At 39.1% G+C, this 57,671-nt stretch carries 47 protein-coding genes and 1 riboswitch (1 of these 48 running past the window's edge); of the genes, 18 read left to right on the top strand and 29 right to left on the bottom strand.

Going from position 1 to position 57,671, the window contains the following annotated elements; all coding sequences use genetic code 11:
• Positions 1-770: 770 nt before the first annotated feature.
• Complete coding sequence (locus ABD930_RS11290; RefSeq protein ID WP_345231827.1) at positions 771-2,210, bottom strand: sialate O-acetylesterase; 1,440 nt, start codon at positions 2,208-2,210, stop codon at positions 771-773.
• A gap of 271 nt (positions 2,211-2,481) precedes the next feature.
• Here ABD930_RS11290 and ABD930_RS11295 point away from each other — a divergent pair, with 271 nt between their 5' ends.
• The 6 genes from ABD930_RS11295 (at position 2,482) to ABD930_RS21865 (ending at position 6,263) form a co-directional block, all read left to right on the top strand.
• Positions 2,482-3,048, top strand: a complete 567-nt coding sequence (locus ABD930_RS11295) for a hypothetical protein (RefSeq protein ID WP_345231828.1) — start codon at positions 2,482-2,484, stop codon at positions 3,046-3,048.
• A gap of 62 nt (positions 3,049-3,110) precedes the next feature.
• Complete coding sequence (locus ABD930_RS11300) at positions 3,111-3,776, top strand: O-methyltransferase (RefSeq protein WP_345231829.1); 666 nt, start codon at positions 3,111-3,113, stop codon at positions 3,774-3,776.
• A gap of 55 nt (positions 3,777-3,831) precedes the next feature.
• Positions 3,832-4,140, top strand: coding sequence for a GIN domain-containing protein (locus tag ABD930_RS11305; protein ID WP_345231830.1), 309 nt, complete (start codon positions 3,832-3,834; stop codon positions 4,138-4,140).
• Positions 4,141-4,418: 278 nt separating this feature from the next.
• Positions 4,419-5,054, top strand: a complete 636-nt coding sequence (locus ABD930_RS11310; protein ID WP_345231831.1) for a porin family protein — start codon at positions 4,419-4,421, stop codon at positions 5,052-5,054.
• A 145-nt stretch (positions 5,055-5,199) separates the two neighbouring features.
• Positions 5,200-5,292: riboswitch (TPP riboswitch) on the top strand.
• A 118-nt stretch (positions 5,293-5,410) separates the two neighbouring features.
• Positions 5,411-5,950: a DUF4349 domain-containing protein gene (locus ABD930_RS11315; protein ID WP_345231832.1), complete on the top strand. Its 540-nt coding sequence runs from the start codon at positions 5,411-5,413 to the stop codon at positions 5,948-5,950.
• Positions 5,951-5,981: 31 nt separating this feature from the next.
• On the top strand, positions 5,982-6,263 hold the full coding sequence (locus tag ABD930_RS21865) for a DUF4349 domain-containing protein (RefSeq protein ID WP_425571129.1): 282 nt from the start codon (positions 5,982-5,984) through the stop codon (positions 6,261-6,263).
• A 59-nt stretch (positions 6,264-6,322) separates the two neighbouring features.
• Here the strand turns inward: ABD930_RS21865 and ABD930_RS11320 are convergent, their stop codons facing one another.
• From ABD930_RS11320 to ABD930_RS11350, 7 genes are all read right to left on the bottom strand, one after another.
• Positions 6,323-7,444: an ABC transporter permease gene (locus tag ABD930_RS11320; protein ID WP_345231833.1), complete on the bottom strand. Its 1,122-nt coding sequence runs from the start codon at positions 7,442-7,444 to the stop codon at positions 6,323-6,325.
• Positions 7,445-7,481: 37 nt separating this feature from the next.
• Entirely contained in the window at positions 7,482-8,588 is a 1,107-nt protein-coding gene (locus ABD930_RS11325) for an ABC transporter permease (RefSeq protein ID WP_345231834.1), read from the bottom strand.
• 189 nt (positions 8,589-8,777) lie between these two features.
• Positions 8,778-9,518 (bottom strand): ABC transporter ATP-binding protein, encoded by a 741-nt coding sequence (locus ABD930_RS11330; RefSeq protein WP_345231835.1) that lies wholly within the window; start codon positions 9,516-9,518, stop codon positions 8,778-8,780.
• A gap of 7 nt (positions 9,519-9,525) precedes the next feature.
• Positions 9,526-10,470 (bottom strand): ABC transporter ATP-binding protein, encoded by a 945-nt coding sequence (locus tag ABD930_RS11335; RefSeq protein WP_345231836.1) that lies wholly within the window; start codon positions 10,468-10,470, stop codon positions 9,526-9,528.
• 16 nt (positions 10,471-10,486) lie between these two features.
• Positions 10,487-11,395, bottom strand: a complete 909-nt coding sequence (locus tag ABD930_RS11340; protein ID WP_345231837.1) for an HlyD family secretion protein — start codon at positions 11,393-11,395, stop codon at positions 10,487-10,489.
• 24 nt (positions 11,396-11,419) lie between these two features.
• On the bottom strand, positions 11,420-12,787 hold the full coding sequence (locus ABD930_RS11345) for a TolC family protein (protein ID WP_345231838.1): 1,368 nt from the start codon (positions 12,785-12,787) through the stop codon (positions 11,420-11,422).
• Between the two features lie 325 nt (positions 12,788-13,112).
• Positions 13,113-13,718 carry a TetR/AcrR family transcriptional regulator gene (locus ABD930_RS11350; protein ID WP_345231839.1) on the bottom strand — a complete coding sequence of 202 codons (606 nt, stop codon included), beginning with the start codon at positions 13,716-13,718 and terminating at the stop codon, positions 13,113-13,115.
• Between the two features lie 464 nt (positions 13,719-14,182).
• Between ABD930_RS11350 and ABD930_RS11355 the strand changes: the two genes are divergently transcribed.
• The gene (locus tag ABD930_RS11355) at positions 14,183-14,377 is read left to right on the top strand and encodes a hypothetical protein (protein WP_345231840.1); all 195 of its coding nucleotides are present in this window, start codon (positions 14,183-14,185) and stop codon (positions 14,375-14,377) included.
• On the top strand, positions 14,374-15,609 hold the full coding sequence (locus ABD930_RS11360; RefSeq protein WP_345231841.1) for an ROK family transcriptional regulator: 1,236 nt from the start codon (positions 14,374-14,376) through the stop codon (positions 15,607-15,609). Before ABD930_RS11355 ends, ABD930_RS11360 begins: the two co-directional genes overlap by 4 nt.
• A gap of 137 nt (positions 15,610-15,746) precedes the next feature.
• On the opposite strand, the gene ABD930_RS11365 is transcribed toward ABD930_RS11360, so the two are convergent.
• From ABD930_RS11365 to ABD930_RS11380, 4 genes are all read right to left on the bottom strand, one after another.
• Positions 15,747-16,250, bottom strand: coding sequence for an ExbD/TolR family protein (locus ABD930_RS11365; protein WP_345231842.1), 504 nt, complete (start codon positions 16,248-16,250; stop codon positions 15,747-15,749).
• Positions 16,251-16,344: 94 nt separating this feature from the next.
• The gene (locus tag ABD930_RS11370) at positions 16,345-17,139 is read right to left on the bottom strand and encodes a cold-shock protein (RefSeq protein ID WP_345231843.1); all 795 of its coding nucleotides are present in this window, start codon (positions 17,137-17,139) and stop codon (positions 16,345-16,347) included.
• A gap of 80 nt (positions 17,140-17,219) precedes the next feature.
• Positions 17,220-18,056 carry an ATP cone domain-containing protein gene (locus ABD930_RS11375; protein WP_345231844.1) on the bottom strand — a complete coding sequence of 279 codons (837 nt, stop codon included), beginning with the start codon at positions 18,054-18,056 and terminating at the stop codon, positions 17,220-17,222.
• Positions 18,057-18,185: 129 nt separating this feature from the next.
• Complete coding sequence (locus ABD930_RS11380) at positions 18,186-18,506, bottom strand: heavy metal-binding domain-containing protein (RefSeq protein WP_345231845.1); 321 nt, start codon at positions 18,504-18,506, stop codon at positions 18,186-18,188.
• Between the two features lie 157 nt (positions 18,507-18,663).
• Between ABD930_RS11380 and ABD930_RS11385 the strand changes: the two genes are divergently transcribed.
• Positions 18,664-19,098 (top strand): nuclear transport factor 2 family protein, encoded by a 435-nt coding sequence (locus ABD930_RS11385; RefSeq protein ID WP_345231846.1) that lies wholly within the window; start codon positions 18,664-18,666, stop codon positions 19,096-19,098.
• A gap of 18 nt (positions 19,099-19,116) precedes the next feature.
• On the opposite strand, the gene nfi is transcribed toward ABD930_RS11385, so the two are convergent.
• Positions 19,117-19,836 carry a deoxyribonuclease V gene (gene nfi, locus ABD930_RS11390; protein ID WP_345231847.1) on the bottom strand — a complete coding sequence of 240 codons (720 nt, stop codon included), beginning with the start codon at positions 19,834-19,836 and terminating at the stop codon, positions 19,117-19,119.
• Between the two features lie 6 nt (positions 19,837-19,842).
• A complete protein-coding gene (locus tag ABD930_RS11395) occupies positions 19,843-21,063 on the bottom strand; it encodes a DUF763 domain-containing protein (protein ID WP_345231848.1) in 1,221 nt (406 codons plus the stop codon).
• A 172-nt stretch (positions 21,064-21,235) separates the two neighbouring features.
• Here ABD930_RS11395 and ABD930_RS11400 point away from each other — a divergent pair, with 172 nt between their 5' ends.
• Positions 21,236-21,688, top strand: coding sequence for a VOC family protein (locus tag ABD930_RS11400; RefSeq protein WP_345231849.1), 453 nt, complete (start codon positions 21,236-21,238; stop codon positions 21,686-21,688).
• Positions 21,689-21,731: 43 nt separating this feature from the next.
• Here the strand turns inward: ABD930_RS11400 and ABD930_RS11405 are convergent, their stop codons facing one another.
• Together ABD930_RS11405 and mnmL are read right to left on the bottom strand one after the other, a co-directional pair.
• Positions 21,732-23,153 carry a sugar MFS transporter gene (locus tag ABD930_RS11405; RefSeq protein WP_345231850.1) on the bottom strand — a complete coding sequence of 474 codons (1,422 nt, stop codon included), beginning with the start codon at positions 23,151-23,153 and terminating at the stop codon, positions 21,732-21,734.
• 145 nt (positions 23,154-23,298) lie between these two features.
• The gene (mnmL, locus tag ABD930_RS11410) at positions 23,299-24,258 is read right to left on the bottom strand and encodes a tRNA modification radical SAM protein MnmL/YtqA (RefSeq protein WP_345231851.1); all 960 of its coding nucleotides are present in this window, start codon (positions 24,256-24,258) and stop codon (positions 23,299-23,301) included.
• 97 nt (positions 24,259-24,355) lie between these two features.
• On the opposite strand from mnmL, the gene ABD930_RS11415 reads away from it, so the two are divergent.
• Positions 24,356-24,541 carry a hypothetical protein gene (locus ABD930_RS11415; RefSeq protein WP_345231852.1) on the top strand — a complete coding sequence of 62 codons (186 nt, stop codon included), beginning with the start codon at positions 24,356-24,358 and terminating at the stop codon, positions 24,539-24,541.
• Positions 24,542-24,629: 88 nt separating this feature from the next.
• On the opposite strand, the gene ABD930_RS11420 is transcribed toward ABD930_RS11415, so the two are convergent.
• From ABD930_RS11420 to ABD930_RS11435, 4 genes are all read right to left on the bottom strand, one after another.
• Positions 24,630-25,619, bottom strand: a complete 990-nt coding sequence (locus ABD930_RS11420) for an acyl-ACP desaturase (protein WP_345231853.1) — start codon at positions 25,617-25,619, stop codon at positions 24,630-24,632.
• 180 nt (positions 25,620-25,799) lie between these two features.
• Complete coding sequence (locus ABD930_RS11425) at positions 25,800-27,110, bottom strand: PepSY-associated TM helix domain-containing protein (protein WP_345231854.1); 1,311 nt, start codon at positions 27,108-27,110, stop codon at positions 25,800-25,802.
• Between the two features lie 57 nt (positions 27,111-27,167).
• Positions 27,168-28,403, bottom strand: a complete 1,236-nt coding sequence (locus ABD930_RS11430) for a DUF4374 domain-containing protein (protein ID WP_345231855.1) — start codon at positions 28,401-28,403, stop codon at positions 27,168-27,170.
• A 27-nt stretch (positions 28,404-28,430) separates the two neighbouring features.
• A complete protein-coding gene (locus ABD930_RS11435) occupies positions 28,431-30,818 on the bottom strand; it encodes a TonB-dependent receptor (RefSeq protein ID WP_345231856.1) in 2,388 nt (795 codons plus the stop codon).
• Between the two features lie 161 nt (positions 30,819-30,979).
• On the opposite strand from ABD930_RS11435, the gene ABD930_RS11440 reads away from it, so the two are divergent.
• The gene (locus tag ABD930_RS11440; RefSeq protein WP_345231857.1) at positions 30,980-32,752 is read left to right on the top strand and encodes an SGNH/GDSL hydrolase family protein; all 1,773 of its coding nucleotides are present in this window, start codon (positions 30,980-30,982) and stop codon (positions 32,750-32,752) included.
• Between the two features lie 17 nt (positions 32,753-32,769).
• On the opposite strand, the gene nagA is transcribed toward ABD930_RS11440, so the two are convergent.
• The gene (gene nagA, locus ABD930_RS11445) at positions 32,770-33,882 is read right to left on the bottom strand and encodes an N-acetylglucosamine-6-phosphate deacetylase (protein ID WP_345231858.1); all 1,113 of its coding nucleotides are present in this window, start codon (positions 33,880-33,882) and stop codon (positions 32,770-32,772) included.
• A gap of 151 nt (positions 33,883-34,033) precedes the next feature.
• Between nagA and ABD930_RS11450 the strand changes: the two genes are divergently transcribed.
• The 4 genes from ABD930_RS11450 to ABD930_RS11465 all read left to right on the top strand — a co-directional run bounded on the left by ABD930_RS11450 (position 34,034) and on the right by ABD930_RS11465 (position 38,956).
• A complete protein-coding gene (locus tag ABD930_RS11450) occupies positions 34,034-34,825 on the top strand; it encodes an N-formylglutamate amidohydrolase (RefSeq protein ID WP_345231859.1) in 792 nt (263 codons plus the stop codon).
• Positions 34,826-34,838: 13 nt separating this feature from the next.
• Complete coding sequence (locus ABD930_RS11455) at positions 34,839-36,683, top strand: peptidase MATCAP family protein (RefSeq protein ID WP_345231860.1); 1,845 nt, start codon at positions 34,839-34,841, stop codon at positions 36,681-36,683.
• Between the two features lie 52 nt (positions 36,684-36,735).
• On the top strand, positions 36,736-37,737 hold the full coding sequence (locus tag ABD930_RS11460; protein ID WP_345231861.1) for an ATP-grasp domain-containing protein: 1,002 nt from the start codon (positions 36,736-36,738) through the stop codon (positions 37,735-37,737).
• A 172-nt stretch (positions 37,738-37,909) separates the two neighbouring features.
• Positions 37,910-38,956, top strand: a complete 1,047-nt coding sequence (locus ABD930_RS11465) for a 2Fe-2S iron-sulfur cluster-binding protein (protein WP_345231862.1) — start codon at positions 37,910-37,912, stop codon at positions 38,954-38,956.
• A 5-nt stretch (positions 38,957-38,961) separates the two neighbouring features.
• Here ABD930_RS11465 and ABD930_RS11470 read toward each other — a convergent pair whose 3' ends face one another.
• The 3 genes from ABD930_RS11470 to ABD930_RS11480 are packed head-to-tail and all read right to left on the bottom strand — an operon-like array spanning position 38,962 to position 43,973.
• A complete protein-coding gene (locus ABD930_RS11470) occupies positions 38,962-39,270 on the bottom strand; it encodes a hypothetical protein (protein WP_345231863.1) in 309 nt (102 codons plus the stop codon).
• Between the two features lie 17 nt (positions 39,271-39,287).
• Positions 39,288-41,657 (bottom strand): WG repeat-containing protein, encoded by a 2,370-nt coding sequence (locus ABD930_RS11475; RefSeq protein WP_345231864.1) that lies wholly within the window; start codon positions 41,655-41,657, stop codon positions 39,288-39,290.
• Between the two features lie 24 nt (positions 41,658-41,681).
• Positions 41,682-43,973: a WG repeat-containing protein gene (locus ABD930_RS11480; protein ID WP_345231865.1), complete on the bottom strand. Its 2,292-nt coding sequence runs from the start codon at positions 43,971-43,973 to the stop codon at positions 41,682-41,684.
• Positions 43,974-44,530: 557 nt separating this feature from the next.
• On the opposite strand from ABD930_RS11480, the gene ABD930_RS11485 reads away from it, so the two are divergent.
• Complete coding sequence (locus tag ABD930_RS11485) at positions 44,531-46,528, top strand: tetratricopeptide repeat-containing sensor histidine kinase (RefSeq protein ID WP_345231866.1); 1,998 nt, start codon at positions 44,531-44,533, stop codon at positions 46,526-46,528.
• Complete coding sequence (locus tag ABD930_RS11490; RefSeq protein WP_345231867.1) at positions 46,525-47,148, top strand: response regulator; 624 nt, start codon at positions 46,525-46,527, stop codon at positions 47,146-47,148. The genes ABD930_RS11485 and ABD930_RS11490 overlap by 4 nt, the downstream gene beginning before the upstream one ends.
• 3 nt (positions 47,149-47,151) lie before the next feature.
• Here the strand turns inward: ABD930_RS11490 and pbpC are convergent, their stop codons facing one another.
• From pbpC to epsC, 5 genes are all read right to left on the bottom strand, one after another.
• A complete protein-coding gene (gene pbpC / locus ABD930_RS11495; RefSeq protein ID WP_345231868.1) occupies positions 47,152-49,518 on the bottom strand; it encodes a penicillin-binding protein 1C in 2,367 nt (788 codons plus the stop codon).
• Between the two features lie 252 nt (positions 49,519-49,770).
• Complete coding sequence (locus ABD930_RS11500; RefSeq protein ID WP_345231869.1) at positions 49,771-55,281, bottom strand: alpha-2-macroglobulin family protein; 5,511 nt, start codon at positions 55,279-55,281, stop codon at positions 49,771-49,773.
• A gap of 317 nt (positions 55,282-55,598) precedes the next feature.
• On the bottom strand, positions 55,599-56,045 hold the full coding sequence (locus ABD930_RS11505) for a DoxX family protein (protein ID WP_345231870.1): 447 nt from the start codon (positions 56,043-56,045) through the stop codon (positions 55,599-55,601).
• Between the two features lie 519 nt (positions 56,046-56,564).
• On the bottom strand, positions 56,565-57,437 hold the full coding sequence (cysM, locus tag ABD930_RS11510) for a cysteine synthase CysM (protein ID WP_345231871.1): 873 nt from the start codon (positions 57,435-57,437) through the stop codon (positions 56,565-56,567).
• Between the two features lie 62 nt (positions 57,438-57,499).
• Positions 57,500-57,671 carry the final stretch of a serine O-acetyltransferase EpsC gene (gene epsC, locus ABD930_RS11515; RefSeq protein ID WP_345231872.1) on the bottom strand. 647 nt of this gene lie beyond the right edge of the window, so 172 of the gene's 819 nt are visible here — the last part of the coding sequence; its start codon lies beyond the right edge, outside the window; its stop codon occupies positions 57,500-57,502.

Here is a 57,671-nt window from a genome sequence, read left to right on the forward strand (position 1 = left end):
AATTACTTTTGTTCATACTTTTTTGTGTCGTAACTCAAAAGTATAAATCTCGGAGCAGTTCGATTAATTTCTACTGCTCCTTTTTATTTTTCCCGGACACTAGTGGTTTTTAAATTATTGATATTATAAAACAGGGTTTGCTACGGCTCCTAAACCACTGACAATAGTGTTACTACACTGTATAAATACCCCCCGCTAGTTGTCGCCCTAAGGTATCAGTCAGCGTAAACTTCATCGTAATGACTGTAAACAAGGAATAGATAAGATAAAAACACATAAAAAAGGTGCAAATTTGTTTCATATTAATTCATATAAGCATTTTTGCAGGTTACTTACTAAATGTTAGTGCATCTTGCTACGAAATCCCGGCACGCATCGATTATATCATAGCCCCATCCAATAATGGATTATTTTACAATAACTATTATTATTAAGCAATAACTAACCATCGTTACCAATTTAAAATAACGGTAAATCAGATATTACGCTAGACGAGCAGATTAGTTAATTCTGCAACAAAAGGTTTGGTTAAAATTTATTTCATCTACTTTACAAGTTAAAGATTTATATAATCGATTCATTTCTTTACCAAAAGTAAGCAGTATTCAACGGATTAAAATGGACAAACATTTTAAAAACATAGATAATATTACGATTAAAGAAACAAAAAAAGCACCTAAAGAGGAAGGATTAAGTCAACAAAAAAATACGCGGGGCTCATACCCTTGTTAGTATGAGCCCCGCGTATTTAATTGCTTTACTGTTTGAGTCTATTCTTCCCACTTATCCGTTCTAAACGGACTAGCCGGCAAACCTTCGGTATTGAATAGGACAGCATTCGGATTGTTGGCCCAAGCATAGCGTAAAGCCACAGGATGAGCTACTTGAGTACTACGCACGATGAGCTTTGAACCCTCCTGCTTTACATCTGCCCAATGAAATTGCTTATCTTCTCCAGCCACGGCAAATGCATGGGCACCCTCGATTCCCTTCAAAACCAGATCTTGCGGAGCAACGTCAAAGTCTAACGTCACTTCATTACCTTTAATTTTATACGATTTCAAAATAGGCCCCTGCGCTACTATCTTTTCTCCATATGTACTTTTAAGTGCCTGTAAAGCCAAACGTTTTCCAACATCTTGTTTATTCTTCGGATGAATATCTTTTTCTTCACCAATATCCGCAATAACGGCCATCCCGGTATGTGGTAATTTCAATGCATAGGTCTGCGCTTCCCGCAACATTGCCCAGTTAGAGGCTGCTGGCTCAGGTTCTTTTTTCATAAAATTGGCTAACTGCACAAAATAAAAAGGGAAATCACCAATATTCCATTTTTTCCGCCAATCTTTGATCATTGCAGGAAAAAGCTCCCGATAAGCCACTGCCCTATCTGCATTCGACTCGCCTTGGTACCAAATAGCACCCTTTATCGGAAAGTGAATGAAGGGTTCTACCATGGCATTATATAATACGGTGGGCTGGTTACCATTTTTGCGATCGAAAACATCTCCAGCAGTTGCTTTCATTTGATCAAATGCTCCTTTCAACGCATCGAACTGTGTCAATGTCTGTTCGCTCATCCAAGCCTCTACGTATGTTCCACCCCAAGAGCTATGAATAAGTCCTATCGGGACATGCGTTTTTTCATAGAGTTCGCGAGCAAAGAAATAAGCAGTAGCTGAAAATTCTGGAATACTTTTCGAGCTACATTCTTGCCAACTGCCATCCCATAGGGGAACGGTATTTGCCGGTGATTGGGCCGTTGTATGCATGACTTGCAGTAAGCGAATATTAGGATAGTTGGCCTTTGCAATTTCCTCTTCGTAATGATTGATTTTACCCCATCCTGCCAGGGGCATTTCCATGTTGGATTGTCCTGAACAGAACCAAACATCACCAATCAATACATTCTGTAAACGAAGCTTTTCCCCATCAGATAAATCAATTTGATATGGACCTCCGTACCTAGGCGTCCGAATAGGTAATTGCCACGCACCAGCTTCATCTGCAGTTGTCTTATATGATTTTTTATTCCAAGAGGTAGTGATTTCCACGGTAGCTGACGGATTAGCCGTACCACTAAACAATATGGTGCTTTGCTGCTGCAAAACCATATGGTCAGCAAATAATGCCGGAAGGATAATTTTGGCTTCTATCGGACTGTTAAAAAGAACCAGTAGAAAAAAAATAACATGTTTACAATAGTTCATAATGATTACGTATATAATTGTGGCCTAAGATAGTAATCGTAATACAATAGTAGAAAAAACTAATGAAATAAATCCCTAATGAATTCTATGAACAAGCATTGATATCGATTTTTTCTGCTTATGAGATATCTTTTAATTGGGTAAATACCAGAAAACCATGAATAAAAATTACTGATTTGCACGCATTGCATACCTAAAAGTTTAGCCGTTTATTTGACATAACCTTTTGATAAACAAGAGACATATTAATATATATATAAAATTAAGGGTTATGAAATACTTAAATTTGATTACGAAGATTGGCTTAATAATGGCCTTATGTTTTCCGCTGTTTTCTTATGGCCAAAGGCTAATCGATGATGACACTTTTGAGGACGAAAACGGCATCACATTTAAAGTAGGCGATGATTTAATGACGGGCGAGCCCGCCGCTTCCGCTAGTCAGTTTAAATTTATCCAAAACACCACCAAGAAAAAAATTGGTTGGATGAGTAAAATGGCTTCCAGTGTAAGCAGCGTAGGAAAAAGTGTAGCCGAAGTCGGTTCAGACGTTAAATCAGGAAGTACCGTTTCTAAAGGAGCATCAGTCGCGAATACAGCCAATTCTACGAATAACTTGGCAAACTCCAGCGAAAAATTATTGGTGAAGGAAGAAGACATAGCCAATCAAAGTTTACGCATTCTCAAGTTTAGGAAAACGGGCAATGAAAAAAGAGGCGAGCATTTCTTTGCCGTTGTAGCTGGACCTGGAAAAGCAAATTATGAAGTTGAACTTGTCCCCGCTATAAAAAACGGTGAGGTTGTTGGATTAAATGATAAACTGTTTGATACTAAATAAGCAGTACATTCAAAAAATCATTATATTAGAGCTATTTCGTTTTAATATAATGATTTTTACTTATGAATAACCATTTATTTGCTCAAGTTGAACAATATATCAACGAACGGACGGCCCAAGAGGATGACGTACTTAAGGAAGTCCACAAGTCTATAGAAAAAGCAGATATGCCTGCTATTAGCGTATCTGCTAGCCAAGGAAAACTCTTACAGCTGCTAACAAAATTAGTTCAAGCAACAAACATCTTGGAACTCGGTACCTTAGCAGGTTATAGTACCATCTGGTTAGCAAGAGCTTTACCTTCAAACGGTAAACTCATTTCGCTTGAGTTTAGCACAAAACATGCCGAAGTAGCGCAGCGCAACATAGAACGGGCCAATTTAAGCCATGTGGTCGATATCCGAGTAGGTAAAGCCTTAGATTTATTACCCCAAATAAAAGCAGCGGGAGAAGGTCCATTTGATCTCATATTCATTGATGCCGACAAGCCGCCTTATTTGGAATATTTCAATTGGGCTATACAATTAGCTCGGCCGGGCACACTCATTATTGCCGACAATGTGATTCGTGAAGGACAAGTATTAGATCCCCGTACCAAAGATGATAAGGTTATTGGTGTCCAAAAGTTGAACGAATCACTGCGTGGGAATCCTAAAGTATTTTCTACGATTATTCAAACCGTGGGCACTAAAGAACATGATGGTATGGTGTTAGCTATTGTTCAATAATGTTCATAAACGGACAGGTATTGTTCACTTTCGAATGGATAGTAAAAAGTATTACATGATCATTGACAGTTTGGAAACCAAAGAATTGAAGGCTATATTATACGGAGAAAACAACCTCATCATCCATAAAGGAAAAACCAACTCACAAGTTTTTAAGGCTTATGGTGAAAGCAGAATTGATGTTGAAGAACTCTTAAATACCACAAGCAAAGTCACTTCGTACGGCGGTAGCACTTTTAACCTAAACTCCACAGAAGAAATAAAAGTTTGGGCTTTTGGGGACGTCAACATCAATTATGCAGGCAATGCACAAATACATAAACTCATCACCATTGGAGATGTTAAATTAACCAAAACGGAATAAGTTGTTACAAGCTGACATCTCGCATGGTTACAGCACACCCGCACGAAGCATGTCTACCATGAGCGATATTTTTTTCAATTCCTAGACTTACACGAACCTTTTAAACACCCTAATTCCATTGTGGTCTGTTCAAAAGAAAAAATCAAGTTTATCATCGGCAAACAATTTCAACAAAAATATAGTTAAGAACTATTTAACATTTTTTAAGCGATAACATAAAAATTCGTAATACTTATTAACACTTCTTTAAGTAGTTTTGGCCAATAAAAACCGGTTTCATGAAGAAGTTCATTTTATTAAGCATCCTAGTTGGATTCTTTCATCAACAGTTGTCGGCGCAAAGCTGGAAATATCAATACGGTATTAAATTAGGCGCATCTGTACCTGGTTATCGTTTATCCAACGTCAGTACAGGCACCACACGAGAAGCGTCAAATACCTTAGGGTTTTCTGTGACAGGAACGGCAGAGGCATCACCTTCACGTTATTTTGCCATCCAATCTGGTTTATCTTTTCAATTATTGGGCGCGCAATTAAATTATTCAGAATTTGGCAAAACGAATGTCAGGCAACGTACGTTTTGGCTTCAGGTTCCCCTAAACGTAATGGCTAAACTTCCTTTGAAAGACTCCAGTAACTTCTTCATTGCTGCAGGACCCTATGGAGGTTTAGGACTAATGGGTGCCAATAATTTTGACGATAGCTTTACAGGTACCCGTACCGATTTCACTTTTGGAAGTAACGGCTCCCAAAAACGATTCGATTATGGTGTAAACCTCAATATTGGTTATCAAGTAAAAAGAGGATACAATATCGCTATTGGATATATGATGGGCATTGCCGATTTATCAACAAGTACACGTTATCAACAACGGAATCGTGCTTGGACGGTTAATGTGGGCTACTCGTTCTAGTGACAAATTAAACATTTAGGGTCTAAAGCCTAGAGCTGATTTCCTACGCCATGTACCGTTAACTTTCTATATCGAATTCAAGCCTTTTAAGCAAAAATTTTATTTTTCTTAAAACCTTTTAAAAACAACCTTGTTATATCTTATACAAATGTGCAGGGAGTGCCTAATTGGGCTGAGAATGCAAATCCCAGAACCTGAACTGGATAATACCAGCGTAGGAATGCACAGCGCAACAATAGCTTGTTGACGCGAACCCTATTTTCGATGGACATCGGAAATAGGGTTTCTTTTTGATCGCCTATTTATGGAATTTCGTTAGCTAAAACATCCATAAGGAAAAATAAGCACTTGCCAATATGGAAACGAAACAAACGCCCACAGTCAGCCACTTTTTAACCTTGTTCGCAATCGTTATGGTTGTTTTTCTATTGATTTCATGCGGAAACAATAGCTCAAGAGAATCAGTTGGGGGAAATATGAATGATGCGGAAGTAGCCTTAAGTGAACCCGCTCCATCGACTAAAGCTGCTGAAATCACGGAAGCACAACCTATTGAACGAAAACTAATCAAAGAAGGAACATTGACCTTTGAGACAGCCGATCTGACACAAACGAAAAAACAAATCATGCAGGCCATCAAAAAACACCAAGGGTATATTGCCTCTGAAAATGAAAGCAATACCTCTGGTAGTTTAAACCACACCGTTATCGTACGGGTACCTGCCAAGCAATTCGACATTTTTATCGATGATGCTACCAAAGGAATAGATCGGTTTGATACGAAAGATATCCAAGTCAAAGATGTGACGGAAGAATTTGTGGATATACAAGCACGTCTCAAAACGAAAAAAGAGCTGGAACAGCGGTATCTTGACTTATTAAAAAAAAGCCAATAAAATCTCGGAAATTCTGGAGATTGAAAAGCAAATCGGTGATTTACGATCTGATATAGAAGGTACAGAAGGAAGACTCCGTTATTTAGCTAACCAAGCCAGCTATTCTACCATTACCATTACCTACTATAAATCCATTCCTACACAAACGGCTTTTGGAAACAAATTTAAAGATGGTTTTTTTAGTGGATGGGATGGTTTTGTCTGGTTCCTCGTCGGTCTAGTCAATATATGGCCCTTTATTGTCGTAATCATCCTGATAATCTTCTTGGGTAGACGCTGGTGGAAGAAAAGAAAATTACGGATAAAAAAATGAAGTTATTGTAAAACCAATTTTCGATTAAAATCGAAAATTGGTTTTTTTTATTATACGTATTAGCTCGTTTTCCGATAGTTCCAAATGGCCCATCCGTTTAACGCAATGCCAAAACCGATGAGGTAAAAAAATTCCCAAGCTACATCCTGAAAGCCACTGTTTTTAAGCATGATCATCCGCACTACTTTCACAAAATGCGTTACCGGCGTCAGGTCAGACAAGGCTCTCGCCCAAACCGGCATACTATCCGTTGCCGTAAAGAACCCACTCATAAGCATAAATATTGTCATAAAAAAGAAAGCAATAAACATAGCCTGCACTTGGTTATCGCTGAAGGTAGAAATGAGCAGACCGAACCCTAATACAGCAATTAAATAAAAACAGGCAAACAGATATAAAAGAAATAAACTCCCTTGAGGATATATCCCATATACAAAATAACAAACCGCCAAACCAATTGTAAAAATGAACATACCAATCACCCAAAAAGGAATCATTTTACCTAAAATAAACTGCCACTTTTTAATAGGCGTTACATTGATCTGTTCAATGGTGCCGATTTCTTTTTCCCGGACGATGTTTAAAGCGGTCATAAAACAACCTATTAAGGTCAGCAACAACACTAAAACAGCCGGCACAATATTAAATTTGTAGGCTTCAAGCGGATTGAACCAGCTTCGCTGCCTAATCTCTAACATCCCTCCTTCCTCTTTTGCCTTTTGGAACGCATCTATATTGAAGTCCAATTCCTTACTAAAATCATTGATTACGATGGTTAGATACCCGCTTCCTATACCTGCTTTCGTTCCATTTATGGCATCTGCGTAAATAGCAAGCCGTTCTGTTCCTTCCCGCACCAAATTCCGTTCAAAGTTTGATGGGATTTCCATAATAACATCAGCCTCCTCCTTTTCAAGATGCACAATAGCCTGCTGGTAACCATCATCCATACTAATTAATTTAAAATAGCCAGAAGCACCAATCTTATGGATGAGCTTTTGAGAATAAGAACTATGATCATGGTCAATTATAGAAAGCTTGATATTTTTTATATCAAAATCCATGGCCAATGGCAAAATCACCAGCTGAACAATCGGCATCGTAAACATCATGGCTAAAATAGATTTATCACGAAAAATCTGTCGAAACTCCTTTTGTAATATAAAGCGAAGAACATTCATATAGCTACTATTACTGATTGATCAATCTGTTTTTTAATCACAACCTTACCTTAAACTTTTTTAATGCTATCGTCAATAGGCCGATTGTCATCAGTAGCAAAACGAGGGTTTCTTTCCACACATAACGAAATCCAAGACCTTTCAACATAATGGATTTCACGGTGAGGTAATACCAGCGCGAAGGAATAACATTCGAAATAAGTTGGAAAATCTTAGGCATATTTTCCAATGGCATCAAAAAACCAGTGAAAATCAGTGTTGGTAACATCATCCCCATTAATGAAATCAATAAAGCAGTCTGCTGGGCATTCGCGACATTTGAGATGAGTAAACCTAATGAAAGGCAAGTAACAATAAACAGTGTACTCTCCAAATAAAGCAGCAAGATGCTTCCTCTAATCTCTACGTTGAGCAGAAAAACCGTTAATAACAAAATCAACGTAAAATTGACCAATGAAAGCAATAAGTAGGGTATTGCTTTAGCAATAAGTACAAATACTGGCTTAAAGGGAGAGACCAGTAGCACCTCCATCGTTCCCATTTCTTTCTCTTTAACGATCGAGACTGAGGTTAACGCTGTACATACAATCATCAAAATCAAGGCCATTACACCTGGAATGAAGTTTAAAGAGCCGTTACCTTCCTCATTATAAAGCATGCGTACTTCAGATACGATATGCAAAGCGGGCGAAGTCTTAGGTGTACTTATTTCGTGTTGAAAATCTTGTACAATCGTTGTCATATAATTCACCACTGTTTTTGATATATTCGGATCAGAACCGTCTGTAATCAACTGCATCTCCGCTTTTTTTAAATGAATTAAGTCGCTACTGAAATGGGGTGGAATAATCAGTGCCGCTTTAATAGCACCTTTTTTAAATTCCTTTCCAATTTGAGCATAACTTATGTTGGTTTCCTGTATAATCAGATACTTAGAAGTGCTTATTTTATCAATGAGTTTACGACTATTGTTATCTTTTGCATAATCGGCAATAACGACCTTTATATTCTTCACTTCATTCGATAAAGCAAAGCCAAAAAGTATAATTTGGACAACGGGCAGACCAAACATAATTAATAAGGTTCGCCTATCGCGAAATACATGATAGAACTCCTTCCGTATAAAAACCAATAGTTGTTTCATCTGTTTAATATTTTGTTTTAAGTGGCCAGATGAAGCCTTTGATGATTAAACCCCGAAAGGGCTCATGAACACAAAAGCAATAGTTAAAATCCGTAAATAAATAATCATTGCGCTATGTGTTAGATAATTATTTTAATCATGTCAGGTTCATTTAACAAGTATTTAGTACTGAGTACCCAGTATCTATTCTCAGTTATCTCCTCTTTTCGCTCCCCGAGCCAATTGATAAAAAACGTCGTCCATGGAATCCGCATCATATTTTTCTTTCAGCTTTGCTGGAGCATCCAAGGCTTCAATTTTTCCATCTACCATCACCGATATACGATTGCAGTATTCAGCCTCATCCATATAATGGGTAGTTACGAAAACGGTTATGCCTGCCGCAGTAGCCTCATAAATCATGTCCCAAAATTGTCTACGAGTAATGGGATCAACTCCACCTGTAGGTTCATCTAGGAACACTATTTTCGGTTGATGAAAAATGGCAACCGAAAAAGCCAGTTTTTGCTTCCAACCTAAGGGCAGTGCACCCACCATTTTTTTGGCTTCATGTACTAGTCCCAACGTAGCTACCAATTGTTCCCCACGTTCTTTGATCTCATTACGTTTCATGCCATATACCCCACCAAAAAACTCAATATTCTCCCATACCGACAAGTTTTCATATAAGGAAAACTTCTGGCTCATATATCCTATATTTTTTTTGATCCGTTCTTGTTCCTTGTATACATTGTAACCCGCAACAGATGCCTCTCCTTCTGTAGGATAGGACAAACCACATAGCATCCGCATCGCTGTTGTTTTTCCAGCTCCATTTGCACCTAAAAAGCCGAATATCTCCCCTCTTTCCACATCAAAAGAAATCTTGTCGACTGCAGTAAAATCGCCAAATCTTTTTGTTAATTCCTTGCAAACAATAACGTTATCCATATGCACTTTAGTTGGTTTGGTTTACACCTTGCTTGTCTGCCATTAAACGGATGAAACTATCCTCAATCGTCGGTTTGATCTCTTCTATGATGACGTTTTTTAGTCCCGCTGCATCGGCTAATTGCTTCAATTGAGCCCGTCCATCTTTTTGTTGATTGCGCAAAGTGACGTGTAAAAACTCGCCAAAAGCATAACAACTTTCCACCTGTTCATTTTCTCGATATTGCTTTAGCAAGTGATAAATATCATCTGATTTAGCCGCGTAAAGTTTAGTGGGATATGCTGCTATAATATTTTCCGGTGTATCCACCTTCATGATTTTACCATTTTGTATTAGTGCAATCCGTTCACACCGCATGGCTTCATCCATATATGGAGTAGATACTAAAATCGTTATCCCCTGTTGTTTTAACGTTTTGAGCATATCCCAGAACTCCTTTCGCGATACAACATCGACACCTGTCGTTGGTTCATCTAATAACAATACCCTAGGTTTATGGATTAATGCGCAACATAAGGCGAGTTTCTGCTTCATTCCACCCGACAATTTTCCGGCTCTGCGGTTGCGGAAAGGTTTGATTTGTTCGTAGATATCTTTTATTAAGTTATAGTTTTTCTCGATAGTGGTATCAAATACCGTGGCAAAGAAATTCAGGTTTTCCCATACCGTCAAGTCTTGATACAGAGAAAATTTACCAGGCATATACCCCACACTACTCCGGATTGCTTTGTAATCTTTCACAACATCCAGTCCATCTACAAAAGCCTCCCCCTGATCAGCTAGAATCACGGTCGTCAAAATACGAAAGATAGAGGTTTTCCCCGCTCCATCCGGCCCGATCAACCCAAACAATTCCCCCTCGTTAACCGAAAACGAAACGGCATCAACAGCCTTCACTTTTCCCTTATCATAGGTTTTAACGATACGTTGAAGTTTTACTGCTTCCCCCATACGACTATATTTCCATTTAGTGCTCTGTTTTCTGATCCAATACAACTTGCCCGTACATCCCTATTTTCAGGTAACCATCATTTTTTACACGTATTTTTAAGGCATATACCAAATTAGCCCGCTCATCTTTAGTTTGGATAGTCTTGGGTGTAAATTCCGCTTTATCACTTATCCATTCAATGATTCCAACATAATCTTTAAATTGATCTTTTCCTTGATCAACCTGAACGCGCACTTGTTGTCCGATCTTTATATTCGAAAATTTTTCGCCGCCGATATAGGCACGCAGGATGATCGTTGAAATATCAGCAATGCGGTATAAAGGTTTTCCCACAGTCGCCATTTCATTCGCTTCAACATATTTGGTCAGCACCGTTCCCTTGATGGGATTGATGATTTTACTCTTAGTGAGCTGATCATTCAATTGTTCAATTTGGGCATAAAGTGGATTGGTTTCTTCCTGTAAACTAGCAGATGTGATTCCTAACGACGATTGTTGTGCCGCTATGCGTTTACGGATAATATTTACCTGTGCCTCTGCATCGTCTAACTGTTTGGGAGTAGCAGCATCCGCATGAACCAAATTGACCAATCGTTCCTTCTCACTTTTAGCATGTCGTAACTCTTCCTGTAATGCCGCCAATTCCGCGGCAACATTTGGCCGTTTACTGAGTACTGCACGGACTTGAGCTTCCAGCTGTCTTTTTTTCAGAAACAACTGAGTTGTATCGATATAACCTACCACAGCGCCTGCAGCAAGATCTTGCCCTTCTTCCAATGTCAGTGCTTTTATCGTTCCACTTGCTTCGGCAGAAACAACAGTTTCTATCGCTTCAAATGCTCCTGAGGCATCGTATCCGAGTTCATTATTTTTGCAAGAAAAACATAATAGCGCAATAAACCCTATTAATAAAATCGTTCTCATAGTTTAAATTTAGCTATCTATATATCAATTTCCGGTTGTATTTTGATGACTGTATTGGGATGATAACAGTTGGATCTCATGTATACTTTTATTTACCCTAGCCTGGTCAGCAGCATTTACTTCCCGTAGATAATCACTCGTGGTCATAACACCATATTCCAGCTGTGCTAAAGCTGCATTTTTTACCCTTTCACGAAGGGAGATGATTTCATCATCTGATTGCAATAACGCTTGATAACGTTTCATACTTGCTGACTCCTGTTTCATTTGAGATTGAATGTTAAATAGAAATGTTTCTTTATCGGCATCAATAGATAGTCGATCATTTTCTAAAATGGCTTTTTCATTTTTTGATATGTACAAGTTGGCTAGATTCCAACGCATACGGAAACCTCCGATATAATAAGCTTCAAAATTGGGTTTTAGCATATTTAGAGCCGGACGACCATACCCTCCTTGAAAAAAGAAATCAAACTTCGGTCGGTTTCTAGCTTCAATAGTTTTCTCTTGCACGTCAATACGTTCCAGTTGATGATCGTATAAATCCAGTTCCGGACGTTTAATTTCCGAAAACGAGATTGCAGGCTGTGGTTTGATCAATACCGTGTTCGTGTCCAATGCGCGATTCAGGAATAGACTAAGCATCTCCAGATACGCAATACGAGTCGCTTTTAAATCAATGGATTGCTGCTCCGCTTTTAATTTTTCAGCCTTCAACACGTCTGCACTACTGCGCAATGCTGTACCATGATCAATAGCACCCTGAGTTTTCGCTAGGCCGAGATCAATATCTTTTATTAATAATCCATGTTGATGGAGTTGTGCTTCAATCAATAAGATACCAAAAAAGAGTTGATGTACGCGTTCTTTCAGCTGGTATAGCGAAACACTTAAACTCTGTTCTTCGATAGCGGCAGTAGCGTGCTGCAATGCTTTTCTTTGCTTCGTTTCACCGCCATCGTAAATGGATTGTGTAAGTTCTCCATAAACTTTATACTGGTCTTTATCCAATTGAGGAATATCAATCCCTGGTACCGCAATTGGAATGGTTGTTACTGCAGATTGATACGTAGCTTGACCATTAACGCTAAACTGAGGTAAATAACCCTTCGCGGCATTTTCAATAGAAAAATCTTCACTCTGCTTAATTAATGTCCTTTTTTTAACCAAAGGATAATTGGTTTGCGCTTGTTGATAACAATCATCCAAGGTAAAAGATATTTGTGTTTGGGCATTCCCTTGGAGAACTCCTATAAGAAACACACCTATATATACAGAACCTTGAATATCTTTTTTAAATGGCTTTTTCTGGGCAGATTTTTTGCAGTCTTTTGACTTACTAGAAAGTACTAGTGTTCTAAATGCTAACAGTTTAAATACTTCTAAAAACATAGTTTATTCATTCTTTTTAATCATTTGATTAGTCTCTAGGCAAAAAAATTGTGCTTTTAAACACCATCTTCGTGAATACAAAGGTAAGGGTATTTTCGAAAGTTAAAAATATTTTCTAATCATTTGATTAAATTTTTGGATTAACAAATCATTACCTATCTCAAAAGCCATATAACGTTTGAACGTTCGGTGAGCCTGTTTACCTGTTTTCTGAAGTCGGATTTTATGGATCTTTTCCCCAACCAAACCTTTTTAGGTGCGTAGTTAATTGCTACATGATTCGGAAATAGCTAAAAGAGTGGGCGATTGCAGCAGGGATAAAATTTTAGACAAGCTCGGTAGATAGCATACTTTTAAACCACAAAGGAATCATTTTTTTCCGCTGCATAATAAACTTCTTAAAATCGTCTTTTTTAAACGCCTCTATTTGGCAGATAATGGGCTGAGCTAATATGGGAAAAATGATCATGCTTAGCAAATTAAGAATAAAATGAAAGACATTAATATCAGGGCGTACGGCACGGAGTTGCTGATAAAATGTTGATTGCAATAACCTATCCGATACCCTATCACTAAATATAATGGGGTTATTTTTAATTTCACTGAGTACAAATAGCGGTAAATCTGGATTCGCCAATAGCATATCAATATAGTCATTGGTAATGGCCTGTACCTTTTCTTCAAGCGATGTTTCTGCTACGTTGAGTATCCGGATAATCATCCCAAAAAATTGTTCGAATTTTTCTTCCATAATGATATGGAACAACTTCTCTTTACTTCTGAAGTAATAATTCAGCAAAGCCAAATTTAGTCCCGCTTCCTCAGCTATATCTCTCGTGCGCGTTGCAGCAAACCCCTTTTTTGTAAAAACAACCCTTGCTGCTTCTTTGATCTTCTCTTCTGTTGAAATATCCTTATCTTTATTCGCCATCTTTACTGATTATAAGTGCTCAAAAATACACATCAGACCATTATTTTAAAAATAATATTTAATCATTTATTTAAAACAGCCATTTTTAATGGCATCCAGGTTATAACACTACTCATATAGACCATTAGGGAATCGTATTCAGATCACAGCAACCTATTCTTCATTTTTATGCCCATATATTTAGGTTTTTAGCTCAGACCAAAAGGATATCAAATAAGGTATAATTGGCAAATGAGTCCATATTGAGTCCATAGTAAGTCCAATATGAAACCAATAAAATAGTCATTTAATTGGTATAACTATTCACTCATTAAAGTTATGCTAAATTTAAATAGAGGACTTGCTTGTGTATTGGTGTTATCTAGGTTCAAAATTGATGTTAGATGGATAAAAGTATCATCCTATTTAGTCGTTAAATAATTTACCAAAATATTCGGTATATTCGGTTGTTGAATGTTGATAACATGAAAACTTTTAAAACCGCCAATGATTTCTATCTTGCACAAACGCAATGGCAAAAGAAATTGAACATTTTACGAAACGTGATATTGGATACTGGATTGAAAGAAGAAATAAAATGGGGTGGTCCCATAGAACTATTGGCAATGAGAGAATTACGGTTAACATCTTTACCTAAAATTTATATCCATAACAGATGAAAGACCAGACTAGTTTCCTTCAGCAAATTCATCATGAAGAATACACCGGCGTGGCTTATAAAAATGTGGAACTTAAAAAACAGATACTGTCTTTTTTTGCCAATGAAGGAAGCACAACATTAGCGGATCTCAGTAAAGAATTAAATATTAGCATACCAAAGATTAATGAATTGGTGGTTGATCTCATTCAAGATGGACTAGTCAAAGATTATGGGAAAAGCGAGTCAAACGCCGGAAGAAAGCCTAATCTATATGGTCTCCGGCCTAATTCTGCATTTTTTATCGGCGTTGAGGTCAAAAATTACCACCTCAATATCGGGCTAATGGACTTCAAAAAAAATTTCATTAAAGTTGAAGAGGGCATTCCCTTCCTACTCCAGAACACGCCACAATCGTTAGTAGCTCTTTGTGATGCCATTAATGCTTTTATGGCAAATACGGCTGTTGCTAAAAGCAAAATCTTAGGTATTGGTATTACCTTAATGGGGCGAATCAATTATAAGAGTGGGTATAGCTATAACTATTTTAATTTTAACGAAAAGCCACTTACCAAAGTAATTGAGGAAAAAATTGGGTTACATACTTTTCTGGAGAACGATAGTAGGGCTATGGCATATGCTGAATTCAATACGGATATTGTAAAAAATGAAAAGAATGTACTTTTCTTGAATATTGATCGAGGCATAGGCACCGGAATTATGACCAATGGCCAACTCTACTATGGGAAGTCGGGTTTTGCCGGTGAATTCGGACACATCCCTATGTTTGATAATGAGATCATCTGTTATTGTGGAAAAAAGGGATGCTTAGAAACGGAAGTTTCCGGCAGGGCGTTACGAAAACAATTCATTTCCCGTTTAAAAAATGGCGAAGCTAGTATTCTCACAAGAGATTTTGCTGATCCTGAAGACATTCAATTAGAGGATATTATCCAAGCGGCTATACATGATGACACCTTAGCCATAGAATTGATTGCTAATGTTGGCGAAAAGTTAGGAAAGGGAATAGCGCTTTTAATGAACCTATTCAATCCTGAACTAGTTGTTTTGGGAGGCATTCTTTCGACTACCGGCGATTATCTATTTTTACCAGTAAAAAGCGCTATCAACAAATATTCGCTCAGTTTAGTGCATAACGACACGCATTTAAAACTATCAAAGCTCGGGGATAAAGCAGGGATTTTAGGTGCTTGTCTCTTAGTTAGAAATCGATTGTTAGGGTTATTAAAATAAAAAAACCCGGCATTTGGGATGCCGGGTAAAAACATATACGTTTTTATCAACCTAAACCTATTGATACAATAACGGTAGGTTGAAACGATTATTATACAGATGTGTTATTTTTTTTTATTTGCGCTATCTCTTCGGCATTAAAGACCTTTTGCCGTCAACAAATTTGTTTCTTGTGGATCGATATTTCCCATCATATACTGCTTAACTGCATTGATTTTCATTTCATCCAAAACATTAACTAAATCACCATAACTCGATTGATCACTAGGCTTTATAATGACCATTAGCCCTTTTTTACGTTGTTGATCCTGCATAGCAATCTTTTTCGACTTGTCCATTATTGTACGACGAATTCCACCTTTTTCAAAATCGGTAACGGTTGGACCTTCAATTGGGTTGTTCAGTAAGCCCCAATACCAGACCATCTTGTGGTCAGCTCCAAGAAGAATCGTAACCGTACGCTGATCGGAAAAGTCTGTCACTTCAGTGGGGACTGATATGTCAGGCATGGCGACATCCATTGCATTTGATTTGTTTAGCTGAGTGGTGAGCATGAAGAAGGTAATTAATAAAAATGCTAAATCCACCATTGGGGTAAGATCAACCCTAGGTTGTATTCTACCAGTAACGAGTTCTGCCATATCAAAATTTTAGGTGTTTTACTATATAGATGTATATTACCTAAAAATTCCATAGCAGCATTTGGAAATTTGGACGATAAAGTGGAATAAAATTTTATTCCTTAAAGAATTTTACGTGATTAATCATTTCTAGCTTTTTAATTTCTTCTGTCGTCAGGTTTTCGGCATTTTCCAATTTTTTGGCGATAAGTTCATTACAGAAGATTCCACCGTAGCTATACGTATGAATTCGTTGAAGTTCGGTTACACCAAGCTCATCCGCAAATAATACTAATATGGATTCTGGTATTTCAAAATCGTCTGCACCGTCCTGACCGATATAGCTAAACTTATTAAACTTCCATACTAAAAATAATTTCCGCTCATTAACCTGGCTACCAAAGAAATGAAATATTTTGGATAACAGCTCATTCCGCTTCTCTAGGCCCATACTTCTTGTAAATACCTTTTCGATAAATTCTCCATACATTAAAAATTTATCGTCTGGTAGTTTATTGGAAAAGTAATGAACAACTTCATCAAAAATCTGATCTCTGGATTTTCCGTTTAGGTATTGATAAGCGGCAAGCTCCGCGAGATGTAGATTTGGATTCTTTGTTGAGGTGTGCCCTATTTTAACCGTGGGATTTTCTTTTAAAGCTAATGTGGCGATTAATTCCCAATCATGTACTTCTCCTACTAAACGGGTATGGATAGCAACTGCATTCTGACTTTTGGGATCAGCTCTTTTCTTAAAAAGTATGGTATCTCGGGGTGATAAATTATTAGGTTTTAATTTAAAGCTCTTGATATGAACAAATACTTGACCATTTGTGGTGTCGGCGACACCGAAACCCTTACTATTGTTAAACCATTTAATAACACCTATTTCCATAGTATTGAGGTTCATGAGGGTGATCCATCGATCTTCAACGCAAGTTAATGAATAAATTTGCAAAAAACAAACACGCCTTCCAAGCCAAGGGCCATTTAAGTGTCCAATCCGTGTATCAATTCATAAGCCTCATTATAAATCTTGTTTACCCGTTGAGGTGTTGCTTCTAAACTATCTAAAGATGCCGGATTATCCAAAATATCTTTAACTAACATATAATGAGCCGACATAAGTTTTTCTTTCTCCGAGGCGTTTATACTAGTTAAACAAGTCAAAGGGTATAAACCTGCATGGTCTACCCTATTCTTTATACTATTTCCCTCAGGATAATCCCATGAAAGCAAATGGATCTTATAATAATTAGCGAAATCTATTGCATCTTTTGTTAAATAGGCATTTGTAATCAGCCAAGGTTGGTTGAATTTTGTGGATTTCCCAAAAAAGTTGAATGATTTTTCTTTCAGATCTACAAATCTTGATAAAAAATACATCGGATTCGTAACATTTACTTTAGCATCGACCGTGTTCCTAAATTTACACTCAATCAGTAAAAGTTCGTCTTCTTTTTGTGCAGCAACGTCTACTTCATGGCTTACCGCATTTCCTTCCAGGATAAGTCCGGTAACGGTTTGATAATGCATATATTCAAATAACCTCGCTACCCATTTTTCAAAAAGATAACCCGTTGGCCCCAGATCTCGAAGTGCCTTCTTCAAACTATATCTTGCTGCCAGTGAGTGGCGTTGTTGCTTGAGAAGCTGAAAAGCCATCTTATAAAGCTGCCTCGTCGTTATGCCGTTAAAAACGGATCGGCTCATCTTATCCCAAATTGCCTCGACCGTTTCTTCAGATGCACCAGACTTTAATAGTGATCCTTTCAAGCGATCCAAATCAAAATCAACCAGCTCACCGGTATATTTCCGAACTTTCATGTCTTTTTTTCTTAAAGATGAACTATTATTGCCAAAAAAGCAAAACACGAACTACAGCCGCGAGGTATGATCACCGACTGGATATGGGTTGCAAGCCATTTATAGCGAAGATATGGTGTTTCTTATAGCTTACTCTAAAACTACTGCTGTTCCACTAACCGTCACCATCAGCATGCTTCCTCCTTTGCCCACTGTTTCGTAGTCTAAGTCTACCCCGACAATTGCATTAGCGCCTACCGCAGCAGCGTACTGCTGCATCTCCAAAATAGCCGTATCCTTAGCTTCTCTTAAAACTCTTTCGTAAGCACTGGCTCTTCCTCCAATAAAATCGCGGATTCCAGCAAAAATATCTTTAAAAAAGTTGGCGCCAATAATGGTTTCACCACTAACTAAACCAATGTATTTGACTATTCTTTTACCTTCGATATTGGGTGTTGTCGTTACTAACATATGTTATGTTTTACTATTAGATCAATACTGTTGCATATTTGTTACATCATCGTGTTGAGAGCTGCTACGAGTTAAATTTATACCTTCACGATTTCCTCCGCCCATTTGTATATACATGGTAATTTATATAAGTTTGTAGGACTTAGAATAAACCACTATGATCAAACTTAAAATGCTACTTTTTTTAACCATGCTGGTATCTAGCACTATGGTTTATGCACAACAAGAAGAAAAGGCAGTATTGACTACTGTCGAAAATCTTCGCCTAGCATTAATCAGTGGCGATCGTACCGCCTTGGACACAATCACTGCTGATAATTTAAGTTATTGGCATTCTGACGGTAGACATGAAGATAAAGCAACTTTTATTGGCAATTTAACAAGCGGTAAATCAGATTTTGTTCATATTAATTTAAGCAAGCAATCCATCAAATTATCTGATAATGTAGCGCTTGTTCACCATATTTTAACAGCCGACACCAACGACGGAGGTGTGCCTGGAAAAGTCAAGTTAGGTGTACTTTTGGTTTTCCAAAAATATCCGAATGGTTGGAAACTATTTGCCAGACAAGCTTATAAAACACCTCATTAATTAACAGTTATTCACGGCTTAAAAAAGCGTATCTTTTGGTCGTTCGTGATAACCTGCAGATAGCTTTCCCGTTCTAAATAGATTTACAAATTCGTGTGCTCGCCTTGTAGGTTCAGGTATTCGATAATTGCCGATACAGTGTTGGGCAATCCGTAAACAATCGGCTAAATCAATATGATTTCCCGGAGAAATATAAACGGGCTTTACCTTATTTTTGGTACGTAAAACATAACCTAGACGTTCACCATCGGCAGCCAATAAAGCAGAAAAGTCACCTTTTGTTGGAGATGGTTCTTCATAATTTCCATAAAGTTTCTTTTTGGCACATCCCATTGTAGGAATATCAATAAGTGCTCCTAAATGAGCCGCAATACCCATTCGTCTAGGATGTGCAATACCGTGACCATCAACCATTAAAACATCGGGCTTCTCTTTTAGCAATTGTATGGCTTCTATCAGTGCGGGCACTTCTCTAAAAGCTAAATAACCCGGTACATAAGGAAAGGAAGCTTTCCCTTGAACCAAGGCGTAATGTAAGGGTTGGAGTGTTTCATAATCCAAAACAACAATTCCAGCATAAATAATTTCACTAAAGCGATTGAGGGAAATATCTGCTCCGCCTATCGTAATGGGTGGCCGTTTAAGCGGAATCTGTGTTAAACTATTACGTAAATTCCGCTGGACAACCGTTGCTTCCGGAATTTTTAGTGTATCATATGCATTAGGGGAAATATCCATAGGTTTTCAGAACAAACTTAATTGGACATTTGTTTCTTGAGTCATCTTATTTTTTGGTGCCTGGGCCTTACCATATACTGTTCGTCCACCATATTTCCATGATTGCGCACGTTCTTGCTGAATAAGCTCATCAAAGTTATTATTTGGAATAAAATCATTTTCCCGCTGTTGAGCGACCTTTGAAAGGTTTTTTATGGCTATCGATTTTTCGTTAAAGCCTAGCTTTGCCTTATTTAAGGCTTCTTGTAGCAGCTGGATTGATTCATCATACGTTGTTGTAGGTACAGGAAACGGATGTCCATCTTTGCCGCCATGGGCAAATGAAAAGCGAGCCGGATCGTCAAACCTACTAGCAGTACCATGAATCACTTCGCTAACTAGGGTAAGCGATTGCAAAGTTCTTGGTCCAACGCCTTCCAACAATAACAAATCTTCCATTTCACTTATATTTCTGTCCTGCACTATGCTCAATACAGCACCTAAACGTTTCAGATTTACATCCTTCATTCTTACATCATGGTGGCTAGGCATTATGATCTTCCTTGCTTCATTGATTATTTTACCGGTGTCTTCTTTACAGATACTTAAAATACCTTGTTTTGTTGCGCGTGCATCTTTATGCGTCAAATTCAATAGCTTGCCTTGATTATGTCCATAAACAAAACGATGTGGCTCTTCAAGAAACGATTGTACATAAGCAGAATGCCAGTGATAGCGCCTCGCCATCCTATTATTGGTATTCATCCCTTGTTGTATAACCGCCCAATCACCGTCAACGCTTAAAATAAAGGAGTGCAGGTACAGTTGAAAACCATCCTGTATTGCTGCATTATCTACTTTTGCCGTTAATTTACTATTCCTTACGAAGTCATCGCCTGCAATGCCGAGCTTATCCGCAATGCGGATAAGTTCATGAGGTGTCTGCAGGGAATATTTACCTCTGCCACCACAAATAAAAACCCCTAGTTCCTGTGCACGTCTATTCACTGCTCCTTTTAAGGCACCCATGACCGAAGTGGTAATCCCTGAAGAGTGCCAATCCATTCCTAGCACACAGCCCAGGGACTGGAACCAACACGGGTCGCTTAACTTACTTAGCAGCACTTTTCTGCCATACTCCAGTATGATAGCTTCTACTATTGCCCCTCCTAATAAGCTCATCCGTTGTGCGAGCCAAGGTGGTACCTTGCCATAATGCAAGGGCAAGTCCGCGTGACCACTTTTCATTGTTTCCCTTCTATTAATGAATGCAATTTACTAAAAAAATTAGATTTTTTTAGTAAAAGATAACCTATTTATACCTCAATTTTAGCAAAATCAGCTGGCTTGCTGTTTTATTGATTTAATTTCTATATTGCACTTAAATTACACCACATTAAATTATTTAAAAATCAAAGAAATGAAAGCATTGTCTACATTTGTTTTAGGTACACTCCTCTTTTCTTCCATACACATGCATGCACAGCAAAAAGCGAATTTAAAACTCAATCATATTGCTATATATGTCGAAAACCTCCAAATCAGTACTGCTTTTTATAAAGATGTTTTACAGCTAACGATAACGCCCGAACCTTTCCATGATGGTTTACATACCTGGTTCACCCTAGGCGAAGCGGGCAAACTACACCTCATCCAAGGAGCAAAGGGAGGAATTGCCCGCGATAAAAATGATCATTTATGCTTCAGTGTTTCAGATATTCAGGCATTTATTGCCAATTTAGATAACCGTGGCGTCGATTACTTTGATTGGCCGGGAAAAAAGGGAGAAGTTACCACAAGGGTAGATGGTGTTCACCAAATTTATTTTCAGGATCCTGATGGACATTGGATTGAAATCAATGATGAAAAATAATGCATGAGCTAATTGGCGAGTTCGCCAATTAGCTCATGAAATGCTAATGTCCTCCCGCTACTGGTCCAACATGCTCAATATTCTTAAACTTTTTAGAGCAATAAATACCGAATGCAAAAATATAAACGTAACACGCGATAGGTAAAATTAAAGATAATTGTACCCCTAAATGATCCGCTAAAGCACCTTGTATAACCGGAATAACGGCTCCTCCCAAAATAGCCATCACTAATAGTGAAGAACCTTGACTGGTATATTTTCCAAGTCCGGCAATAGAAAGGGTATAAATATTGGAAAACATAATGGAATTAAAGATGCCAATACCCAATATGGAGTACATGGCGTAACTTCCACTATTGATGGTACCTGAAGCTAATAAAATTGCGCTTATACCCGCAAAAATAGCCAATGTCCGTGCTGGAGCTGCTCTTCCCACTAAGAAGGCCAGTAAATTCAGGGCAATAAAAATCAGGAAGAAGCTCACTTGAGAAAATGTCAAATCAACTAAACTAAAAATGAGCAGAAAAACTAAAGCAGCTATCCCAATCATATAAATTAGTTTTTTTGCGGCCTGAATATTATGATTCAGGTATATGGCGCCTAAAAAGCGTCCGATCATGGCTCCACCCCAATACAACGCTAGGTAATTTTTGCTGATAGACTCTGTATACCCCATTACCTGCTCGAGAAAACTGATAATGAAACTACCAATCGCAACCTCTGCACCGACATAACAGAAAATTCCCAAAACACCTAGACGCAAATGTATAAATTTAAGTGCTCCTAAACCCCGCTCCTCTTTCTTTTCATCAGTCGTTTCAAAATTTGGTAACTTGACTGCAGAAATCAAAACCGCAACTAACAATAAAATACCAGCAAATATGATGTAAGGAATTCGGGTTGCTTGCGGACTGATCGTATCACTCCCGTCTGAAAAAAATTCAAAAATTAAGTGTCCACCCAATACTGGAGCGATAGTTGTACCCAAGGAATTAAAAGCTTGAGTTAAATTCAACCTACTGGAAGCCCCGTCTTCCGGTCCTAATAACGAGACGTAAGCGTTAGCAGTAATCTGTAGTATAGTAAACCCTAAACCAAGTACGAAAAGAGCGGTCAAAAACAATCCGTAAAGCGAAGATGTTGCAGCAGGCCAAAACAAGGCACATCCCAGAGCAGAAAGAATAATGCCGGCAATAATAGACTTCTTGTAACCTATTTTATTCACGGGATCACCCCATCTGGAAGACACCATAAAATAAACCAATGACCCAATAAAATAAGCTCCAAAAAAACAAAATTGAACCAGCATGGATTCAAAAAAGCTTAAACTAAAGAGTTGCTTTAGGTAAGGGATTAAAATATCATTCATACAAGTGATAAAACCCCACATGAAAAACAATAATGTAAGGGTAACCATAGGTACAATATACTGTTGGTTACGAGATGTGTTTGGTAAGGTACTCATTCAATAAGACGTTTAATATGATCAGCGGCCCATGGTTATTCAACAGTGAATAAAATGATCATGGATTTCGCTACGAATATACATTTTTTGTTAGCAAAAAAAACCAAAAATAGCGAAATAATGATTTTAAAACGTGTTAGCAACTTTATAATATAGGACTTGAAGTGTAACTGGTTCCTTGGATAGCTCCTCTGCGTTCAAGGGTTTTATCGATATAGGACTGGATACTCGACTTCCCTAAACCCCAATTTGGTGCAATAAGAAGTTCCTGATCCGCCAGACCAAAGGTACGTTGGATGATGATATCTGGACGCAACAACGGAATAAATTCACATAAGAAATCGGCATAGCTCTCTAAGCTAAAAACTGGGAAAGGGTTACGTCTATATTGCACACCCATAATAGAACCTTCAACAATATGTAAATGATGCAGTTTAACGAATTTGATTTGTGGAAAACGGTTGATTTCATCGGCATACCGTAACATCATTTCCTTGCTTTCCCATGGAAAACCAAAAATAGTATGTACGCAGATATCTAGTGGGCTATCTTTCACCAAATTCAAGGCGTTTTCTAATTCTTCATGCGAGCAGCCTCGGTTGATACGGTTTAATGTTTCATTATAGATGGATTCCATACCCATCTCTAGATCTACATCATAACGATCAGTATAGCTTTCCAATAGCGCTACTTTTTCAAAATCAATACAATCCGGACGAGTTCCTACAGACAGACCAACAACATGTTCAGGAGCAATGCTCAATGCTTCATCATACATTGCTTTTAGATAATGTACAGGGGCATAGGTATTGGTATTTGGTTGAAAATAAATAATAAATTTTTCCGCACGATAGCTGTTTATTGCCCGCTCAATACCTTCTTCTACTTGCTCCCGTATAGTAGGAAGTTTACGGGCACTATCAGGAGTAAAGGAGTCGACATTACAATACGCACAACCACCGAAACCTTTGCTCCCATCGCGATTAGGACAAGTAAGATTACCATCAACGATAATTTTGAAAACGCGCTTATTATTATATTTCTCTTTAAGGTATGCGCCGTAATGGTTGTAAGGCTTAACACCAAAATCCAGTAATGTACCCATGATAGGCACAAAGGTAACGAATTGAACGAACAAATAAACAATTTGTTTGGCAAGCTGTTAAGCTTATAATTTATTTTAGCTAAAAAGGAGGTTATGTATGAAAAGGGGACAGCGTATTTCTGGCACCCAAGATGAAGGACAAAATATCGTTATGGGCGCATCAACATCAGACAAAGCGTTTCGAGATCAAAAAATATTAAAAAGACATCAGGGATTACCCAATGCAGGATCCCGTTCAGCCGATTCAGGAGCGAGAACAGACAATGAAAAGCGTAAAAATTAATAGATTGTTTGTTTGACTGACTTAGAATATACCCTAAAAGGATTATTCGAAAAGTCACTATTTTGGTCGGAAGATAAAATTAAACGTTTTATCTTCCTCCTTGTATCCATTTGAAATTATATTGCTTTACTGGGTTTTTCATTCGTTCAGCGATGCGGATCAGTCGATCTGGTAAGCGCATTAAATAATCACGCGCTTTTTCGCCTGCCTCATTTAAGTTAGCCATCGCATCTACCTTCCATTCAACCAATAAATCTTTCAAAATATCGACATAATCAATAGCGGTATATACACCTAAGCGCTGTGCAGCATCTGAAAAATGTGAAAAAAGCTCACCTTGAGGTTCTCCAGCTTCTCGTAAAAAATGAGCGGGCATTACAATTTTCTTCTTCATCATATCTTCAAAGGCGACGAGCACTTCACTGGCATCGACCTCTGCAGCTTTGGATATAAAAGACATATAGGCTTTTGCATGACGTGCTTCGTCTGAAGCGATGACGCCACACATTTTAGCCAACAATTTATCGCCCGATTGTTTGGCCAAACCTGCTACCCTTCTATGGGAAACATTAGTAGCAAGCTCCTGAAACGAAGTATAAATAAAATTCCGGTAGGGATCTCTTCCGGTACCAATTTCAAAACCGTCCTGCAAGAGGTATTGAACAGATATTTCGAACTGTTTCATGTCCACTCTGCCTGATAAGTAGATGTACTTATTTAGCAAATCGCCATGGCGATTTTCCTCGGCTGTCCAAGCACGAACCCATTTCATCCATCCCCCCTGTTCATTTTTTTCCACATCTTCCACCATAGTTAACCAAGATTCGTAGGTAGGTAAAGCCTCTTCGGTAACCGTATCTCCTATCAAGACAGCCACCAAATCATAAGGTAATTCTTTAGCACTTTCCTGTAAATCTTTAACTTCTTGGAAAAAGGTGTCTCTTGAAGCATCGGGCAAAAAATCAGCAGGTTGCCACATATCCTCAACAGGTTTTAAGTAATCACTCATCTCATTGAGCATAAATGGCTCTAAGTAATGCATGACTTCTTTTCTCGATCCCTCTTGTATTGGTTGCATGGTGTTTTCCATATATGTAGACAAATATACAAAATAGATGTAAAATAACGATTTGTCTATCCTATACCAAAAACTTAAGAAAAGTTAATTGAATACATAATATTCACATTTACAATATATTGAAAACAAAATGACATCAAAAACGATTTTGAAATTAATGAAAATCATATTTCCCAATGCCTAAAGCTTTGTTTTACCGATGTTCAGTACCGGCTTATACGATTGAGGAACAGGTCTTTTTAGGTTTCTTTCCTTATTCATCAGATCCCGAAGCTCTGTACCCGATAGTTGATGTTCCTTTTTCGGGATTACTTTCTTTTTAGGTTTCTTCTTCCGCTTTCCCCACCAAATGATAAAACCTGTTATCGGTAAACTAGCACCAATCAGCGAAGCAAAAAAAGCAATCACTTTACCTGGCAAGCCTAAAATTGACCCCACGTGAATGTCGTAATTCATTTTCCGCAGTTTCACACCAAATGAAGCATCTTCGAATCTTGCTCCATAAACTTTATGCTTAGGCATTTCCTTTAAGGTATGTTGGTCAAATGCATAACTGACATTATCATAAAACTTACCAGCGCTTGGATAAATGGTAATATTTAATGTTGATTTCGGCCTGCTAGTATCCGGAAAATTATAATAAAATCCTTTTGCATCCGGATGCTGAGCAATAACTTTATTCCAAGCAATATCCATCGCTTTTTGTGGCGTATAGAATTTGCCCAGTTGTAACGAATCAGATTCGTTGCGTACAAAGCTTGGGAGGGAATCCCCTCCCGTTGTCGTCCAATAAAGCCCTTTACTAAACCATTCGATTCCGTAAACTATACCTGTACAAGCGATGGCAAAAACGATAAATAAAGAATAAAAGCCAAGGACATTATGGAGATCGTAATTCACCCGTTTAAACGTTCCCTTCCATTTAATAAAAAAGCTCCGCTCTCGTGTACTTTTATTCCATTTCTTCGGCCACCAAAGCACCATCCCTGTAATAAGGGTGATGACAAAGATCAGTGTACTGTAATTAACAATAGGCCTACCGATTTCATAGGGCAGCCATAAAAACCGATGTCCATTTAAGATAAAGCGAAAAAAATCGGTTTCACCTTCTTTACGTTCTTTTACACTGATAACTTCTCCCGTATAGGGATGGATACGCAGACTAGTTCCTCCTCTTCGCCCTTGTCCCAATCCAACAAATATCGCCTTACCTTGCTGGTAAGAGGCATAGGAAATTTTTTTGCCGGGAAACTGCTCATCCACTTTTGCCTGAAGTTGCGAAGGCGATAATACCGGTTTTTCTTGATAAGCCACTCGGGTTTCCGGTTCTATAATATATGTTGTTAGCTCGTCTTGAAATACCCAAATGCAACCCGTCACACAAACAATCACCATGATAATTCCGGTAATGAGTCCTAACCACAAATGTAACCATGCCGAGATACGATAAAAAAGTGAGCGGGAACTTTGTTTTTTGGGCTTACTGTTCATTTCATTTGATTTAAACATTACCTACGTTAACTTGATGCTTAATGAAAGTTTACCGGATTAATAGTTCAGTTTATGAATAGCTGTAATTGTACCGCCTTCTACTTTTAAGCCTTTTTTTGCGGTGGCAAGATTGGCATCAAACACGTAAACATAACTGCCTTCGCTAGCGGTAGTAATCCCTATATATCCCGTAATACCGTCCATGGGTGCATAATTATTGATTGAGGTAACGCTAGTAATATCATCCGGAGTTCCGCTTACCCATTTAAACGATTGTTCCGCAACATCTACAACGGCAAATTTCCTGGTTAAACCATCGATACTATTGGGTTCAGGATACATGGTTAGGATAAATTTATTCTCACCCAAATATGTCCATGCATCGATATGATACCCACCGGATATTTTTTCTATATTAAAAAAATACTGCTGATCAAATTCTTCTGTACTTGGATTGATTTTAACAATTGCAGATGGATTGGTTGTGGTAACCTTAGAACTATTGGTAGCCGCAGCAGGTGAAAAAGCGTAAACTTCACCCAGCTCCGTTTCAACCAAACCATTATTAAAATAAGCTCCAATATAGCTGGTACGGTTATCACGAATGACCTTTTCCACTTTTAAGTCGGGATAAGAAAACACGGCAACCCAGCTACTATCTGGGAAGGCCGTCCCGAAGGCATCTCCACAACATCCTTTAATACTCATATAGGGAGCATACACTTTATTTCCAACTTGTGTGGCCCAAGTAAAATGTGCCCGTTCACCATTTCCTGCAAGCTGCACAATGTTCACTTGTTCTTCACCAACAATGCTGTACTGCCGGGCATTTACCCGATACATTTGACAGAACTCATTGCCCGATCTAGGAACCTTCATCAATAAGACGTCATCACCTGCTGGAGCAAAAACCTGAACCGTTTCGGTTTGAAAATTAGAGACTTTGACTAAATGGCCTAAAGAATCCAACCTATATGTAGTAACTGCACCGGGATTTCCCTGTCCATAGAGCATGCTAAAAAAACGATTCTTATGTGTCACGTAATAGCGGTAAGAACCGTCCTGCTCAATTCCATTGCCCTGCGTGGTTATGGAGCCACTTTCCAAGTTATCTGCCAGTAAGAGGTAATCGGCTACACCTTCCGTTCCAACTGGTGTTGCTGTAACAACGTATTTTGACTTTCCGGTTAAATGGTCATCCCCATCATTGATATCAAAATATTCTAGAGGCTTATCGCATGCGGTAATATGCAGGAAAGCAAAAACGTATAATAGCTTATAAAGTGTTTTCATGATCATTGCTATTGTTGAAATCTTTTGTTAATATTTTTTTAAAAAGTAGCGTAGTTTGACATAAAATGCCCTTCCTGGTTTCTGCAAATAAAAATTATCGTATAATCTATTATCAACGATATTTTTGCATTCCAAACTCACGTTATACATCCCATTTGCTAAGGAATAAGTCACATTGACATCCTGATTCCATTGCCTCGGGATATCTCTTTTTGTTTCTTTATCTCCCTGACTTGGCCATGATAAATAATAGGCATGCACATAAAGAATATTATATCCGAAACTTAAGGTATTTCCCATCTTGCCTATATTATTAAAAAACAGCGACGCATCTCCGTTACCAAAGAGATAGGGCATATTCGGGATCCGGTCGCGGTATAGTGGGCTCTCCATGGTATATCCTTGTTCATATTTGGTATTGTTACGGAGATTTTGATAGGTCATATTTACGCCTGCGGTAAAAATGTTTTTGAATGAATAGCGCACTTCGCCATCAACACCAAGGTTAGTTACGTCCGCTAAATTGCCCATTACTTGTTTGGCTTCATTGCGGTTTAACATCGGACGGATGAAATCATGTGCATTACGGTACAGCAAATTAGCATCTATACTGAACCGATGTACTTGATTGATGTTCGTCTGATAACTCAAGCCCAAATTAAAATTATCGCTTTTCTCGGGGTCTAAATCAATATTCCCTTCAAGGTTCAAAAGATCACCGAAAAGTTCGTCGGTTTCTGGCAGCCGATAGCTTCTTTCATAGGAAGCCTTGAGCTGCAAAGTAGGCGTAAGAAAATAAGAGGTGGCTAAACCGTAGCCTAATTTATTGAAGCTGCTGTTTAATTCATTATAAGCAACATCTCCCCATCCTCCGCTTGGGTTATAACTCTGCGAATAGTTGTTGTGTTGATAAAAGTGTTTAACAAAAACAGAAGTGCTCCATTTTTCATTGGCGGTGAAGCGATACCCTAAGCCAAGGATATTCTTTTTGTTTTTCCGGGGCTGATCATACGCCGCATCTTGTGGAAACAATTCGTCCGAACCTTTACGGTTAAAGGTAGTGAGTACATCATTTAAATTGAACGAATGTTTGTCGTTCAAGGTATACGACAAGTTCGTGGTGAGTATACCGTTATTGTTTCTATATTTATACATGGACCGCTCTCGTTCGCTACCCACGCCATTATATCTTTTTGCCTCACCAAACCAATTGTACCGAACATAAGCGGTATCAATATTCTGCTCTCGCCCAACATTGATGTTACCTGTAATGCGCAAATCCAATCCTTTGGTAAAAAGGTCTTTTTTCATATATTTCAGACTCGGCATCACAATATTACCGCGTCTGTGCCAAGCCCCAAAGACACTTTCCATACGTGCACCTGTTTGTACTTCAGAAAAGTTTTTACCTAGTGTAACACCCAAAAGTAATTGATCAGCAAAAGGCTTATCCACTACTCCGACATTTACTATGGCCGTTTCATTATGGTATTGATCGTGGAAGCGCTTGAACTTCTTGTTTTGAAAAGTTTGCCCAGCCAAATTTTGCGCACTGAATATCGTTACCTTATAATCGTTATCCGAATAATTTTGAAAAGCATTTAGCTGAAACGTGAATCCTTTCGGCGTAGTATACGCAACATTTACAGCAGAACGATGCGTGTTAAAAGAACCATAGGAATAAGAAGCATCAATATAATTTTGTTTACCACCGGCAGTGACAATATTTACAGCACCGCCCAACGCGTCAGACCCCAACCAAACGGGAACCACACCTTTGTACACTTCTACACGTTCGGCTAAATTGATCGGTATGTTGTTAATCTGAAAAGAAGATCCGAAATTATCCATGGGTACACCATCAATAAAAAATTTCACTTGTTTACCGGTAAACCCGTTGAGCGAAAAATTAAAACTAGATCCTACTCCACCATTTTCACGTACACGGACTCCCGATACACGATCCAACGCATGCGAGAGGTCTAAGGTGGTGTTATGCAGCTTAGCGGCATCTAGCGAAGTAACATTATATGCTTGCCGGTTAACCTCTTGATTGGTGGTACGGCCAATTACCGACACTTCATCCATTTGAGTCATCTCGCTTTTCAACGAAAAATCAAGTATAACCTGTTGACCTTCGGCAACTCGTACTGATTTTACAGATTTCCTAAAACCTAGGGCTGAAACAGTAATCTGATATTGACCACTTTTCAAAGAGCTGAGCTTATAGCTACCCTGTTCATCTGTCTTGGCCCCTATGTTTCCCGCATTTAATGAAACGGAAGCGCCTGGTATCGCTATTCCTGCTGCATCGCTAACTTTACCTGAAATTGATCCTTTAGGTTGCTGTTGGGCATAGATCGAAAAAAAATGGATACAGAAGTACCCTAATAGCAAAATTTTCTTAATTTGCATTGCTTTTAATATTGACTAAGTGTTAAAAGTTTACCTGACAAAACGTTAGGCGGTCATACAGGTGCGAACTGTATGGCCGTTTCTTTGTTAGCGCAAAGATATTATTTTATTTAGAATAATTACAAATAAATTAATCGCTCCTTCAAAATTATAAATCGATTATGCCCAAATATCAACTCATCAAAAAAATATATTTGTGCTTACTTTGTTGTATACTCTTTTCCATGTTTCTGGAAGCACAAGAATTAAAGACTTTTTCACCAGTTCATTCGTCTGATACCAATCGGTACCTAGAAGGTCAATTATGGCCACGGGAAACCAAAGATCCATATGATCGATTTCCTGCCCGTGCAGAAAATATTGTCCGAAAAGTCGTATGGGATCTTTCCACTAGTACCGCGGGTGAACAAGTGCGATTTCGTACCAATGCACAAAAGATCGTAGTTAAATACCAAGTTAAAGGTAATCTGCAAATGCCGCATATGCCTGCCACGGGCGTCAGTGGTGTTGATTTATATGCTCGTGACCAAGATGGAAACTGGCGATGGTGTCATGGCCCCTATTCTTTTAAGGATACCATTCAATATGCCTTTAACATGACAAATGCGCAAGGGAAAGCTTTAGAATACACCTTATATCTTCCTCTCTATAATTCCGTAAGCTGGATGACTATACAGGTAGCCGACAGCTGTACCTTTGATCCTTTGCCCGTTCGTACCGAAAAACCAATTGTTGTTTATGGTACCTCCATCGCCCAAGGTGCCTGTGCTTCAAGACCGGGAATGGCATGGACCAATATATTATCCAGAAAATTGGATTTTCCTGTTGCGAACTTAGCTTTTTCTGGGAATGGGCGCTTGGAGCCTGAAGTCGTTGCCTTACTCTCCGAAATAGATGCTCGACTATTTATCTTGGATTGTCTACCCAATCTTACTAACCTATCGTATACTACGGCCATTCTAAAAAACAAAATCGTGCAAACCATTCACGATTTGCGTAAGAAACATCCCGAAGTACCTATTTTATTAACGGATCATGATGGTTACACAGACGGCGACAGTAATACCGAACGGAAAATCGCCTATGAACGTGTCAATACTATCCAACATCAAGTGTTTGATTCGCTCACTCAGCAAGCAGGTTTGCAAAAGCTATATTATTTAGAAAGAGAAGCCATTGGGCAAGATATAGAAAGCATGGTTGACGGAACCCATCCGAATGACATTGGTATGATGCACTATGCAGACGCCTATACTAAAAAAATCAATGAAATTTTTCAACAACATGACGATACGCTGGTTACGTGCATACCCAAGACCCAATATAGAGACGCTCCACTTTACTTTTGGACCGACAGGCATCAAGCCATCTTAAAATTAAACCAACGCTATCAACCTCACTTGGTATTGATTGGTAATTCCATCACACACTTTTGGGGAGGGTTACCCATTGGACCTGCGCGTGGAAAAGACTCCTGGAGTAAATACATTGATCAATACCGTCCACTTAATTTAGGTTTTGGTTGGGACAAGATTGAAAACGCGCTTTGGCGTATTTACCATGATGAACTTCAAGGAATTTCCCCAAAATATATTGTTGTTATGCTAGGTGTTAACAACCTGGGTACTAATACCGATAATGAAATTAAACGCGGAATGGAAAATCTGCTACAGGCGATCCACGTACGCCAGCCGAAAGCTCGGCTGCTATTAATGGGAATTTTACCCTGCAAAGATCGGGAGGAACGCGTATCTAAACTTAATCAACAGTATCAGCAATTAGCCCAGCAGCTCCAAATTTCTTTTGCCGATGCCGGTCCGCTTTTTTTGCAAAAAGATGGACGAATAAAGGAAAGCCTTTTCTCTGACGGGCTACATCCTAATGCCGAAGGATATGCGCTCTTAGGAAAATTTATAACGCGTAACCTTCCATAAAACAATCCCTTCGTTTCCTAAAGAGACAGTACCTTAAATTCGTTTAAGGCATCCGTAAACGTGGTAAATCGAGCAGGATATCCAGGCATTATCTTAGCTATACCTTTTTGTTTTACCGCTTTCGCCGCACGAGAAGTAGCCATTTCAACAGCCTCTTGTACACTAACGCCCAAGTATTGCACGGCATTGACCACAGCATCAGCCAATGAAATAGCAGCTCCGGCTAGATTACCCTCACTATTTAGGTATTCGTCCTGGATAAGCTGCGCATCAAATTCCTCCCATTGAAAGTGCTGCTTTTTCCTGCCGAGAAAAAGTGCGTCTGAAATGAGAAAAAACTTTTCCCGCTTAACCTTTGCTGCAATGCGTGCTGCAGCAAACGACACGTGTTTTCCATCAAGTACTACTGGTGTAAACACGGCATGGTGATCGAGGGCGGCACCCACCACCCCTGGTTCACGGTGCTGCAGCGGAGACATGGCGTTAAATAAATGGGTCACCTGATGAATGCCTAGATCAAAAGCCGCCATCGCTTCCGCATAAGTAGCATTGGTATGTCCTACAGACAACGCCATTCCTGCATCCAATAATACATGGAGTGTGTCTTCATCAAATACCTCAGGGGCAATGGTCATCTGTAAAATAGTCCCATGGCCGTACTGAACAATTTCTTCAATGAGTTTTTTATCTGGCTTTAAAATATATTTGGTTAGGTGTGCGCCTCGTTTTTTAACATGAATAAAAGGTCCCTCCAAATGCATACCTAAGATAGCAGATGTAGGATGCTGCTGTTGATACGATCGCACGGCGTCAATACCTTTGAAAATGTTCTCTATAGACGAAGTAATTAACGTTGGCAAAACATAAGCTGTCCCAGCGTCTATACAAGCTTTTTCCATGTCTGCTAAACAAAGGGTATCCGGTTTTGCTGTAAAATGAAAATGCTCACCACCATTTACCTGTATATCGAAGAAACCTGGGGCCAGGTTAGCGACGAGAATAGTTGCCTGTTCTTTTTCTCCTGGTTCTATAGCGTGAATATAACCATTCGTACAGGTAATAAGTTGCTCTTTCAACACACTGTTACCAGTAAATACAGTTTGTGCAAAGATCTTTTTCTCTCCTACCATGCATTTATTATTTTCTGTAAACTTAGTTAAAATTTGCTGCAACAACCAAAAGCTCAACAAGGCAAGTGCATATTACGCTACCTAAAACGCAAAACAAATAAAGCACCGAGCTGTTATTATAAATAGTAGAAGAGATGATTTAAAAAAGCCTATGGAATCCCGGATTCAGATCAATAAACAAACAAGTCCTATTATTGCCACAGCCTTACACGATGGCCATTACATTCCATCCGCATTTCATCCATACTTGCTTTTGGAAGATCATGAGCGGATGCGGGAGGAAGATCCCTACACAGCGTATATCGCTGATTTACCTATAAATAGCGTCGTTGCAGGTCATTCCCGATTTTTAACCGATCTTAACAGGCCAAAGGATAAATGCATTTACAAAACGCCAGACGATGCTTGGGGTTTACAGGTTTGGAAGGAACCACTACCAACAGCGCTCGAAAAACGCTTGCTGGCCTATTACGATCTCTTTTATCGTAAATTCGAGTTGTTATTAAAAGAAACCATAGCCATTCATGGTGCCTTTGTTGTACTTGACATCCATAGCTATAATTATAAGCGGAAAGGGGTACAGCAGGAGGCTTCATCAGCAAGAAAAAATCCAGAAATTAACATTGGCACAGCACATAATGCCCCCCACTGGCAAGATCTTATCCACCGCTTTACGGATTTTTTGGCACATACCACCATTCACGGGCATACACCTGATGTACGTGAAAATATTAAATTTAAAGGTGGAGAATTCTCCAATTGGATTTATCAGCATTATGGGCATTATGGCTGTACGCTATCCATTGAGTTTAAAAAAACCTTTATGGACGAATGGACTGGGCGTGTGGACATTAAGCATCTACATGATATCCATGATGCCCTTAACAGTAGCATACCCTTACTTAGTGCTGAATTGGCAAAATATAAACCGACGACCCTGTAACACGCAGTAAGACATGGCAGAAACAGCAAAAAAACTGATCAATCAAATTCAAGATAAATTAAAAAAAGGTGATCCCATACGAATTTCCTTACCCGGTAAAGGTACCTTAAAGATGGATAAGCATGTTCCCTTCCTCCTCATTTACCGAATTCCGGAAACGGGTAAGGACTTCTTTACCTATAACCTTACCCGCACAGAGTCTGCTTATCTTATTGCTCCAGATAACGAAGCCTGCCCCGTTGGCCTGATCGTTAATGTCATAGCAGATTATTTAGCTGATAAATTTGGCGGATTTATGCTTGTTGAAATTTGGTTAGCTGACCATGTAACCAATAAGGCATTTACCATACACCTCAATCAAAAAGGCGCCTTGAGTATGGCGACGAAATTAACAGAAGAATTGAGTAGCCTTCGCATCGGCAATCAATTCATTACAGCCAAACTAGATAAACAAAAGACATCGGTTGCTCCACCTAGGGCAAGCTCGTTAATTGACAAAACTGCTGCTAAACAGTCGGAAATCGTTCTCATCGGTGTAGAAATTGTACCGATTTATAATGATACGCAGACAGGTAAGCCTTATCCCCTTTTTGTGCGGGAATTGCGGACCGCTTTCGGTAAAGCCTTGCGGAAAAGTTTATTCGAGTTTGTACGGACGAACACCTCTTATAACATCACGCACTTTGAAATGCTAGGCACCACCGTTCTCGACGATAACGTTTGGAAAATAGATCAGGAACTTGCGGATTACAGCAATTTATTTGATTTTTTGTTGCTGGTAACCCCTATAAATGTTGCCGAAGCCTGGAAAAATTTCGCTAAGAACAACTACTTAAAATCACCTGTTTTCCACTATCGGCCCATGCCTATTGAACCCGAACTCATTAAACGTAAGATTTATAATTTACCGATAGAAGATATTTCAGATCCTACCATTGCTTTTCTTTTCCGTGATAAGAGAAAAGAAATCGACCGGATGCTCAACATGATGCTCGAGAGGGAAAAGCCCGATTTTATGCACAGCAGTTTACAGGTTTTTGGCAATATTGATGAGCATCTCTTAGAGGTAGCCCAAGCGATATTAGTGGCAGCAGATCCCAGACCAGAGGAAGCGACGGAAGAGTTATTGAATGCGCAGCAATTTGCCCAGCTGGCAGAAGATGAATTATTGTGGTTAAAGCAACAAGATGCATCGATTTTAACGGCTGTTCGAGTCCGCGATGATGTAGAGGGCGTTATGGTTTCTAGAGGAACATTAAATATTAATCGAAATTACAAAATATCCAAACGGCGAGCCTTTGCCTTAATTCAGCACGAAATTGGCACGCATGTCGTTACCTATTATAATGGAAAAGCGCAACCATTGAAGCTATTCTATATTGGTGTACCGGGTTATGAACAATTGCAAGAAGGATTAGCCGTATTTTCCGAATACCTCAGCGGCGGCTTAACCAATGAACGACTGCGCATCTTAGCTGCCCGTGTTATTGCTGTGAATCATATGATTACCGGAAATACGTTTGTAGACACCTTCTTTTTGCTGACCGATAAATATCAATTTAAGCCCCAAGACGCCTTTCATATTACCATGCGCGTTTACCGTGGTGGAGGTTTGACTAAAGATGCTGTTTACTTAAAAGGATTGCTCCATTTAATTGACTATATTAAGCAAGGAAAAGATATTGCACCACTCTTGATTGGAAAAATTAGGCAAGACTATATCCCTGTTATTAATGAATTAACCTTTAGAGGCTTATTATCAAAAATCCCTATCAAACCTCGATATTTAAATGATCCCTATGTAAAAAAACTAAACGATATAAAAAAAGGTGGAAATATCTTTACTATGCTAAACTAATAGGACATATACCTGTTATATGTGAAAACATAACCTTTAAACTCACTTACTGATGAAGATAGTATTCGTTGTGAATCAAGTACATAAGGAGACCCCTGACTATACCACTACGGGCTTAGCTTTGCAAGCCCATAAAATGGGACATGAAGTGTATTATATGGGTGTTGGCGATTTAGCTTATTTAGCCAATGAACAAATGGGCGGATTGGTGCGGAAAGCCCCCGATAGGCAGTTTCGATCGGCGGAAACCTTTATTGATGCTATAAAACAAGCAGAAAAAACACCAATTCAAACTTCGGGTATTGATGCTATTCTCTTACGGAATGACCCTTCGGCGGATTTAGAGAAGCGTCCTTGGGCACAACATGCGGGTATCGTATTTGGTCAATTAGCCCAAAAACAAGGTGTCGTTGTACTCAATGATCCTACAGCATTGTCTCAAGCTTCAAACAAACTGTATTTTCAATATTTTCCGAAAGAAGTTAGGCCGGCAACCATTATTACACGTAGTGTTGTTGATATTGAAACTTTTTACAAAACAAACGGCCATAAGATTATTTTAAAACCGCTACAGGGATCAGGAGGAAGGAACGTTTTTTTGATGAATAAACAGGAAGCCAAAAATATGAACCAAATTGTCGATGCCATTTGCCGTGATGGTTTTGTAGTTGCACAGGAATATCTACCCGCGGCCAGCAAAGGAGATATCCGTTTATTTCTATTAGATGGTGAACCTATTATTGTAAACGGCCACTATGCTGCTATTCATCGACAACAGAAGAAAGGTGAGATAAGAAGCAACATTCACCAAGGAGGTAAAGCTGGGAAAGCTCGTATTACCAAAAGAATAAAGGAAATTATTGATTTGGTAGGCCCTAAGTTAAAAGCTGATGGCATGTTTTTAACCGGACTAGACATTGTTGGAGACAAACTCATGGAAGTAAATGTTTTTAGTCCGGGCGGATTAGTACACGCAAGTGAATTATATGGTGAAGATTTTTATACACCGGTAATCACAGCTGTTGAACGTAAAGTAGCGTTGTTGAATAGCTAAGTAGTTGTTGGTTATTGGTTATTGGTTATTGGTTATTGGTTATTCGTTATTGGTTATTCGTTATTGGTTATTCGTTATTGGTTGTTGGTTATTGGTTGTTGGTTGGTTGTTTTGCTTATAGCTTACAGCCTATAGTTTTTTACTTTTGCCTTTTTACTTTTTACTTGCTAACATGGCAGATTCCCTTTACCAATTACGTATTATTTCCATTAAAGAAGAAACATCAGATACCAAATCTTTTCAGTTGGAAGCTACTGGAAAGCAAGCGATTTATTATGAATCCGGACAATTCCTTACCTTATGCTTCACGCACAGTAATGGAGAAGTAGTACGACGTAGCTATTCCATCAGTTCTTCTCCTCTTCTCAACGAGCCATTGACGATTACGGTCAAGAAAATACCCAATGGTGAATTTTCAAGAAAACTGGTCGATCACGCAAAAGTAGGTGATCTACTCAACAGTATGGGTACATCTGGTTTATTCACGCTACCTCTTATCGATAAAACAACACATAGGCATTTTTGCTTCCTCGCTGCTGGTAGTGGAATTACCCCTATATATGCTCATATTAAAACATTGCTTTTTGGCTCAGCGGCCACCATTTTATTAATTTATAGCAATCGTAATGCCCATAGCACCATTTTCTTTGACGAGTTACTGCGCTTAAAAGAACAGTTTACACAACGTTTCGTTATCGAGTTTCTGTTCAGCGAATCGCCCCTTTTAATGGAAAGCCGATTATCCCAGCCGGTATTCGATATACTCGCTCAAAAGCATGCTCTTTATAGTAACCATAAAACCCTTTTTTATTTATGTGGGCCAAGCGCTTACATGCGGATGATCCATATTAAACTACGTACAGAAGGGATCGCCTCTGAAAACATCAAAAAAGAACTATTCGTCATACAGGCACCAGCCTTCATACTTCCTGAACCGCCTGACAAGGAAGAGCATCAAGTAACGATACATTTTCGTGACCATGATGCGCAACTTGCGGTACAATATCCCGAATCGATATTAGCCGTAGCGAAGAAAAATGGAGTGGTCATTCCTTACAGTTGTGAAAATGGTCAATGTGGCTCCTGCGCTGTCAAATGTACACACGGTAAGGTGTGGATGCGTTACAACGAAGTATTAGGTGCTAAAGCTTTAGCAGAGGGGTATATTCTTACCTGTACTGGTTATCCAATTGAAGGTCCGGTAGAACTGATGTTATAGATTATTTAACATATCACACATAAATTGCTAAGCGCTATAGCGATCACTATCAACACCACCATACATAAACTGCTCATAAACAGTGTCCACCAACCCCTACTAGTCGTTTTTATAACTAGTGAAATCAATGATAACACAAAGGACACGATACCGAACAAGGGTATTAACGAAAGCAATACATTAAACCATTGATCATTATCGACAGCAAAGATCAAAACAAAAATAAATACCACCAAGAAAATGCTGATCAATGAATAATTAGCAATCTTGTTGGCCTGATAGCGCTTTTTATTGAGGTTATTACGATAAGGCATACATTACTTTTCCTAAATTATAAAATGGGCAAACCACCTCCGTTACTGTCTCTATTATCTATAAAGGGAATTAATTGTTGCGCACTATAATGCAACCATTCGCCTTTTTCATTACCATAAAAATACGTATCCCCTTTTTTCAGCATAGCCGGCCAGTTAATGATCAATGGCTTATGCTCCGGTCTATCAGCTAAAATGACATCATCATAGTCTTGTTGGCACAAGGGGCTTCCAAAAGCATTTAGCAACCCAGCTTTATCATCCTTAATATATAAAAATCCTTGGTGTCCATTGTAAGGAAACACCTGCTCATAGTTTGGTGTTACCAAGACCCGCCCAGAACTATCGGCCACACCTCGTAAATAAGCGTATGTGTCGTCCTGTCGTTGTGTTAACAAGAAATAACCATCTTCTAAATAACGGTATAGATTACGGTCATAGTCGTATTGAATCGGAACGAAAAGTTTTCCTTTTGCATTTGCAAAACCGTATTTCAACTGTTCGCCCGACTGTTGAAGCACCATAAAATAGCCATTTTTTAATTCCCATATATCCGTATAATTTAATGGTATTACCGTTTTACCATGTGTATCTACTATACCAACTTTCCCACCAACCGACACCTTTACATAGCCATGCGTTAAGCCCTCCATCGTCTCATACGGTTTAGGAATTAATTTACCACGGTTAACATCGAAAAGATAATACGCATTATTTTGATTAACGAGAAGATAATTCGTCTTTTCTAAAGCAGTCACTTTTTTAAAAGGAAGCAGTTTTATTGTTTCCGTTTTCGTGTTCAATAAAGCATAGGTGCTATCCTGTACCAACAGGTAGTTTCCCTTAGCCAATTCATAAATCGCTTGATACAAATTTTTGCACCATATTTTTCCATTACGATCCATCAAACCATAGTGATCATAGGCCTGTCCAATTTTGTAGTATTTAAAGAGCATGGTATCCTGAAAATCTAGCTTTTCATAACCATAACCTCCTTCCAATAAGGCTTGTCCTGTTAACGTATAAATATTTTCGGCATTTCCCTTTTTGGCGTACAACATTGCTCCTAAATCTGCACAACCAATTTTATCATATTTTACAGGAACGAGCATTTTACCCTTCATATTCAAAGCACCCCACCATCCATTTTCTTTCACCAATAAAACGCTAGGAGTGTCTATATCGCTGTCCTCTATTTCCTCATAGCCCTTGTTGGTGATTAACCTTTGCTGTACGGGGTCAAAGGCCCACCATTTTCCTGCCTTACGGAAGATGAGTATACCAAGCTTTTCCAGTACATCCATACGATTATAGTCTTTCGCGTCAAAAATGACTTTTCCCGAGGCATTTATTAGCACATGTTCTGCTTCCGCCCAAAAGAACTGTTGAAGTACCAATTTCAATGCTTGTTTATACATCGGTTCAACCAACATTTTTCCAGACGTGTCCGCAAGTCCGAATACGTTTTGCTTTTTTACAGAAACAAAAGGATTAACTGGGCGAAATGTATCCTCATCCAGACCTGTTATTTCTTCATAATCAAAATCTAAAACTTGTTTTCCGCTACCGGCAATCAGTCCATAACGCCCACCTTTCTCTAATGCCAGAAAGCCATTATTTAACAGGCAGGTATTGCTATATTCAGGTTCTTCAAAAGCTTTACCTATTGCCAGGTTATAAACCAAACGCGTACCATTCCGACTAAAACTCATGACCCATTCGTCGCTTCGCATTTGGTAATGATCGTGATCAAACACAAATGGAGCCAATACCTTACCTTCCATATTCACTACTCCCCATTTATTATTCTTTTTAGCTAAAAAATAATGGGGTGCATAACCACATCCGCCACAATAATCAACATCATCATACTGAATAGGCACCTGTAGCTGTTGGGTTAGTTTAGCATAGATGCCCCATTTGCCCTGATCTTTGACGGCAAAAAAGTTTTCGTTTAACTGTTGGACATCTTCGTAATATAATGGCAGCAATAATTTTCCATCGGTAGTACAAAGGCTGACCTTTCCATCTTTGGAAACTTTCCATAGCTGGTTTAACCGATGGTCTATTGTATCGTATATGGGATCTAACAACCAGTTGCCTTGAGCATCAAAAACGCCATACCTTTTTCCTGCCTGCACTTGGTAAACGGCTTCCTCCGAACCAGTATCCAAAGCCTCGCTACCTGCTGTTGTTATATTCCAGTAATCTACAATTCGATCAAATACCTGTTTGCCTTGAGCATTGATATACCAGCTTTTCCCTTCACGCTCCACACGGGCAAAGCCGTGTAAAAAAATCGATCCACCGGTATACTGCTGAGCAAAGACCAGCATAGGTAGGAAATTCATCCATAAGCACCAACGTATCGTATAAAATAAAGACATATGTATCAACAATGAATAGGTATATTACTCCATCTTTTGCGTGATTGTAAATGGTAACTTCTTCCCCATTTGGTCCATATAATGCCATATTGTACCAGACTTCACCATAACGGGAAATTTATTATCGCCATTGCTATAACCATTATCGTAATCAATTTCATCGTATTCTGGTTTTATCAATACCTGACCATCAAGCGTGGCAATCCCTTTTTTACTACCCAGCATAATTTCAAAAACGCCACGGTAACTCGTTGATATATCCGTATAAGCAAACGGTAACACCCATTTTCCAAATAGGTCACACACCCCTTTTTTGTCGCTTTTGGTAATGACCAACAATAGCGGATTACTTTCATACACCTGCTCAATCTGGTCATACTCGAAATCAAGTATGGGCTTCAATGAACCATATTTAATTAATCCTCTCTTCCCATTTTTACTAAATACCAACAGCGAATCATTCAGTTGTTGTTCAAACTTAAGTTCCGCCGCAACTATAGACTTCCCATGGCGATCGATGAAACCAATTTGACCTTGCTTTTTCACGTCAGCCCATCCTTGATAAAAGCTACCTACTTCATCATAGGTAGAAAAGCGTACCTCTTTTCCTTCATGATCAACAAACAGATTTCTATTAACGAAGCCATTGAGTTTTAATAATCCTTCCCGATAAATGGGATAACCATCGCTATAGGAGCCCCCATATTCCCATTTTGGATTTTGGTACAGGATATGGCCATCCAGATCAGTTAAAAAATAGCGATAGTCGTGTGCCTCATCGTAATAAGACTCCACAATCCGGTCGTTTGCCACTACATAAAACAATTTCCCCTCTTCCGGCTTACGAATAATATGACCTGAAGTATCGATTAACCCCTCTTGATCATCGGCACGAACAGACAACAAACAGCGATTTACCCATCGGATTTCATCCCATAAAGGCTTTGCCAACTCTTTACCATTGACTTGATAAAGGCCAATTTTACCTGCCAGCGTGACTCTGGCGTACCCTTCGAGCAGTTCATGTGTACCTAAAGGTGAAAAATAAGGTTGCTTTAAAAATGCAGTGTCTGTTCCTATTTCGATCTCATCAAAAATTGTAGGAATGATCGTATTACCCACAAGATCCACAAGTCCCTGTTTACCTTGCTTCGTAACAAGCAGATAGGTTTTCCCATTAAAGGTTGTTATAGACAGATAAAACTGATCAATTGCAGCTTGCTTACTTCCATCGGTATTAAACACCTGAATCCCTGCTTTATTTTCTGCTATAATGGCTATTATCCGATCTTCAATTTCTTTTTTTCGCTGTTTTTTGGATAAAGGATTCGGTATTTCCACCATAGATGGGTAATCATAATTATTCATTCCGTTGCCTCCCTTATTTTGCTGTTGATAAACATAGCCTATTTTGGAATAGCGAAGCGGAATGATTTCTTTACCTTGCTGATTGATTAAGCCGAACTGGCCATCTCGTTCGACTACTGCAAGTCCTTGAATAAAGGCATGAATCCGATCATATTTCGGTTCAATAAGCATTTTCCCCTGTGCATTAATGATGCCTTGTTGCTCCAAGCTATCCTTTACAGGCAATAACAGTGGGGCATTGGATAAAGGTGGTACATCGATCTGATTATATCGTTTGGCAGTCACTATTTTTCCCTGAGCATCAAGCAATCCACTTCCAGCATCATCACTAAATCGAAATAAAGGTAATTGTTGTTGATTAGCAACAACATATAAAAAATTATAAACCGGTTCTACCAGTACTTTTCCGTCCTCGCTTGCTAGGCCGACTTTTTCACCTTTTTCAATGCGGATTAGCTTTCCGTTCTCGGGTTCATAACTTACCGCATCATATTGTGTAGACATCAATACAGCACCAGTTTTATTATCAATCCAACCCCAAAGCCCATTTTCTTTTATGGCTGTTGTGTTATGTGACAATCCGGCTACCTCTTCGTAGCTTTTCTTCGTCAGTATACGGCCAATGGAATCGGCATAACCATAGCCTCCATTTTTCTGTAGCACGAAGCCATGTTGCGCATAGTCATCTCTGATTTCGTCGTATTCAAAAGGAATTATAATCATTCCGACACTGTCCAAAACGCCGTACAAGCCATTTTTTATGCAAATAATAGGTCCTTCGGCTGTATAGAGCGAGACCTTATCAATCATCACACTACCCGAACGGTGCAGCAGTTGTTTTTTATGCTGATATACTATCGTTGCGAAGTAGCCATCAAACGGAGCCGCTTCTTCGAGTGTAAGCGTTTTCTCCTGTCCGAAAAGGAAAAAAGGTATCCATACACTCATGCATAACAGATAAACTGGTAACTTTTTGCTGTGCATCATTTAACAAAAATAACCGCAAAAGGAACGTGGGTAAATAGCTGAAAAAAGGGATTTATAATCATATAAAAAGAGGGTATCTAAAAAGTCAAGATATGACGACATTTTTAGACACCCTCCCGGTTTTTCATGTGTGTTATAATCTAATCGATTTCACCAAGCAAAAGTAATTATTTATTAAATATACATAAATAGTTGTTTTCAGTGATTTTTATGTGGAATAAGTAAATTTGCGCGGAGAAAGTTTACTATGTTGATGCATCCCTGAAAATGGGGGTTTTTATAAATACATCCCTAACCAGCATTAAAAACAGGTAACTTGCAATCCACTTGGGTGCTCTCCAACCATAGGGAGGTTATTTTATGGGGGAACCGCCCATGTTTAAATTTCATTTTAGTTGCATGGGAAAATGTAAATTTATTCACGGATTTTAAACATTCAATTGGTGTTCATGAGTCCTTTGGGGTTTAAACATGGGAAGCTCCATCCGGCCAATAGAAAAATTATTTACGGATGAAATATGAAATTTAAAAAGTATCCCTTTATTTGGTATTTGTTACTGCTTTATCCCCTATTTACCTACGGACAATCGTCTTCAACGCTAATAGACAGTTTAAAGCATCGTTTAAAGGCAGCTACGGAGGATACCACTCGATCACATTTACTCGTCAGCCTAGGCAATCAAATTAGTCCATCTGACAGTATGGGTGGTCTACATCTTTTAAAAGAAGCATTAATATATGCCAATAAAGCTCAAGATGACTATTACCAAGCCAATGCTTACGGTGCTTTAGGTCGGTTTTATCAAATCTATTATATGCCAGATTCAGCAAAATTCTATTACAAGAAAGCTGAGGCATTGTTAGCCAAGCATCCGCATAATATGGCTGCTAACAAACTCTTCTTACTCCTAAAACAAAATTATTTAACGTTAATTTCGGATGAAAACCCAAAGATTGCTTTGAACGGAGCTTTTCAACTAATCCCAGTAGCAGAAAAACTGAACGATCAAGTTACCCTAGGGAACCTGTTTACAAACATTGGTGTATGGCTGATGAATATCGCCAATTATGAGAAAGCCATCCCCTATTTTAAAAAAAGTGTCGAAGTCAAGATTACCGAGCCGAAGCAATATGCACGTTTTGCTTATTCCTACGTTGATTTAGCTGCTTGTTATTACCGTATTGGTGAAGCCGAGCAAATGCTTCCTTATCTAAAAAAAGCAAAATCCTATTTATTGAAGGCCAAAGACCGACCTGAAATTTGGGCATGGTACTATAATTACCTAGGTTTATATATGTATTACCACAAAAGGTACAAACAAGCTGAAATGCCATTACATAAAGGCCTAACAATTGCTAAAGAACAAAAAGATTATCTAGCACAAAGCAATATATTGGGAACGCTGGTAAAGGTACACCAAGCCATGGGAAATAACCAACAAGCCCTGCAATATGTCCAAACCGATTATCATTTGCAGCAACAAAAGCTTAGTAAAAAAAATATGCTCGGCACCTTAATGTCCATGGCAAATATTCAGGAAAAACTAGGTTATTATAAACAAGGTTATTACACTATGCGCTCATATGCGCTACTGGCAGATAGTTTAAGAGAGCAGGAAAAAAGCAGTGAACTACTCCAAATTGAAGATAAATACGAAACAGCTAATAAAGAAAAACAAATCCTAACCCTAAAACATGAAAACGAAGTCAAATCCTTTGCATTACAGAAAAATCGCTTATACACGGGCCTATTAATGGCCATTTCCTTTTTATTATTAACCTTGGCCGTATTGTATTTCCAATTCAATCAGCACCATAAGAAACAATTAAAGCAACATCAGCAACTCCATCAACTGGAAATGGAGAAAATTAATCAGCAAAATAAGATTTCGCTGTTATCAGCAATGTTGCATGGGCAAGAATCGGAGCGTAACAGAATATCAAGAGATCTGCATGATGGCCTTGGGGGCTTGTTATCCGCATTAAAAATTGAGTTATCCGGCACTCTAAAACCTGAACCTATGGATCGGCAAGCAACAAGCACTATACTCAAAAAGATGGATTATGCCGTAGATGAACTTCGGTTAATTTCTCAAAACCTGATGCCAGAAACCCTGATCAAATACGGATTAGGTGAAGCGATTAAGGCCCATTGCCTACGCATGCGCAATAAAGGCGTACAATTGGTTTGCCAGATCTTCCATTATAAAAATGAGCTTGAACAAGAAAAAGAATTGATTCTTTACCGCATCATGCAGGAGCTGGTGAGCAATGCCATTAAGCATGCCTGTGCCCATACCATTTTTGTACAGTTGATTCAAAGCGAAAACAAAATAACCTTAATTGTTGAAGACGATGGTAAAGGCTTTGATAAAAAAATTCTCGATAAACCACGAAAAGGGAATGGCTTAACCAACATAATGTCTCGTATTGAATATATCGATGGAGAGCTAGATATCCATTCTGAAACAGGGAATGGAACAACCTTTACCATAGAATGCACCATAAGATCATGATTAGAATTGTTATTATAGACGACCATCCCATTGTTATCGACGGTTTAAGGAATTTATTTTCAAACCATCCTGACATTTTAGTAGTTAACACCTACAAAACAGGCCAAGAAGCCCTTCAAGGCATTTCTATGCAGGAAGTTGATGTCATTTTACTGGATATCAATTTACCTGACATGAATGGCATTAATCTCTGTGCCGACGTGAAACGCCTCTATCCCCATGTAAAAATTATCGCCCTCAGCTTACATAATGAGCATGCCGTTATCAGAAGTATGATTCAAAATGGTGCCTTAGGTTATGTGATCAAAAATGCCCCAGGTGATGAAATTTTAACGGCTATACACGAAGTATCGGAAGGGCATAAATACCTTTGTACGGCTACGCGTGCCGCATTAATTAGTGCAGAAGCCGACCAGCACATTACGGTACCCTTAATTACACGTAGGGAAAAGGAGGTATTACAACTTATTGGGAAAGGATTAACTACCCAACAAGTAGCCGACCAGTTGTTTATCAGTCCGCATACCGTAGAAAGCCATCGCAAAAAGCTGATGGAAAAATTTGAGGTCAATAATATTATATCAGTCATTAAAATGGCTACCGATTATCGATTATTGTAGTGATTAATCATTCACCACTTCAATTTTTCGTTTAAGTTCGCTTCCATACTCGTCTGTCACTGTAATCAGATATGTACCAGAACTCGCTTTAAAAGGCATTTCATGAAAGGTTTCGGTACTGCCTAAAAAATGATCATTGGCATACCAAAAAAGTTTCATGTGCGGTTGGGTATGGGCTACTTTCAAAATTACCGGTTGTACCTCACCTGAAAAATCTTTTGTCAAGTAAATTTTACTATAGTAATCCTTAGGATAAATAAAATCCATCGTTACGCCCAGTGCCGCTGCACAATCCTCTCTAAAAGGTGGAAGAAGTGCATAATCTGCATGTTTACTTTTATAATACCATTCCATGACCGGCGGCAGTACAAACCAGCTTTTTGTAACGATTTGATCAACAGGTTCGCAACTGCTATTTACCCGATAATGTTCACTGTGATCTAAATGCACCCATTGATGGTACGGACACGTTTTAGTGCGTACACCATTTACCGGAATATAGGCCTTCACTTTAGGGCACCCTTCCTTGGCTAAACTACCACTCAACTGACAAATATCTGCTTCTACGAGGTCTTCAACAGGTGTTTCAAACCAGTTCGCCCGCGGCAATAAACGAAATACATCAAATAATAAAGGTGCAGCACTTCCTACGCCGGTAAGTAAGGGTCTTCCCTCACCTGTTGCATTTCCTACCCAAACGCCAACAACGTAATCCTTGCTCGTACCAATCGCCCAAGCATCGCGATTACCAAAACTTGTTCCTGTTTTCCAAGCAAGCTCCAAGGCTGAATCGTAAAACTTCCACGCTTCGTCGCCTGTTGGTCGATTGACCTCTTTCATGGCGTTATAGGTGAGCCAAATTGACCCTGCATCCAACACCTGTTCCTGTTTTTGTTCCTTTCCAAAATCTACGTTCTGGTCTGTATCGATGACTAAATCGGCCAACTCTTTTGCCCGATAGCGTCCCGTATGGTTATAATAATTCAAGGTAGACGATAAGTTAGCGTAGGTCTTGCATAAATCCCAGAGATTCGCCTCTGCTCCGCCCAAAATCAACGATAAGCCATAATGATCAGGATGTTTATTGATGTCTCTTATCTGAAACTTTTGCAACTCTTCATAAAATTTATAAATGCCATACTGCTGAAGCATCAATACACAGGGAATATTCAGTGATCTTGAAAGCGCTACGTGTGCCGGAACCGCGCCATCATACGTTCGATTATAGTTTTCTGGGCTATAGCCGGATATTTGTGTTGGAACATCTGCTACTAACGTGTTTGGCAAGAGTTTGCCGTCGTTTAACATCCCCGCATAAAGCAAAGGTTTCAGTATACTGCCTGTACTGCGGGGTGCAGTGATAATATCAACGTCCTTTTGATGTGTCTTATCCGTTGGGGCATTGCCTACATAAGCCAATACCTTTCTACTTTTTACATCAACAACCAACACCGCTAAATTATATACCTCATTTTGTTTATACTGTAAGTAATACTGCTGAGCCAGCTGATTTACGCGTTGTTGCAAATCGCTTTTTATGGTACTTTGGATTCGTTTACCAGCATTGGTTCTCGCAACCCTATCCAATAAATGGGAAGCCGTTTGGGGAAGATCATACGGTTTCTGCGGTAGTGCTTCTGCTAAAGACAAGTTATAGGTAAGCGAATCAATAATACGTTTATCCAATAACTTATGAAGCAAGCGATTTCGCTTTTGCAACAATATTTGCTGATTTTTCCCAGGATAAATCAGACTCGGTGCATTAGGCAATACCGCCAGTGTAGCCGTTTCGGCCCAAGAAAGCTGATCAGGTTTAATACCAAAATAGCGCCAAGAGGCCATCTCCAGGCCTACTACATTTCCGCCAAATGGTGCATGCGCGCTATACAAATTAAGTATTTTATCCTTGCTATAGCGAAATTCCAAACGAGTAGCCAAGATCAGTTCGATGAGTTTTTCCCAATACGTTCGTTGCTGGTGTTCACGGGATAAGCGAATCACCTGTTGTGTGATTGTACTTCCGCCGCGCACCACGCGACTTGAACGATAATTTTGTAGCAATGCATGAACCATGGCCACCGGATTAAAACCCCAATGGTAATAAAAATATTGATCTTCATAATTCACCAAACATTGCTTGAATTTCTCAGGAATGGTATCTTGTTCAGGAAAACGCCATTGGCCATCCCGCGCTATTTTAGCTCCCAACAAATTACCTTCCGTACTCTCCAGCACGGTTACATAGGGTTCATCAAAAAGTGTACGTGGTAAAGAGAAATAATAAAGCAAAAATACAATTAAAACTGCTATGCTCTTGATTTTATGATCAAATACCCAGTTCTTTATGTATTCCCACTTATGCTTCAACATCGGCAATTACCGTTAAGTAAAAATTAAAAGGCTATAGGCCATAGGCTGTAAGCTATAAGCAATACGCATAACTCACAACTCATAACGCATAATTCATAACACACAACCAATAACCAACAACTACTTAACTATTTAACAACTCACCTACTTAATAAATTAATATTCAACAAATATCAAGACATCAGTATCAAGACATTTCTAAAATGGTGCATACTCATTATTCCATTGACTAATCATCCCATTAGCTAATTACTACTTAACAACCTCAATCCATTCTCCTTTTGTCCGAACCAAAAATGAATGATCGTACATCGCCTCGCATTGGACTCCCGGTAAATAATACCTTCCCAGATAAGATGCATTAAGGAGGATTTTAAAGGTACGGCTTTCACTACCATTTAAGCCAAAGTAGAAGGACGTTCTGTCATCTCTAATATCGATATAGTCGGCAACGTTTTTACCGAAATCGCCGTAATCCGTATAGCGCGTATTAACAATCTCCCATCCTGAAGGTATAATTTGCGTCAAGGCAATATTTTCCACCCGATCTAAGCTTTGATTCTTTACGGTCACTAGTGCAACAAATTCCGTTCCTTGGTGAAGCGCATTTATCGTTAGCGGGTTTCCTTTTCTATCTTGAAACTGAAGGTTCGCAGAAAGGTTACGTTGGATTACCTGCTCTTCGCCTACTGGTAAGATACCGCTATTGAGCACGCGTACATAAATCGTATTTTTGTCATTATTCTTGACTTTAATGGTATTTGCCCCCATTTTCACTGCAAGCGGACGATCGGCAAAAGCTTTTCCCGTTTTCACCTCTTCATTCTTACCCTGATAGGCATATTGCACATGAACACCAGCTTTACCATTAGTCTTGGCAAATTTGGAAACAGCATACAAACTATATGCTGTCGTTTGAGTACTCATCCACATGCCCGAAGACAAGTCCTTGGCGACATATGTCGCTATTGGAAATGCCTTTGCTGTTTGATTCAACAGCAATAAAGTTTCCAGCGCCATTGCCCGATTACGTTCAGGAGAGCCATAATAGTAATAGCTGTAGGCATTATTTTGGTTATCGATTGTACTTTGATTCAGCAGTTCATTTCCAGCATTTTTCTGTCCCGCCAAGGCATAGGCAGCCGCTAGTCGTAAACGCGTTTCATTGGATATTCCCACCGTTTCCCTTAAGCGGTTCATAGAAGCTAAATCGGGAGAGCCTGCCAATGCCAAGGTATATAATCGATAGGCTTGTGCAAAATCACTTCCACGATAACTTTCCATACGCCATTCTTTCGCCGCCTTTTGCTGATAAGCAATCCATTTAGTTTTAAAATCAACAGGCAATACGTAACCTTTTGTTTCTGCCTCAATCATGAAATGTCCGGCATAAGAAGTAGACCAGTCGTCAGCCACCGATAATCCCGGCCAATATACAAACCCACCATTATTTAGCTGGAATCCAGCTAATTTATTAATTCCTTCAACCACATTCCGTTGAATGGCCTCTTGTTTGGCTTTATCTAAGTCGACTACATCATTTAAATAGAGCTGCGGGAACACGCCTGAAGTCGTTTGTTCCAAACAACCATGTGGATATTGAATCAGATAGTTGAGTCTACTGTTTAAATTAATGGCAGGGAACGAAGAAACCTCCAAACGCGATTGGTTGCTCCCACTAACACCGAAGGTATTCCAGTTGATAGCTCCTTCCTCTCCAGCTTTTAAAACCAGTTCTTTATAGTCATTGGTAACAGGGTTAGGATTCGTGATCGCGATCTCAACTGGATAAGATGCCTTTTCTTTTCCAGAGGTAGCCAGCACTTCAATTTTGCCAATACCCGTTGTATTCCCTACTTCTAAGTCAAAATACACCATTTTCTCCTCCGGCTGTGAAAAATCAACTGTTTTCGTCGCATTTCCAAGCACCTTGATTCCGCTGCTTGTTTTCACCTGTACCTGTGCTTGTTTTACCTGATTTTCCATGGCGAATACGGTGACCGGAAGTGTTACTTTTTCTGTAGGTGAGATCTTGCGTGGTAAAGAAGCCAATACCATTAGTGGACTACGTACTGGAGTGGCCTTTTCGGCACTACCATAAGCACTTGTTGGCGCATCGCCAGCGACCACCATCGTCCGCACAGATCCGATATAATTCGGCAATTTTATCTGGTGACTATTACTTCCACCTTTATCCAATGTAAATGGCCCGAGGTAAATAACCACCGGTTTAAACCGATCAGCATTTTTGTTCTCCCCTCCTCCCATATCTTCATCACCTCCGATACTGAATACTTGGTTCACTTTACCACCATAAGCACCAATCACATCATTATAAACATCCCAAGTTTTCACTCCTAAAGCTTCCCTAGCATAAAACTTATCCCAAGCATTAGGCGTTTTGAAACGCGTTAAATCCAATAAACCTTCATCCACAACCGCTATGGTATAGGTCATACTTCGTCCCTTTTTCTCTTTCACTTGTAAAGAAAACGATTGTTCCGGTCGCAGCACATCGGGCATGTTCAGCACCGGCTCAAGAATCGTTTCTTTATCCAGCACCTCTACTGGAACGACACCATAAAGCCGTATAGGAGCATCGTTTAGCGTTGATGCATGCGGTTGCAGCAAAGTAATAAACACATACACATTCGGTGCCATTTTTGCTGTAACAGGCACTTCTAGTTGCGTTTCACCCTTTTTCGTTTCTACCCAGTAGGTAGCCACCACTTGTGAGCCGCTCTCTATAGAAACCAATGCCCTGCTTCCTTCACTAGAAGGGAACGACACGTTCATCTTTTCACCCACATTATATTTACTTTTATCTGTTGAAAAGACGAGCATATTCGCATTGGTACCGTCTGTATTTTTTGTTTTAGCCGACCAATAAGGCCAGTCAATCAATACCGTTTCACCCGTAGCATGCCCGCCATCTAAGTCGGTTACCTGAACAAAATACCGTCCCCAATCGTTTTCATCCACCGTAAATTGAATACTTGTCTTTCCATTGGCACCCGTGCTTACTCTAAAACTTTTATAGGGTGTTTTACTAGACGATGCGCTATAATTGGAAAGATTATCATCAGAGGCATCCCACCACCAACGCCAATCTACCTTATACACCCGAACATCCAAATTAGGTGTTGCCTTGGCCTGACCATTTTCATTTAGGGTCACGATATCGAAACGATTGACTTTTCCTGTTTCCAGCATGCCATATTTATTTGGTTCGGGTGATTTAAGTCCGACATAGGTCTGATAAGGGGAATAGGTAGCTGACGCAATATCCGTACTGAAATCGCCACCCTCTTCATATACTTTAGTAATAAAGGAAGCTTTGAGCATACCCGGGGCTTGGCCATGTAACTGCGGCTTAATGCCTACAGTAGCCTTTCCCGCTTCATCAATGTTTCCAGAAAACACATTGACCTCTTCTGTACTAAATTTACGGGCCGGATCATCAAAGGTATAGTTGTTAAAACCTTTGAAAGTCGTTTTCATCTGATAGAACTTCGCTTGCATTTCGGCCTTTAAGTTCTTAGCAACAGCGCCATGTAACCACATGACCTCAATTTGGTCGGTTGTTGCCGCCAGTGCACGCAACACCTTTCCAGCAAGTTTATTTTTAATTTTCAAGCGATTGGGCTTGATCGTCTCTATCTTTATACTCTTGTAAAACCGTGCACCGCCAACACTAACCATCGCTTCCCAGTTTCCGGTAGGAGCATCCGCTTTGGTTGGAATAACAAAGCTGTAATGATGGCCTTCCCTATACTTTTGTACCTGTTGGGTAACCAACTTACCATTAGGATCGGTTAAACGCAATTTAACAGGATGCGTGGGAGGTAATGGATTTGCTTGGTCGTTCAGCATAAAAGAAAGAAACAAGGTATCCCCCGGCCGCCAAACCCCACGTTCTCCATAAATAAATCCTTTTAATCCCTTTTCCAGTTCGTTTCCAGAAACATCAAAATTGCTAAGCGATAGTGAAAGTCCTTCTTCTAATTTAATATAAGATGTTTGTTTATCTTTCTTAACGATAACAAAATAGCCCCTTTTAGTATTATCAAAGGTAGCGGTTCCATCCTCCTTCGTTGTTGCTTCACCCACTTTTTGTTGCTGATAATCATAAAGGCTAACCTGCGCTCCAGCTACAGGTTTCGTATCAACAATATTATTTACCGCAAAGAAATAGCTATTGTTTTTTCCCATTTTAGCAATTACGCCAAGGTCTGTGGCCAACACATTAGTCGACACCTTATTATCATAGTAATAATAAGAGTTAGAACAGGGATCATCTCTTTCGCGCCAATCATAATCGTCATAATACGTATAATCGTCACCTATATTTCCACGTGCATTGTCTTGGTCTTCTTCCAAAGTCGTTTCATCATTGGTATCTTCAGCCGTATCGCTTTCCGGTTTAACCGCACATGGATAAATCGAATAAGCCTTTTTGTAACTAAATTCGATGTGGTAAATCGCTCCCGGATCAGGTTTAATCAGTTCGGCCAAATCCAGGGCAAAGACATTCCATTTTCCGTTATTGTATAAGCGATTCTGGGTAAGTTCTATTTTCTTTTTTGCAACGGGTAAAGCAACCTTACGCAGGTTATAATTGCCATTTATATCGTTGTCCTGCAAAAATTGCAACACGTTATTTTCATAAATCTTGTAGACTTTAACATCTACAGCTTTCAGGTTAGCCGCTTCAAAATTTATTTTAAGATTATTGGAACTGGGTAACAAGGTACCATTTTTCAGCATACGTACGCCGGGCTTGGTTTGCTCAAACACCAACTTTTTAGCATATCCCTTCTTTAATTTCAGTCCGTCGGTACTTTCTATTCCCTGAAACACCTCAACCAAGCGTTCTCCTTTCAGCTCCTCATTAACAAACACCTTCAGCACATTCCCATCAACAGCATAGGTCAGATTTTTTGCTGAATCTATCGTAACTAAACCCTCAAAATTCTGATTCTTTTTTAGCGGATCCGAAAAATTGATCAACAGCAGTTGGCTATTTTCTTCGGCAACCGTTGCTTTCATCACTTTAAAATTACCTTTAGCAGCTATTTCTACTGTTTCCGATCCCTTCTGATCAATATCTAAGCTACTACCATTCCACGCCAGCTTAATCTTACTATCTGCATCAGGTCGTTTAATACTATCCACGATAAATTGAAATTCCGATCCAGCCGTTGCCTCGTCAAAACGAATAGGTAACTGTTTACCATTTTGCTCTGCGGCAACTAACTTGGCTGCCGATTTAGCATCAAGGTTATCACTGGTACGCAACACGGCATGTAGAAATTGGTAATCTTTATTATAAGACTGGATCTCTCTTGTGAGTACTACAAAATCCTGCTTAATGGTCTTTACGGTAAAATTAAATGTTGACAGTTTTTTGGAAACATCAATTAAATCATCCAGATGCAAGGTTATTTGATATTCTGTATCCTGCTTCAGTCGTTTTGCAGGCTTAAAGATCACGGTATTCTGCGATAACGCAATAACCTTTCCCGGTGTTTTGGGAGAAATGCTAAACAAGTCTGCATCCAATTCCTGATTGGGTTTCCACTCTTTTTTATTAAAAGCTAATACCACCCGAATATCTGACTCGGCAGAGACCATACCCGAAGTAAATGCGGTGATATAATCTTTATAAAGCGAAAAATCAGAGTTAAACTCTTTTGCATTCTTTTTGCCGCAAGAGAATGTCAACAGAACAAAAGAAAAAAGGAGGTATTTAATCGATTTCATCTGCTTATTTTTTATTAATTGGTGCATGTGTATTTTATATGGTATCAATAAGTCTTTCGCTAGCTAGCGAATTGGTTTATACTTGGCTAGAACCTTTGCTCATGAAACATGTCGTATCGTAGTTAACCCTATTTATAGTTTTATAAAGCGCTATAAACTATTTTATATCCTAATTAGCGAATATAAAAAAAAGCCACTTCCTTTTTAGGAAAGTAGCTTAATTTATTGATATAGAAATAGCAAATTCACTTTTAGCTTGTTATATTAACAAAGCTAAATGAATTGATGCTAATAAAAAATACCGAAATTCAGGTATTCTAAAACCAACGTTTGTTTCCGGGTTTATCCATTGCATGGTCCAATGAATAGGTGCCCGAACCCACGATAAAAAACAATAATAATAAGAGTAGTACAATCAGTGAGAACCAGAATTCAGAATTTAAAAAACTAAATCCATTGGTTATATTCACAAAGAATACCGCTCCAAACAAAATAGGTAATTGGAAAGCCACCGCCACCCTGGTAACTAATCCTAAAGCGATAAAAATACCTCCTACCAAATGTGCAAAAGCAATATAATGCACGGCAGATAAGATCGATAAATGAAAATTAGCGTTGGTTAGTAATTGGTATAAGATACTTGTATCGGCAATAAAACTTACTCCTTTAGCAAATATAACTGCACCTAAAACAATTCTAACAACGTCAAGCCAGCGCGGGTGATGCGTATCACCCCAATGCTCAATTCGGTGGATCAGGTTCATGACAGACCTCCTTTTTTAATTGGTATGTATAAAGCTAAAAAAATAAAAAGATGAAACCAATTTTTATTGTTAGCTACCTAAAAAACAGAAAGTCCGATGGTTTTGTTTGATTAAATAGAACCTTTATTTGTTACTTTCTTCCGCAGAAAGTAACCAAAGACTCTTCGCTTCAAAATTTACAGGAACGGCAGTGCTTCCCACTACAAAATGTAAATTTTGGAGGCGAGATTTTCGGTGAACAACAGTAAGTGCTTTTAACCGTGCGTACTACTTTTACCTATTTTCGCTATGTTACAGCATATTATGCTCGCTTTCCGGTTGCTTGGCAGGAAATCTCCGTTCTGCTAAAATCCGCCTTAGAGTTTGCGGTTTGCATTGGGAGGCACTACCATTGTAGCAAAATCTACAGCGGGAGCTTTCTTTGGTTCTTTCTTTGGCGGACAAAGAAAGAACATTAAAAAGGTTCTTTTAAATGCAGCAAACACATGATCTTTGCTATGAAATCAATGTATCTTCTATTTAGGTACCAAAAAGATCACTACTCAAATAACGGTCACCCCGATCACAAGCAATGCATACAATTACACCAGATTCCATTTCGGATGCTATCTGTAAAGCGGCGTGTAATGCTCCTCCAGAACTCATTCCCACAAAAATTCCCTCTTCTTTTGCTAATTGTCTGGCTCTAGCGGTAGCATCCTGTTGCGAAACATCTATTACGCGATCAACACGTGAAGGATCGTAAATCTTCGGTAGATATTCTATTGGCCAGCGCCGGATGCCAGGAATAGACGACTCTTCGGTGGGTTGGCAGCCCACGATTTGAATAGCAGGATTCTTTTCTTTTAAAAACATCGAATTTCCCATAATACTACCTGTGGTACCCATTGCACTAACGAAATGGGTAATCTTTCCCTTCGTATCATGCCAAATTTCAGGTCCGGTAGTTAGATAATGGGCCCGGTAATTATCTGGATTAGCAAACTGATTTAAGATAAACCACCCCTCCTGTGCTCCTTTTTCCTCGGCATAATCTCTACAACTTTCGATAGAATCTAACAATGTAACTTTCGCACCAAAAGCCTCCATCGTTAGTGTTCGTTCCCGTGTCGAATTCGAAGGCATTACTAATTCTATTGATAAGCCATAAATCGCTGCAATCATGGCTAGGGCAATTCCAGTATTACCACTCGTCGCTTCAATTAACCTGGTATTTGCATTGATCTCACCTCTCTCTAGGGCACTTCTAATCATATTTAAGGCGGCTCTGTCTTTTACACTACCTCCGGGATTGTTACCTTCCAATTTGGCCAACAATTTTACATTGGGGTTTGGATTTAACCGTTGAATCTCTACTAGAGGTGTATTTCCGATACTTTCTATAATGGTCATGTTAGATGTGAGACGTTAGATATGAGATTTTAGATGTGAGATGCATTGATTACTGTTTCAGATTACTCGTCGCTCGTTACACCAGCACCAATTACTTTAACTGTTGATTGATGATAAACCGTTGAATTAGCTGGAACACTTTTAGTTAGCCATACATTCCCACCGATGATACAATTGCCTCCAACTACCGTATCCCCACCTAAGATAGTGGCTCCGGCATAAATAATCACGCCA

This window comes from Olivibacter ginsenosidimutans, from assembly GCF_039542865.1.
Classification (GTDB): domain Bacteria; phylum Bacteroidota; class Bacteroidia; order Sphingobacteriales; family Sphingobacteriaceae; genus Olivibacter; species Olivibacter ginsenosidimutans.

Coding starts and splice junctions, on each gene's coding strand:
- ABD930_RS11290 (WP_345231827.1), bottom strand. CDS start 2,210: ATGAACTATTGTAAACATGTTATTTTTTTTCTACTGGTTCTTTTTAAC.
- ABD930_RS11295 (WP_345231828.1), top strand. CDS start 2,482: ATGAAATACTTAAATTTGATTACGAAGATTGGCTTAATAATGGCCTTA.
- ABD930_RS11300 (WP_345231829.1), top strand. CDS start 3,111: ATGAATAACCATTTATTTGCTCAAGTTGAACAATATATCAACGAACGG.
- ABD930_RS11305 (WP_345231830.1), top strand. CDS start 3,832: ATGATCATTGACAGTTTGGAAACCAAAGAATTGAAGGCTATATTATAC.
- ABD930_RS11310 (WP_345231831.1), top strand. CDS start 4,419: ATGAAGAAGTTCATTTTATTAAGCATCCTAGTTGGATTCTTTCATCAA.
- ABD930_RS11315 (WP_345231832.1), top strand. CDS start 5,411: ATGGAAACGAAACAAACGCCCACAGTCAGCCACTTTTTAACCTTGTTC.
- ABD930_RS11320 (WP_345231833.1), bottom strand. CDS start 7,444: ATGAATGTTCTTCGCTTTATATTACAAAAGGAGTTTCGACAGATTTTT.
- ABD930_RS11325 (WP_345231834.1), bottom strand. CDS start 8,588: ATGAAACAACTATTGGTTTTTATACGGAAGGAGTTCTATCATGTATTT.
- ABD930_RS11330 (WP_345231835.1), bottom strand. CDS start 9,518: ATGGATAACGTTATTGTTTGCAAGGAATTAACAAAAAGATTTGGCGAT.
- ABD930_RS11335 (WP_345231836.1), bottom strand. CDS start 10,470: ATGGGGGAAGCAGTAAAACTTCAACGTATCGTTAAAACCTATGATAAG.
- ABD930_RS11340 (WP_345231837.1), bottom strand. CDS start 11,395: ATGAGAACGATTTTATTAATAGGGTTTATTGCGCTATTATGTTTTTCT.
- ABD930_RS11345 (WP_345231838.1), bottom strand. CDS start 12,787: ATGTTTTTAGAAGTATTTAAACTGTTAGCATTTAGAACACTAGTACTT.
- ABD930_RS11350 (WP_345231839.1), bottom strand. CDS start 13,718: ATGGCGAATAAAGATAAGGATATTTCAACAGAAGAGAAGATCAAAGAA.
- ABD930_RS11355 (WP_345231840.1), top strand. CDS start 14,183: ATGAAAACTTTTAAAACCGCCAATGATTTCTATCTTGCACAAACGCAA.
- ABD930_RS11360 (WP_345231841.1), top strand. CDS start 14,374: ATGAAAGACCAGACTAGTTTCCTTCAGCAAATTCATCATGAAGAATAC.
- ABD930_RS11365 (WP_345231842.1), bottom strand. CDS start 16,250: ATGGCAGAACTCGTTACTGGTAGAATACAACCTAGGGTTGATCTTACC.
- ABD930_RS11370 (WP_345231843.1), bottom strand. CDS start 17,139: ATGAACCTCAATACTATGGAAATAGGTGTTATTAAATGGTTTAACAAT.
- ABD930_RS11375 (WP_345231844.1), bottom strand. CDS start 18,056: ATGAAAGTTCGGAAATATACCGGTGAGCTGGTTGATTTTGATTTGGAT.
- ABD930_RS11380 (WP_345231845.1), bottom strand. CDS start 18,506: ATGTTAGTAACGACAACACCCAATATCGAAGGTAAAAGAATAGTCAAA.
- ABD930_RS11385 (WP_345231846.1), top strand. CDS start 18,664: ATGATCAAACTTAAAATGCTACTTTTTTTAACCATGCTGGTATCTAGC.
- nfi (WP_345231847.1), bottom strand. CDS start 19,836: ATGGATATTTCCCCTAATGCATATGATACACTAAAAATTCCGGAAGCA.
- ABD930_RS11395 (WP_345231848.1), bottom strand. CDS start 21,063: ATGAAAAGTGGTCACGCGGACTTGCCCTTGCATTATGGCAAGGTACCA.
- ABD930_RS11400 (WP_345231849.1), top strand. CDS start 21,236: ATGAAAGCATTGTCTACATTTGTTTTAGGTACACTCCTCTTTTCTTCC.
- ABD930_RS11405 (WP_345231850.1), bottom strand. CDS start 23,153: ATGAGTACCTTACCAAACACATCTCGTAACCAACAGTATATTGTACCT.
- mnmL (WP_345231851.1), bottom strand. CDS start 24,258: ATGGGTACATTACTGGATTTTGGTGTTAAGCCTTACAACCATTACGGC.
- ABD930_RS11415 (WP_345231852.1), top strand. CDS start 24,356: ATGAAAAGGGGACAGCGTATTTCTGGCACCCAAGATGAAGGACAAAAT.
- ABD930_RS11420 (WP_345231853.1), bottom strand. CDS start 25,619: ATGCAACCAATACAAGAGGGATCGAGAAAAGAAGTCATGCATTACTTA.
- ABD930_RS11425 (WP_345231854.1), bottom strand. CDS start 27,110: ATGAACAGTAAGCCCAAAAAACAAAGTTCCCGCTCACTTTTTTATCGT.
- ABD930_RS11430 (WP_345231855.1), bottom strand. CDS start 28,403: ATGAAAACACTTTATAAGCTATTATACGTTTTTGCTTTCCTGCATATT.
- ABD930_RS11435 (WP_345231856.1), bottom strand. CDS start 30,818: ATGCAAATTAAGAAAATTTTGCTATTAGGGTACTTCTGTATCCATTTT.
- ABD930_RS11440 (WP_345231857.1), top strand. CDS start 30,980: ATGCCCAAATATCAACTCATCAAAAAAATATATTTGTGCTTACTTTGT.
- nagA (WP_345231858.1), bottom strand. CDS start 33,882: ATGGTAGGAGAGAAAAAGATCTTTGCACAAACTGTATTTACTGGTAAC.
- ABD930_RS11450 (WP_345231859.1), top strand. CDS start 34,034: ATGGAATCCCGGATTCAGATCAATAAACAAACAAGTCCTATTATTGCC.
- ABD930_RS11455 (WP_345231860.1), top strand. CDS start 34,839: ATGGCAGAAACAGCAAAAAAACTGATCAATCAAATTCAAGATAAATTA.
- ABD930_RS11460 (WP_345231861.1), top strand. CDS start 36,736: ATGAAGATAGTATTCGTTGTGAATCAAGTACATAAGGAGACCCCTGAC.
- ABD930_RS11465 (WP_345231862.1), top strand. CDS start 37,910: ATGGCAGATTCCCTTTACCAATTACGTATTATTTCCATTAAAGAAGAA.
- ABD930_RS11470 (WP_345231863.1), bottom strand. CDS start 39,270: ATGCCTTATCGTAATAACCTCAATAAAAAGCGCTATCAGGCCAACAAG.
- ABD930_RS11475 (WP_345231864.1), bottom strand. CDS start 41,657: ATGTCTTTATTTTATACGATACGTTGGTGCTTATGGATGAATTTCCTA.
- ABD930_RS11480 (WP_345231865.1), bottom strand. CDS start 43,973: ATGAGTGTATGGATACCTTTTTTCCTTTTCGGACAGGAGAAAACGCTT.
- ABD930_RS11485 (WP_345231866.1), top strand. CDS start 44,531: ATGAAATTTAAAAAGTATCCCTTTATTTGGTATTTGTTACTGCTTTAT.
- ABD930_RS11490 (WP_345231867.1), top strand. CDS start 46,525: ATGATTAGAATTGTTATTATAGACGACCATCCCATTGTTATCGACGGT.
- pbpC (WP_345231868.1), bottom strand. CDS start 49,518: ATGTTGAAGCATAAGTGGGAATACATAAAGAACTGGGTATTTGATCAT.
- ABD930_RS11500 (WP_345231869.1), bottom strand. CDS start 55,281: ATGAAATCGATTAAATACCTCCTTTTTTCTTTTGTTCTGTTGACATTC.
- ABD930_RS11505 (WP_345231870.1), bottom strand. CDS start 56,045: ATGAACCTGATCCACCGAATTGAGCATTGGGGTGATACGCATCACCCG.
- cysM (WP_345231871.1), bottom strand. CDS start 57,437: ATGACCATTATAGAAAGTATCGGAAATACACCTCTAGTAGAGATTCAA.